This window comes from Kitasatospora sp. NPDC127035, from assembly GCF_042726075.1.
Taxonomy (GTDB): Bacteria; Actinomycetota; Actinomycetes; order Streptomycetales; family Streptomycetaceae; genus Kitasatospora.
In genome coordinates, this window is record NZ_JBHXDN010000016.1 from 124,067 (window position 1) to 167,992 (window position 43,926).

A 43,926-nucleotide genomic window follows, 5' to 3' on the forward strand; every position below is an offset into this window, starting at 1 on the left:
CCTCACGGTCATGCGGCTCGGCTTCCTCGCCGTCCTGTGGCTGTTCGTCATCGTGGCGGTCCAGGTGATCCGCAGCGACCTGTTCGGGACGAGGGTGAACCCCCGCGCGTCCCGCCGGGGCGCCGCCGCGGCCGCCGCCGGCACCGCGACCCCGGCGCCGGGACGCGGGGCGCAGGCCCAGCCCTCCGCCGGTCCGCAGACCCAGGGCGGCGGGCGCCGACGCGGCGCACCCACCCAGCTCGTCGTGGTCCAGGGCTCGCTGGCCGGGACCACCGTCGCGCTCCAGGGCCAGACCATCACCCTGGGCCGGGCCCATGACTCCACCATCGTGCTGGACGACGACTACGCGTCCTCCCGGCATGCCAGGATCTATCCCGACCAGACTGGGCAGTGGACGGTCGAGGATCTAGGCTCCACCAACGGCACCTATCTGGACCGTCAGCGCCTGACCGCGCCGACCCCGCTCCAGCCGGGCATGCCGATCCGTATCGGCAGGACCGTCATCGAACTGCGGAAGTAGTAGCGCATGAGGGACAGCATCCCGTCCATGACCCAGAGGGGGGCACAGGTCGCATGACCCTGGTGCTGCGCTTCGCCGCCGGCTCCCACAAGGGACTGATCCGGGAGGGGAACGAGGACTCCGGCTATGCCGGCCCGCGGCTGCTGGCCGTGGCCGACGGCATGGGCGGTGCGGCGGCCGGTGAGGTCGCGTCCTCCGAAGTGCTCGGCTCGATCGTCCGGCTGGACGAGGACGTGCCGGGCGCCGATCTGCTGACCCTCCTCGGCGATGCGGTCCAGGGCGCCAACGACCGGCTTCGCCAGATGGTCGAGGAGGACCCGCAGCTCGAAGGCATGGGCTGCACCCTCACCGCGATGCTCTGGACCGGCCAGCGGATGGGCCTCGTCCACGTCGGCGACTCCCGCGCCTACCTGCTGCGCGACGGCGCACTGGTGCAGATCACCCAGGACCACACCTGGGTGCAGCGGCTGGTCGACGAGGGCCGGATCACCCCGGAGGAGGCCGAGACCCACCCGCAGCGCTCACTGCTGATGCGGGCGCTGGACGGCCGCGGCCAGGTCGAGCCGGACCTCTCGATCCGCGAGGTCCGGGCCGGCGACCGCTACCTGATCTGCTCCGACGGCCTCTCCGGCCCGGTCAGCCACCAGACCCTCCAGGACACCCTCGGCAGCTACTACTCGCCCGAGCAGACCGTGCAGGAGCTGATCCAGCTCGCCCTGCGCGGCGGCGGTCCGGACAACATCACCTGCATCGTCGCGGACGTCCTCGACGTCGGCGCCACGGACACCCTGAGCGGCCAGTTCAGCGACGTCCCCGTGGTGGTCGGCGCGGTCGCCGAGACCCCGCCGTCCTCGGCCGCCGCCGACCGGTCGATCCGCGACACCCCGGCCGGCCGTGCCGCCGGGCTCGGCCGCGGCCCGCAGGGCGCGTTCGGCCCGGCCGCGGGCTACGACCCCGGCCACCCGGGCGACGGCCAGGGCGGCTTCGGCCCGGCCGAGGGCTACCCCGAGGGGTACCCGGAGGGCTACGCCGGCGAACCCGCGGCGTACGGCGCCGAGGACTTCGACGAGGAGCCCCGCCCGAAGCGGAAGAACCGGGCGCTGGCGTTCTCGCTGGTCGGCCTGGTCACGCTGGGCCTGCTCGGCGCGGGCGGCTTCTTCGGCTACCAGTGGACCCAGAGCCAGTACTACGTCGGCGCCGACGGCGACCACGTCGCGGTCTACCAGGGCGTCCACCAGAGCCTGGCCGGACTGAACCTCTCCTCGGTGCACACCCCGTACAAGGACATCGAGCTTAAGTTCCTGCCGCAGGACCAGCGCACCCACGTCGCCAACACCATCTCGGCGAGCAGCCTCGGCGACGCCGGCGACAAGGTGAAGAAGCTGGGCGAGCAGGCCGCGCTCTGCCGCAAGGTCGCCGACGCCCGGACCGCCGCGGCCAACACCGTCCCCGGGACGGTACCCGCGCTCCCCGGGACCGCCCCGACCGTCCCCGCCTCGGCGGCCGGCGGACCCGCCGGGACGACGCTGCAGGCCGGGTTCGTGACCGCCACCGCGCCGCCCAGCCCGTCCACCACCCGGGCCCCGGCGGCGGGCGTGCCCTCGCCCACCCCGACCCAGAGCTCTCCGGCCCCCGCCACGCCGTCCGCGGCCGCGCCCAGCCAGAGCGCCGCCGCACCGGCCGCACCGCAGAACGACCTGCCCGGCCTGAGCGACGAGGAGCGGCAGCGGGCCGACTCCTGCCCGAAGCCGTGACGGCCGCGACCCGACATAGGCCCGCCCCGCGCGGGCCCGCCGGCCGGCAGGGAGCGGCCACCACGTGAGCGAGCAGACCACCGAGAGGCGTTCCCGGGCGAACGCCCCCGCCGGTCCCCGGGTGTCCCCCGGGGCCGGGGGAGAGGCGGGAGCATGAGCACCTTCGACCTGAGCAACGACGCGAACAACCGGTCCGACGGACGCCGGGCCGGCGGTGTCCCCGCCGACCGCGCGTCCTCGCGGCGCCGCGGCAACACCACCATCTCGCCGCAGGGCACGCCGAACCGCCGCAACACCGAGCTGGCCCTGCTGGCCTTCGCGGTGCTGCTGCCGGTCCTGGCCTACGCCAACGTGGGCCTGGCGATGGACGACGCGCTGCCCACCGGCATGCTCGGCTACGGCCTCGGCATGGGGGCCCTCGCGCTGATCGCGCACCTGCTGATGCGGAAGTTCGCCCCCTACGCGGACCCGCTGATGCTGCCCATCGCCACCCTGCTCAACGGGCTCGGCGTGGTGATGATCTGGCGGCTCGACAAGGCCGGACCGCTGCTGCACAAGAACTTCGCGGCGGCCCCCAACCAGCTGATGTGGTCGGGGCTCGGGGTCGCGTTCTTCATCGTGGTGATGGTCTTCCTGAAGGACCACCGGGTCCTCCAGCGCTACACCTACATCTCGATGGTGGTGGCCCTGGTGCTGCTCGCCGCGCCGGCCTTCTTCCCGGCGCGCCAGGAGGACTTCGGGGCCAAGATCTGGATCCGGATGGGCGCCTTCTCGATCCAGCCCGGCGAGTTCGCCAAGATCATCCTGACCGTCTTCTTCGCCGGCTACCTGATGGTCAAGCGGGACGCCCTGGCCCTGGCCAGCCGCCGCTTCATGGGCCTCTACCTGCCGCGCGGCCGCGACCTCGGTCCGATCATCGTGATCTGGCTCCTCAGCCTGCTGATCCTGATCTTCGAGAACGACCTCGGCTCGTCCTTCCTGTACTTCGGCCTCTTCGTGGTGATGCTCTACGTCGCCACCGAGCGGACCAGCTGGATCATCTTCGGCCTCCTGATGTCGGTCAGCGGCGCGGTCCTGGTGGCCTCCACCACCAGCCACGTGAAGACCCGCATCGACGCCTGGCTCGACCCGATGGCCGCCTTCTCGCCGAACCACCCGCCCGGCGCCACCGAGCAGATCGGCCAGTCGCTGATGGCGCTCGGCTCCGGCGGGGTGACCGGCTCCGGCCTCGGGCAGGGGCGGTCCTGGCTGATCGACTTCGCCGCCAAGAGCGACTTCATCCTCGGCTCCTTCGGCGAGGAGCTGGGCCTCACCGGCATGATGGCGATCTTCATGCTCTACGCCCTGCTGATCCAGCGCGGCCTGCGCACCGCCGTCGCCACCCGCGACCCGTTCGGCAAGCTCTTCGCCGTCGGCCTCTCCTCGGCCATGGCGCTCCAGGTCTTCGTGGTGGCCGGCGGCGTCACCGGGCTGATCCCGCTGACCGGTATGACCATGCCGTTCCTCGCCCAGGGCGGGTCCTCGGTGGTCGCCAACTGGGCCCTGGTCGCGATCCTGCTGAAGATCAGCGACAGCGCCCGCCGCCCGGGCGTGGAACCCGCTCCCGCCAGCGAGCTCCAGGGGGGAGCAGCCTCGTGAACAAGCCGATCCGCCGGGTCTCGATCTTCTGTCTCGTCCTGATCCTGGCCCTCATGGTGCGCACCAACTGGGTGCAGGGCGTCCAGGCCGACGCCTGGGCCACCAACAAGAACAACAAGCGCCAGGTCTACGACCGGTACGCCCACCCGCGCGGCAACATCATCGTCGACGGCCAGCCGGTCACCCAGTCCGCCTTCGTCAACGGCCTGCGCTACAAGTACAAGCGGTCCTGGGTCGACGGCCCGATGTACGCGCCGGTCACCGGCTACTCCTCGCAGGCCTTCGGGGCCAGCCAGCTGGAGCAGCTGGAGGACGGCGTGCTCTCCGGCAACGACGACCGGCTCTTCTTCCGCAACACCCTGGACATGCTGACCGGGGAGCCGAAGAAGGGCGGTGACGTCGTCACCACCATCAACGCCAAGGCGCAGAAGGCCGCCTTCGAGGGGCTCGGCAACAAGAAGGGCGCGGTCGTCGCGCTCGACCCGCGCACGGGCGCGATCCTGGCCCTGGTCTCCACGCCGTCGTACGACCCCGGTGTCTTCGCCGGCAACGAGTCCGCCGACTCCAAGGCGTGGACGGACCTCAACGCCGACCCGAACAAGCCGATGCTCAACCGGGCGCTGCGCGAGACCTACCCGCCGGGCTCGACCTTCAAGCTGGTCACCGCGGCGGCGGCGTTCGAGAACGGCCTCTACCAGAACATCGACGACGCCACCAAGACGCCGAACCCGTACGTCCTGCCCGGCACCAAGACCGAGCTGAAGAACGAGTCCGACAAGGAGCAGTGCGAGAACGCCACGCTCAAGTCCGGCATGGACCAGTCCTGCAACACGGTCTACGGCAAGATCGGCGCGGACCTGGGCAAGGACAAGATGCGGGCGCAGGCCGAGAAGTTCGGCTTCAACAGCACCGTGGACACCCCCGTCCGGTCCGAGAAGAGCGTCTTCCCGACCGACTCCACCCCGGACGGCACCGCGCTCGACTCCATCGGCCAGCACGACACCCGGGCCACGCCCCTGCAGATCGCCATGGTGACGGCGGCGATCGCCAACAACGGCTCGCTGATGCAGCCCTACCTGGTCGACCAGGAGCGCTCGGCCTCGCTGACCACCATCTCCAAGCACACCGAGAAGCAGTTCTCGCAGCCGATCAGCCCGGCCACCGCGCAGAAGCTGCAGGAGATGATGGTCTCGGTGGTCGAGAACGGCACCGGCAGGAACGCCCGGATCCCCGACCTGACGGTCGGCGGCAAGACCGGCACCGCCCAGCACGGCGAGGACAACGCGGGTCTGCCGTTCGCCTGGTTCACCTCCTACGCCAAGGCGGCCGACGGCCGCTCGGTCGCGGTCGCGGTGGTGGTCGAGGACGGCTCCAACAACCGTGACGGCATCAGCGGCGGCCGGCTGGCCGCGCCGATCGCCAAGTCGGTGATGCAGGCGACGCTCGGGAAGTAGCCGGCCGGTCCGGCCGGTCGTGCCCGGCCGACCGGGTCCGCTGGGCCCGCCTGATCCACCGCTTCCGCCCGTTCCGGGAGGCCCCCGGGGCGGGCGCGGACGGCTTCCGCGGGTGAGTGAAATGTCACGATCGGCACCCCTGTCCGGGTACCGGTCTGATATCGGCCTGCGGTCGACTCGGGTCCGGCGCGGTGCGACCGGTAGCGTATCCGCAGCAGCGGGTGTACCCGTTGCCGCCCGCGAGACGCCGCACGGTCCTGAACGCAGAACCACCCGGGGCCCGGGCGGCGTCACAGGGAGCGTGCGGGGACACCTACGTCAGAACCTCACCGGCGGGTGAGGGAGAGGGTCGGAACTATGGAAGAGCCTCGTCGCCTAGGCGGCAGGTACGAGCTCGGCGGCGTCCTGGGACGCGGCGGCATGGCCGAGGTGTACCTCGGCCATGACACCCGGCTCGGCCGCTCCGTCGCAGTGAAGACGCTCCGGGCCGACATGGCCCGGGATCCGTCGTTCCAGGCCCGCTTCCGTCGTGAGGCACAGTCCGCGGCGTCACTCAACCACCCCGCCATCGTCGCCGTCTACGACACCGGCGAGGACTACATCGACGGGATCTCCATCCCGTACATCGTGATGGAGTACGTCGAGGGGTCCACGCTGCGGGAGCTGCTGCACTCCGGGCGCCGGCTGCTGCCGGAGCGCGCGCTGGAGATGACCATCGGCATCCTGCAGGCCCTGGAATACTCGCACCGGGCCGGCATCGTGCACCGCGACATCAAGCCCGCCAACGTCATGCTGACCCGGCAGGGCAACGTCAAGGTCATGGACTTCGGCATCGCCCGCGCGATGGGCGACGCCGGCATGACGATGACGCAGACCTCGGCCGTCATCGGCACCGCCCAGTACCTCTCCCCGGAGCAGGCCAAGGGCGAGCAGGTGGACGCCAGGTCCGACCTCTACTCCACCGGCTGCCTGCTCTACGAGCTGCTGACCGTCCGCCCGCCGTTCGTCGGCGACTCCCCCGTGGCGGTCGCCTACCAGCACGTCCGGGAGGAGGCGCAGCCGCCGTCCGTCTTCGACCCCGAGGTCCGCCCCGAGGTCGACGCGATCGTGCTCAAGGCGCTCGCCAAGGACCGCGACTACCGCTACCAGAGCGCCGACGAGATGCGCGACGACATCGAGCGCTTCCTCGACGGCCTGCCGGTGGCCGCCGCCCAGCAGGCCGCCGCCTACGGCATGGGCGCCGCCGGGTACGGCTACGACCAGAACGGCTACCCGCAGCACGACCCGTACGGCCAGACCAACATGCTGCCGCAGCACGCCGCCGGCGGGCCGACCACGGTGCTGCCGCAGGCCTCCCCGGCCGGCTACCCGCAGCCCCAGGGCCCCGGCTACGACGACGGGTACGGCCAGACCTACGCCGGCGCCCAGGGCGGCGGCAACGACGGCTACGACGACGGGTACGGCCGCAGCGGCCGGCGCGGCGGGGAGCCGCCGAAGAAGAGCAACACCTCCTGGATCGTGCTGGCGGTCGCCGCCGTCCTCGTCCTGGTGGGCACCTTCTTCGTCGCGCAGGCGATGTTCGGCAACTCGAAGGGCGACACCCCGAAGGAGGCGCCGAAGGTCGCGGTGCCGAACCTGGTCGGCAAGAGCCTGGCGGAGGCCAAGACGCTCGCCGCCCAGGCCGGTCCCAAGCTGGTGGTCACCGAGGGCGAGAAGGTCGCCTGCCCGGACGCCGCGGTGAAGAAGGACCAGGTCTGCACCCAGAACCCGGCGGTCGGCGGCCAGCTCGCGGAGGCCGGCACGATCACCGTGCAGCTCTCCTCCGGCCCGGCCAAGGCCGCCGTGCCGGCCGTGACCGGCAAGACCAAGGAACAGGCCGTCAAGGCGCTGGCCGACGCCGGGTTCACCAACGTCACCTCCGAGTACAAGGACGACGAGAACGCCCCGCTGGAGCAGGTCACCGGCCAGGACCCGCCCCCCAACGCGGGTGCCGACCCGACCGCCCCGATCAAGCTCACCGTCTCGCAGGGCAAGGCGAAGGTCGCCGTGCCCAACGTGGTCGGCCAGCCCAAGGAGGCCGCGCAGGCCACCCTGGAGAGCGCCGGCTTCCAGGTCGACGCCTCGAAGACCACCACGACCAACGACCCGAGCAAGGTCAACACCGTGGCCTCGCAGACGCCGACGGCCAACAGCAAGGTCGCGGCGGCCTCGAAGATCCAGCTGACCGTCTTCAAGGCGCCGGACAAGGTCACCGTCCCGCCGCTGACGAACGTCGTCCTCAGGGACGCCATCAAGCAGCTGGAGACCGCGGGCCTGAAGTACACCATCGTGTTCGGTCCGGCGGACCCGGCCTCGCTGGTCACCAGTTCCACCCCGCAGGCCGGGACCCAGGTGGACCCGCAGACCTCGATCGGGCTGATGACCAAGGCGGCGGATCCGCCCAAAGGGGGCGACACCCCCACCATCCCCGGGATCCCCGGTATCCCCACGCCCTCCAACACCAAAGGGGGACCCAACAACTAAGCCCTGGTTCCCCTGGTTCTGAGCACGTCGGAACCGGGCCGGCCGGCCGAGTTGTTTCCGGGAGCACCTGAACGCCCGAGCGCCTGAACGCCCGGGCGCTTGAACCCCCGAGGGCCCGTCGACGGAGTGTCGACGGGCCCTCGGGCGTTCCCGGGCGCCGGGCGCGCGCGCCGGGCGCCCCGCCGCTGCGGCGCGGCCTCAGGAGTGCCGCAGCTCCGGCGGCGGGGTGCGCTTGGCGTCCATGTCGTCCACCCGCACCAGGCTCCCCCAGACCGCCATCCGGTAGCGCGAGGTGTAGACCGGCGTGCAGGTGGTCAGCGTGATGTACCGGCCGGGCCCGGCGTAGCCGGAGCCCTTCGGCACGGGCGCGACGATGCCGGTGTCGAACTTGGACGTCTCCGGCAGGGTGTTGTCGACCCGGTAGACGTACCACTTGTCCCGTGTCTCGACGACGACCGCGGCGCCCTTGCCCACGGCGTCCAGGTCGTGGAACTTCGCGCCGTGGCCGTCCCGGTGCGCCGCCAGCGTGAAGTTGCCGGTGGCGTCCCAGGGCATCGCCGAGCGGTACGGCTGCTCGTACACCCCGGCGACGCCCTCGGACAGGGTGTCGGGGTCGGTGCCCATCCGGATCAGCACCTGGTAGTCCCGGCCCATCGCCGGGACGTGCAGGAAGCCGATCCCGTCGCCCGCCGCGTAGGACGGTCCGGCTCCCGGTGTGCCGGCCGGTGCCGGGGTGCCGGAGGCGCCGGGGGTGCCCGGGGCGCTCGACGGGGGAGTGGCCGGGCCGGCCGCCCAGGACTCGCGCAGCTGGTCGGAGGCCACGGCGGCGGAACGGTCCGCCAGCACGTCGGTCCACCAGAGCGAGTAGGAGACGAAGAGGCCGAGCACCAGCCCCAGGGTGATCAGCAGCTCGCCGAAGACCCCGAGCACGGCCAGCGCCCGGCCACGGCGCCGCCGGCCGGCCGGGCCGCGCCCGGGCCCGTCCCCGTGCGCGGGTTCGGGCGGCGGGAAGGCCTCCTCGGCCACCACCTCGGTCCCCTGGGTCACGTCTCTCCCCTTCCCGGGCCGCCCTCGGGCCGCCCCGGGGCCGTCGTCAGCCCGCCGTGAGGGCGGCCGGCTTGCCCTGGCTGCGCGGCCGTTCGTCGATCATCTTGCCAAAGACGATCAGCCGGTACTTCGAGCTGAACTCCGGCGTGCAGGTGGTCAGCGTGATGTAGCGGCCGGCCTGGCCGTAACCGGCGCCGTTCGGGACCGGCTTGATCACGCTCACGTTGGACGGCGGGGTCTCCGGGATGCCCCCGGTGACCTCGTACGTGAAGTAGGCGGTCGCGGTCTCCACCACGATCTTGTCGCCCTTGCCGAGCTGGTTGATCCGCCGGAACGGCTCGCCGTGGGTGTTGCGGTGCGCGGCCAGCGCGAAGTTGCCCGCCTTGTCGGCTGGCATGCCGGTGCCGGTGTAGTGGCCCACCAGTCCCTTGTCCAGGACGGAGCCCTTGGCGGTGCCCTCGGCGATCGGGAACTTCTGGCCCAGCTTCGGCATGTGGATGATCGCGAAGCCCTTGCCGGGCTCGAAGGTCTCCGGCTTGGCCGGGTCGGGGGCCGGCTGGCCCGGCGCGGCCGGGGCCGGCTGACCGGCGTCGAACTGCTCCTCCAGCTGGTTGCGGGCGCCGTCGGCGGCCGCGTCGGCCTGCACGTTGGTCCACCAGAGCTGGTAGGAGACGAAGAGCAGCATCACCAGGCCGAGGGTGATGCAGAACTCGCCGAGGAAACGGGCGGCGACCACCGCCGGCGACTCCTTGGTCCGGCCCGCGGCGCCCCGGCCGGCCGCCCGGCGGCGCCCGTTGCCCGGGCGCACGGACGTCCGGCCCTGCGCGGCGCGGCGGCGCTCGGCCCGGCCGCCGCCGGCCGGCGGACCGTCCGCGCCGGCCACCGCGGCCATGGTGACCGTCTCGGCCGCCGCGAGCGCCTCGAAGGGGCCCCCGGGGGCCTCCTGGGCGTCCGGACGCGGCCCGAGCGCCTCCTGGGCCGGCGCGGCCTGCTCGTAGACGCCCCAGCCGTCCTCGGCTCCGCTCGGCGCCGGGTGGCCGCCCTGGACCGGGTCCTGACCCTGGTTCCGCCCCTGCCCCTGCTGGGCGGGCACGTGCCCGCCCTGCTGGAGCTGCTGGGCCCGGTACGGGTCGTACTGCTGGTACTGGCCGTTCTGCGGGTACTGGCCGTTCTGCGGGTACGGCTCAGCGCCGTACGGCCCCTGCTCGTACGGCGCCTGCGGGTACGGCGTCTGCCCGGCCTGCTGGTACGGCCCCTGCGGGTACGGGGTCCGGGCGTACTGTCCCTGGGCCTGCTGTCCCTGGACGTACTGCTCCTGGGGGTACTGCCCCTGGGGCCCCTGGGTGTACTGCTCCTGCGGGTACTGCTCCGGAGGGTACGGCTGCCGGTACGGGTCGTGCGGGTACGGGCCGGCGCCCGGGTCCGCGGCGCCGCCCTGCGGGTCCGCGTCCGGCTGGTAGCGCCCCTCCGGACGCACCGCGGTCACGCCGCTCAGCCCCGGCCGATCACCGGGGCGAGCCCGGCCGAACGGTCCACGGCCAGCGGGTCGCCGCACTCGGCAAGCCAGTTGGCGAGCATCCGGTGACCGCCCTCGGTGAGCACCGACTCGGGGTGGAACTGCACGCCCTCGACCGCCAGCTCGCGGTGGCGCAGGCCCATGATCACGCCGCTCTCGGTGCGCGCGGTGACCACCAGCTCGTCCGGCACGGTGGCCGGCTCGACCGCCAGCGAGTGGTACCGGGTCGCGATGAGCGGCGAGGGCAGTCCCGCGAACACCCCGCCGTCCTCGTGCTCGACCGGCGAGGTCTTGCCGTGCAGCAGCTCGGGTGCCCGGTCGACCACCGCGCCGTACGCCACCGCGATCGACTGCAGGCCCAGGCAGACGCCGAACACCGGCAGCCCGATCCGCGCGCAGTGGTGCACCATCTCGATGCAGACGCCGGCCTCCTCCGGGGAGCCCGGGCCGGGGGAGAGCAGCACCCCGTCGAATCCGGTGTCGCCCTCGCGGCGGACCGCGTGCCCGACCGTCACCTCGTCGTTGCGGACCACCTCGCAGGTGGCGCCGAGCTGGTAGAGGTACTGGACCAGGTTGAAGACGAAGCTGTCGTAGTTGTCGACGACCAGGATGCGGGGCGGGGCCGGCTGGGTGGTCATGCGCGCGTTCTCCGTGGGGTGCGGGGACTGGGGACGAGGGGCGGTTCCGCCGGGGTCAGCCGACGGCGCCGTCGTCGCCCCCGTCCACTGTGACGTCTCCGAAGGGGAGGAGCGGTTCCGCCCACGGGAAGACGTACGTGAAGAGGAGGTAGACCACTCCCAGCACGAGGAGGAGCGAGATGACGGCCTTGACCGGGGAGGGCCCCGGGAGGTGTCGCCAGATCCAGCCGTACATGGTGCTCCCTCGACGTATCAGACTGGGGACAAGAGTAGACCCGCCCTACTGCTGCCCGGTCGCCGAGCGGAGGTCCGCCGTCCCCGTGAAGCCGGGCAGGGCGAGGTCCCCGCCCTCCTGGACCTTCCAGCCCAGCCCGTAGGCCTGGACGTACTTCAGGTAGTTGCGGATCGTCGGGTCCGACTCGACCGCCCCGCGCAGCGCGTCCGTCCTCCCGACCGCCCTCACCACGTAGGGCGGTGAGTAGACCCGGCCCTGGAGCAGCAGGGTGTTGCCGACGCAGCGGACGGCGCTGGTGGAGATCAGCCGCTGGTCCATCACCTGGACGCCCTCGGCGCCGCCCCGCCAGAGCGCGTTGACCACGGCCTGGATGTCCTGCTGGTGGATCACCAGGTCGTTGACGCCCGGCTCGGGCACCCCGGGGATGCGCGCGGTCGCGTTCGGCGGGGCGTCGTTGAGGGTGACCGTGAGGCCCGGGCCCTGGAGCGGGTCCAGCGCGGCGGCCTGTTCCAGGGCGGTCAGCCGGGCCGCGTCGGCCGGGCTGCGGCCCTGCTGGTCGGTGAGCTGCCGGGCCCGCTCCTGGAGGTCGGCGAGCTGGGCCTGGGACTGCTGGTTCTGGGCGCTGCGCTGCCGTATCACGTCGGAGAGGCTGAGCAACGAGTTGTCGGTCCGCAGATCGGTGCCGCGGGCGGTCTGCGCGCTGATGTAGAAGAGCAGCCCGGCGAGCGCGAAGACGGCGCAGGTCAGGGCACGTCCGACAATTCGGGTGCCGGCGGACCCGGTACGGGGCGGCCGAGGGGGAATCGACAAATTAGGCACCGTACCCTTATCTCCTTCAGACCCGCCGAGCCACTACGCTAACGGACGCCGGTGGCATGTGCGGGGTCGCTCCCCTTAACGTTCTCCCCAAACGCCACCGCCGGCCGCCTCGCCCCCGCTGAACCCCTGCGCGGTCACAGCGCATCGACAGGAGAGCTCCTCGTGCCGAAGTCTCGACTCCGCAAGAAGTCCGACTACACCCCGCCGACCACGGTCACGGTGAAGATCAGTTCGGGCCGCGGCTGGGTTGCACCCCTGATGCTGGCGTTGTTCCTGATCGGCCTGGTCTGGATCGTCACCTACTACGTGACGAGCGGCAGCTGGCCGGTGGAGAGCTGGCGGAACTGGAACATCCTGGTGGGCTTCGGCTTCATCGCGGCGGGGTTCGGCGTCTCCACCCAGTGGAAGTGACGCCGGGGCTCCACCCCTGAGCGCATTCCGCCGCCCCGGGACCGTCGGGTCCCCGGGGCGGCTTCGCGGTGCCCGGATTGCCGGATATGTACGAAACCTGTAGCGGTTTCTCCCGACTTGTCCCATCGGTTATCCCGCTTATCGTGTTTATCCACATGGTTATCCACACTGGGGAAAAGTCACGCGGGCCTGTGGATAACTCGCGCCGGGGGCGCTTTCCACACTCTCGCGCGCCCCTCCCCCGAATGCCGAATACGCACAGCAGGACACGCGTAGAACAGTCGTCCGCACCCGGGCCTCCGCACCGCCTGTGCACAGCCACCCACCCGCTGTGGACAACCGTGCGGAGGCGTCACCCGTAGCTGGCCGTACCCACCAGAACCATCAGCAGGACCAGCCCGGCCACCCCCGCCACCGTGAGCCCCTGCACCGCCGCCCGGTTGGCGCGCGGGGCGTACATCAGGCCCGCCGCGGTCAGCGTCCCCGCGACCAGGCCGCCGAGGTGCGCCCGCCAGTCGATCCCGGGCACCGAGAAGGTGACGATCAGGTTGAACACCAGCAGCGCGGCCACCGGGCCGAGCGGCGCCCGGACCTTGCGGTACATCACCAGGGTCGCGCCGAGCAGGCCGAAGATCGCGCCCGAGGCGCCCAGCGACTTCATCCCGTCGCCGTCCAGCAGGAACGCGAACGCGCTGCCGGCCAGTCCCGAGAGCAGGTAGAGCGTCAGGAAGCGGAGCCGTCCCAGCGCCGACTCCAGCGCGGGGCCCATCACCCAGAGCATCAGCATGTTGGTGGCGATGTGCCAGGGCGCGGTGTGCAGGAAGACCGCGGTCAGCAGCCGGTACCACTGCTCCGGTCCCTCGGCGACGCCGTACGGGAAGCCGGTGTAGCGCGGGTCGAAGCTGACCAGCATGAGGTCGTCGGCCAGCCAGGGCTTGAGGACGTAGGCGGCCAGCACGAAGACCGCCAGGTTGACGCCGATCAGCACCTTGGTGACCAGGGCGCCGTCCCCGGCCGGCTGCCCGCCGAACCGGGTGGTCGCCCGGCGGACCTGGCGACCGCCCTCGCTGACGCACTCCGGGCAGTGGAAGCCCACCGACGCGTTCACCATGCACTGCGGGCAGATCGGCCGACCGCAGCGGGAGCAGCCGATGCCGGTCTCCTGCTCGGGGTGCCGGTAGCAGCGGGACAGCCCGCTCGCACCGCCCGGCCCGGGGACCCGGTCGGTCGGCTGCCTCGGCTCGTCCGGGAGCATCGGTTTTCCCCTTCCGCCACGACCTGCCACGACCTGCTGCGACGTACCTCGCCCTGCCGCGACGACGCGAACGCGGTCCCGGCGAACGCCGCCGGAACGGCCAGCCTACTGCGGCCATACCCCCCGCCCCACGGCCCCACCCTCCCCCGCGCCCGCGGCTCGCCGCCCTTCCCGGGCCCGGAGCCGGCCCTGCGTCCGGCCCCGGCACCGCCCCCCCGGCCCCGCGCCCGCGCCCGCGCGCCCGCCGGGCACGCCGCGCGTACGGCCCACTCCGGAGTGCCACCGGCCCGATCAGGATGCATGATCAGCATTCAGGTGGATATGTGCGTAAAAGACGCCACCAGGAGGAGAGACTCGTGACCCGTTTGGACTCAGCTCGTGAGACGGCCGGCAACCTCGCGGACAGCGCCAAGCAGCGCCTGGGCCCCACCCTGGACGCACTGGGCCCGAAGGCCTCCCAGGCCGCCCACAGCGCGCGCGTCCAGTACGACCGGCGCATCGCCCCGCAGATCGGTCACGCCTTCGCCAGCCTGCCGCCGGAGGCCCAGCAGAACACCCTCAAGGCCTTCCACCGGGCCCAGGAGGCCGCCCTGGCCGCCCGCCTGGCCGCCACCAAGGCCGCGGACCAGGCACGCACCACGGTCGGCACCAAGGTCGTCCAGGCGGTCGAGGAGGCCCGCGCCACCGTCACCCCGGTCGCACAGGAGGCACAGACCCGCAGCGCCGCCGCACTGACCGCCCTGCACGGCAACGTCACCTCGGCCGAGATCGGCGACCTCGCGGCCCGGAACCGCAGGAAGGCCCACCGCAGCGGCTGGGCCACCGGTCTGGCGGTCGCGGGCGCCCTGGCGATCGGCAGCGGCATCGTGGCCTGGCAGTGGTGGCGGCACCACAGCAACCCGGAGTGGCTGGTCGAACCGGCGAGCGGGACGTCACCGGCCCCCGCACGGTCCGGCGGCGCCCACGCCTCGGGCAGCGGCCCCACCGACGCGGTGAACGGCTCCAGGGCCGACGCCGCGGGGCCGGGAACCGGCGGCGGGCCCGAGGCCGGCGGCGTCTCCCCCGAACCGGGCCCACCGGTCGGCCGACCCGACAGCTCCGTGCCGTCGAACGGCTCCGACACCGGGTCCGGACCGGACCACGGCCACGACGACGACCGCCCCAAGCCGCACGACCCCCGGAAACCGCACTGAGAACGCAGATCGGCCGCTGACCCGGATTCAGGTCGGCGGCCGATCTGCTGCCCGCACGCGGTGGGCGACTGTGGAGCTTAGGAGACTCGAACTCCTGACATCTGCCTTGCAAAGGCAGCGCTCTACCAACTGAGCTAAAGCCCCGGGGCGGCATCGTGCGCACCGCCGGGCACTAGCGTACCCGGTCCCGGCGCGAATCCCACGCCCTGTCCCGGCACTCCTGCCGTACGGGTGGGGAAAGATCCGGTCGGTCCGGCCGCAGGGCCGGACCGACCGGACCGGGAGGCGCCGTGCGACGCCCCCGAAGATCGTCGATCGTCAGATCGTCGGCGTCCTCAGCGACCGGCCGGGACCGGGTCGGTGGCCTCGGTCCACAGGTCCTGCTCGGCGCGGTCCGCCTGGACCTGACGGTAGACAAAGAAGCCGCCGAGGGCGACCAGGGCGACCAGGAGAAGCTTCTTCACCGCGGGACCTCGTCCTTCTTGCGTTGGCGGACTCAGTAGCCGTGCACCGACCGGGTTCGATCGGGCCGACGAGTCCATGATTCCTTACGAGCACGAAAGGGCGGTCGGGTTGGCAGACTGCCCTTGCGGCCGATGATACACACCGGTGTCCCAATCGTGACCAGCCACCGCTGCTCCAACCGACCCGTCCGGTCGGAGGATTGACGCCACACCTCCTGTCGTACGGTCGGCCCGGCCCCGAACCCCCGCAGAGCCCCCCTGGAGCCCCCTCGAAGCCGTCACGGTTCCTGCCCACGGGAGGGGGGCACCACGACCGCCACACCGGCCGCCAGATCCACCCTGGTCCGGGGCGGCGCACCCTCGCCCTCCTCGTCGCGCAGCATCAGCGAGCTCTGCCGTTCGTCCAGCTGGTGCTGCTTGCCGGCCGCGAACTGCGCGTGCAGCTGCTCGAAGCCGGTCGCCGAGATCTGCCCCTCGCGACCCGTCCCCCGCCAGGGCACCAGACGCGACTTCCGCGCCTTCAGCGCCAACTGGTCGACGAAGGCCAGCGCCGCCAGGGCGCAGACCAGGCCGGGGATGCTCATCGCCCAGAACACCGCCATCACGCCACCGTCTCTCCACCGGGTGCCGCCCGCCGACGGGCGGTCCTCACCCGTACAACCCCCGGACGGCGCCCGCGGTTCCACCTCCGGAGCACGAGAACGCCGAAGGGCCCGGAGCGATGCTCCGGGCCCTTCGCGGTGGTGGGGCTAACAGGACTTGAACCTGTGGCCTCTTCCTTATCAGGGAAGCGCTCTAACCGTCTGAGCTATAGCCCCTTGCCGCACTGAAAGATTAGCGGACCGATCGCCGATCCCCCAAATCCGATTCACCCGGGGCAGCGGCAGGGGTTCCCGGGACGGGCTGGTGGGGGGCGGTACCGGAGGAGCGCAGCCACTCCTCGCGGGTGGCCGCCAGGCCGGCCGAACCGCCGGCGGTCGTGCGGACGGCGAGGATCTGGTTGACGCCGATCCGGTTCTCCTCGAAGGCCAGCGCGGAGGCCGCCATGTACAACCGCCAGACCCGCGCGCGGCCCCGGCCGACCAGCCGGACCGCCTCCGTCCAGTGCGCCTCCAGGTTGGCCACCCACTCACGCAGGGTCAGCCCGTAGTGCTCGCGCAGCGACTCGACGTCGCGCACCTCGAAGCCGGCCTCCTCCAGCAGGGAGACCGTGGGACCGACCGGGGAGAGCTCGCCGTCGGGGAAGACGTAGCGGTCGATGAACGGGCTCGGACGGTACGGCTCGCCGGGGACGTCGGGGCGGCGGGCGATCTGGTGGTTGAGGAGCCGGCCGCCGGGCACCAGCAGCCGGTAGAGGCCCTCGGCGTAGGCGCGGTACTGCGCGGCGCCGACGTGCTCGGCCATCCCGACGCTGGAGATCGCGTCGAACGGGCCGTCCGGGATCTCCCGGTAGTCCTGGAGACGGATCTCCACCCGGTCGGCCAGACCGGCCTCCTCGACCCGCTGCCGGGCCAGCGCGACCTGTTCGGCGGAGATGGAGACGCCGACCGCCGTCACGCCGTAGTGCCGGGCCGCGTGCAGCACCAGCGAGCCCCAGCCGGAGCCGACGTCCAGCAGCCGCATCCCCGGCCGCAGGCCGAGCTTGCGGCAGATGAGGTCCAGCTTCGCCTCCTGGGCCGCCTCCAGGCTCCTGGCGGCGGGCTCCCAGTACGCGCAGGAGTACACCAGCGACGGGCCCAGGACCAGCGCGTAGAAGTCGTTGCCGACGTCGTAGTGGTGGCTGATCGACGCCCGGTCCCGGCTCCGGCTGTGCAGCCGTCCCGCCGGGCGGGCCTCCTCCGGCGGCGGCACGGGGCGGGGCCCCAGCGCGCCGGCCCGCAACAGGGCGCCCGCCGCCCGGCGGCCCTTGACGCCCACGACCTCGGCCGGGCCGAACCGCAGCCGGCGGATCTCGGGGCGCTCGACGAAGTGGGCGACGTCGCGCAGCACCTCGTAGAGGTCGGTGCCGGGGGCGACCTCCAGGTCCCCCGAGACGTAGGCGCGGACCAGGCCCAGTTCACCGGGCTGCCAGAGCAGGTGGCGCAGCGCCCGGCGGTTGCGCAGGACCAGCGTGGGCGCCCCCGGCGGCCCCGCGACGCTGCCGTCCCATGCCTGGATCCGCAGCGGTACCGAGACCCCGAGCAGCCCGTCCAGGGCCTCGACCAGTCGCCGTGCGAGCTCCGCCATCGTGCGCCTCCGTCCTGCCGTACCTGCGCAGCCGTACCGGACCCGGCCGGTGGGACCGGGGAGGCCTGTGGCGGTCGGAACTCGGAACGAGCGCGTCCAGCTAAGCCCACCGCGACGGAGGCCGATTCGGACGGCACGCCGCGGGGACCGGCTGTCACCCGGATGCCGACGGGCCCCGCAGGCTGCAACAGCCTGCGGGGCCCGTTCATTTCCGTCCGCGGACGAAGATCCGTCCGTGCGGCGGCAGCTGACCCGGGATCACTCCCGGAGGGTCAGTCCTCCTCGGCGAGGGTCAGCTCGATGCCGCCGGTGAAGCCGGCCGCCGCGTTGTAGATGAACGCGGAGAGCGTGGACAGTGCGGTCAGCAGCACCACGTCGACCACGGCGATCAGCGAGGTGAAGGTCATCACCTTGCCGAAGCCGACGTAGTCCATCAGGTTCAGGCCGCCGCCGTTGTTCTCCGAGGCCGTGATGTCCTTCAGGGTCTTGGCCAGCGAGTCGAAGACGCCGAGCGAGTCCAGCGTCATCCACAGCACGGCCGCGGCCACGATGATGATGATCCCGACCGCCAGCGACAGCAGGAAGCTGACCTTCATCACCGACCACGGGTCGGCCTTGGTCACGCGCAACCGGGCCTTCCTGGTCCGGCCGCCCAGGCCGCCGACCGGCGCCGCCGCCGGAGCGGCGGGTCGGCGGGGGCCCGCGGCGGGCGTCCCGCCGGGCGGCGTGTTGCCGCCGCCGACCCGGGTGCCCCGGGGCGGGGTCGGCTGCCCCTTGGCGTAGGTGGTCGGCTGCGAGAACCCCGACCCTCCCGCCGGAGCGCCCGGCGGGGGCGGCGGGGCCTGCTGGCCGCCGTAGGTCGCCCCGCCCTGTCCCGCCGCGCCGACCGGGGGCATCAGCGAGGTGGACGCGGAGGGGTGTTCGGCCGGCGGCTGCGGCACCCCGTAGCCCCCGCCGCCCTGTGCTGCGCCCGGACGGCCGCCGGTGGCTCCTCCCGCAGCACCCGTGGCTCCACTCACTGGTCCTCCCGCACTTCCCACCAGGGCGGCGACACCGCCCTGCGTCGTCACTCGTCATCCAGCGCCCGGCGGGATTGCCCGGTACTGGTCGGCCGGCCGGTCCCCACGCGCCGTCTCACGGGCGCGTCGGTACCGGCCGACACGGTACGAGGTCAGGCCTCGGCGGTCTCCCCGCCCGGCGCCGTCTCCGTACCTTCGGCCACCTCGGTGGACTCGATGGCCGCCACCTCGTCCTCCGCCGACTCATCGTCCTCGGCCTCCGCTTCCGCGTTGCGGGCCATGCCCACCACCGCGTCGCGCTTTCCGAGGTTGATCAGTTGGACGCCCATGGTGTCACGTCCGGTTTCACGAACCTCGGAAACCCTTGTGCGGATCACTCCACCGGACAGTGTGATCGCCATGATCTCGTCGCTCTCGTCGACGACCAGCGCGCCGACCAGCGAGCCCCGGCCCTCGACGATCTTCGCCGCCTTGGTGCCGTAGCCGCCACGTCCCTGGACACGGTACTCGTCCACGCCCGTCCGCTTGGCGTACCCGCCGTCGGTGGCGGTGAAGACGTACGTCCCCGGCCGGACCACGTTCATCGAGAGCAGTTCGTCGTCCTCGCGGAAGGCCATGCCCTTGACGCCGGACGTGGCGCGCCCGGTGGACCGGAGCGCGTCGTCGGTCGCGGTGAAGCGGATCGACTGGGCCTTCTTGGAGACCAGCAGCAGGTCGTCCTCGGCGGAGACCAGCTCGGCGCCGATCAGCTCGTCGTCCCGGCCCTCCTCGTCCTGCCGCAGGTTGATCGCGATCAGGCCGCCGGAGCGCGGGGAGTCGTAGTCCTTCAGCAGCGTCTTCTTCACCAGGCCGGCCCGGGTGGCGAGGACCAGGTACGGCTTGTCCTCGTAGGTCCGGACGGCCATCACCTGGGCGATCTGCTCGTCCGGCTGGAAGGCCAGCAGGTTGGCCACGTGCTGGCCGCGGGCGTCGCGCCCGGCGTCCGGCAGCTCGTAGCCCTTGGCGCGGTAGACCCGGCCCTTGTTGGTGAAGAACAGGATCCAGTTGTGGGTCGTCGTCACGAAGAAGTGGTCGACGAGGTCGTCCTGCTTCAGCTGGGCACCGCGGACGCCCTTGCCGCCGCGCTTCTGCGAGCGGTAGAGGTCGGAGCGGGTCCGCTTGACGTAGCCGCCACGGGTGATCGTGACGACGATGTCCTCCTCCGCGATGAGGTCCTCGATGGAGAGGTCGCCGTCGGACGGGATGAGGGTCGAACGCCGCTCGTCGCCGTACTTCTCGACGATCGCGGTGAGCTCCTCCGAGATGATCTCGCGCTGACGGGTCGGCGAGGCCAGGATCGCGTTGTACTCGTCGATCTTGCGCTGCAGCTCGTCGTGCTCGTCCATGATCCGGCGGCGCTCCAGGGCGGCCAGCCGGCGGAGCTGCATCTCCAGGATCGCGTTGGCCTGGAGCTCGTCGATGTCGAGCAGGGCCATCAGACCGCTGCGGGCGGCGTCGGCGCTCTCCGAGGCACGGATGAGCGCGATCACCTCGTCGATCATGTCCAGGGCCTTGAGCAGGGCGCGCAGGATGTGCGCGCGCTCCTCGGCCTTGCGCAGCCGGAAGGTGGTGCGCCGGACGATGACCTCGACCTGGTGGTTGACCCAGTGCCGGATGAAGGCGTCGAGCGAGAGCGTGCGCGGCACGCCGTCGACCAGGGCCAGCATGTTGGCGCCGAAGTTGGTCTGCAGGTCGGTGTGCTTGTAGAGGTTGTTCAGCACGACCTTGGCGACGGCGTCGCGCTTGAGCACGACCACCAGGCGCTGGCCGGTGCGCGAGGAGGACTCGTCGCGGACGTCGGCGATGCCGGCGACCCTGCCGTCCTTGACCAGGTCGGCGATCTTCAGGGCGAGGTTGTCCGGGTTGACCTGGTAGGGCAGCTCGGTGATCACCAGGCACTGGCGGCCCTGGATCTCCTCGACCTCGACCACGGCGCGCATGGTGATCGAGCCGCGACCGGTGCGGTGCGCCTCCTCGATCCCGCGGCGGCCGACGATCAGGGCACCGGTCGGGAAGTCCGGGCCCTTGATCCGCTCCATCAGCGCTTCCAGCAGCTCCTCGTTGGAAGCCTCCGGGTGCTCCAGCGCCCAGAGTGCGCCGGAGGCCACCTCGCGCAGGTTGTGCGGCGGGATGTTGGTGGCCATGCCGACCGCGATGCCGGTGGCGCCGTTGACCAGCAGGTTGGGGATGCGCGCGGGCAGGACGGTCGGCTCCTGCGAGCGGCCGTCGTAGTTGGAGGCGAAGTCGACGGTCTCCTCGTCGATGTCGCGCATCATCTCCATGGCCAGCGGCATCATCTTGCACTCGGTGTAGCGCATGGCCGCGGCCGGGTCATTGCCCGGGGAGCCGAAGTTGCCGTTGCCGTCCACCAGCGGCATCCGCAGCGACCACGGCTGGGCCAGGCGGACCACGGTGTCGTAGATCGAGGTGTCGCCGTGCGGGTGGTAGTTGCCCATGACGTCGCCGACGACGCGGGCGCACTTGTAGTAGCCCTTCTCGGGGCGGTACCCGCCGTCGTACATCGCGTAGAGCACGCGGCGGTGCACCGGCTTGAGGCCGTCGCGCACCTCGGGCAGCGCTCGGCTCACGATGACGCTCATCGCGTAGTCGAGGTACGAGCGCTGCATCTCGGTCTCGAGCTCGACCGGCTCGATCCGCAGGGTGATCGCGGAGGCGACCTCGGGGGTCTCGGGCTGCTCGCCTTCGGGACGGTTGTCGTCGACCACTGGTGGTCAGTTTCCTTTCACGCGGACTGGATACGTGCGGGGCCTGGGTGCAGGCGTCACACGTCCAGGAAGCGGACGTCCTTGGCGTTGCGCTGGATGAAGGAGCGGCGGGCCTCGACGTCCTCGCCCATCAGGACGGAGAACAACTCGTCGGCGCGGGCGGCGTCCTCCAGGGTGACCTGGAGGAGCAGGCGGTGGGCCTGGTCCATGGTGGTGATCCGGAGCTCCTCGGCGTTCATCTCGCCGAGACCCTTGAACCGCTGGATCGCGTCGTCCTTCGGCAGGCGGCGGCCGGCGGCCACGCCCGCCGCGATCACGGCGTCGCGCTCGCGGTCGGAGTAGACGTACTCGAAGTCGTCCTTGCCCCACTTGATCTTGTACAGCGGGGGCATCGCCAGGTACACGTAGCCGGACTCGACCAGCGGCCGCATGAAGCGGAACAGCAGGGTGAGCAGCAGCGTCCGGATGTGCTGACCGTCGACGTCGGCGTCGGCCATCAGAACGATCTTGTGGTACCGGAGCTTGGACTCGTCGTAGTCCTCCTGGATGCCGCAGCCGAAGGCCGAGATCAGCGCCTGGACCTCGGTGTTCTGCAGCACCTTGTCGATCCGGGCCTTCTCGACGTTCAGGATCTTGCCGCGGATCGGCAGGATGGCCTGGATCCGCGGGTCGCGGCCCTGCTTGGCCGAGCCGCCGGCGGAGTCACCCTCGACGATGAAGATCTCGCACTCGGACGGGTCCTTGGACTGGCAGTCGCTCAGCTTGCCGGGCAGCGAGGCGGACTCCAGCAGGCCCTTGCGGCGCGTGAGGTCGCGCGCCTTGCGGGCGGCGACGCGCGCGGTGGCGGCCTGGATGGACTTGCGGATGATGTCCGAAGCCTCGTTGGGGTTGCGGTCCAGCCAGTCGTTGAGGTGCTCGTGGACCACCTTCTGGACGAAGGTCTTCGCCTCGGTGTTGCCCAGCTTGTCCTTGGTCTGGCCCTCGAACTGCGGCTCGCCGAGCTTGACCGAGATGATCGCGGTCAGGCCCTCGCGGATGTCCTCGCCGGAGAGGTTGTCGTCCTTCTCCCGGAGCAGCTTCTTGTCCCGCGCATAGCGGTTGACCAGACCGGTCAGCGCCGCGCGGAAGCCCTCCTCGTGGGTGCCGCCGCCGTGGGTGTGGATGGTGTTGGCGAAGGAGTAGACCCCCTCGGTGTACGAGGAGTTCCACTGCATGGCGATCTCCACCGAGATCGTCTTGTCCTTGTCCTCCGCCTCGAAGTCGATCACCGAGGGGTGGATCACGTCGCCCTTGCGGGAGTTGAGGTGGGCGACGAAGTCGGCGATGCCGCCGTCGTACTTGTAGGTGACGGAGAGCGGCTTGCCCTCCTCGTCGACGTGCTCGGGGCGCTCGTCGGTGAGCGAGATGGTCAGGCCCTTGTTGAGGAACGCCATCTCCTGGAAGCGCCGGGAGAGCGTCTCGAAGGAGTAGACCGTGGTCTCGAAGATGTCCGGGTCGGCCCAGAAGGTGACCGTCGTGCCGGTCCGGTCGGTGGCCTCGCCCTTGACCAGCGCCGCGGTCGGGGCGCCCATCTTGTAGTCCTGGGTCCAGCGGTGGCCGTCCCGGTCGATCTCCACCGCGAGCCGGGTGGAGAGCGCGTTCACCACGGAGACGCCGACGCCGTGCAGACCGCCGGAGACCGCGTAGCCGCCGCCGCCGAACTTGCCGCCCGCGTGCAGGACGGTGAGCACGACCTCGACGGCCGGCTTCTCCTGCCCGGGGACGATGTCCACCGGGATACCCCGGCCGTTGTCGACCACCCGGACCGCGCCGTCGGCGAGGAGCATGACGTCGATGGTGTCCGCGTACCCGGCCATCGCCTCGTCGACGGAGTTGTCCACGACCTCCTGCACCAGGTGGTGCAGGCCGCGCTCACCGGTCGAGCCGATGTACATGCCGGGACGCTTGCGGACGGCGTCGAGGCCCTCCAGCACCTGGATGTTGCTGCCGGTGTAGGAAGCCTGGTCGGTCTGGTCTGGGGTCTGGCTGGGGTTGCCGGAATCGGCCACGAAGCGCCCTCTCTGGCACAGCTCGGGCCGCATCCCCACCCCGTGCGGGCGGGCGTGCGACCACGGCGTTTCGACTCGGTTGCCACTAGCAACAGTGTTTGGCTCTCAGTCTACCGGTACGACTGACAGAGATGGGCGTTTGGCAGCCTCTGAGGGCAGATACGCCGCCCTGAATCCCCTCTGCACATGTCCCGATACTCGCCCCGGGGGCTGAGAGCGCCTGGAAGGGCCGTCAGGGGTTCCGGAAGATCCGAGTCCGCTCGGCCCCGGGCCGGCCGGGGTCAGCCCCAGGTGTCGCCCGGCCCCTTGCTGCCCGGAGCGCGCAGCCGGCCGTAACCGCGGACCGGGGCGGCCGGACCCAGCACCTTGATGGTCCGGACCGTGCCGTGACCCAGCTCGTGATTCAGACGGGCCACCAACTGCCTTGCCAACCATCGGAGTTGGGTCGCCCATGCGGTGGAGTCGCACTGCACGGTGAGAACCGCGGCCTCGTCGTCGTAGGACGTGGGGGTGCAGTGCGCGGCGATGTCCGGGCCGACGATCTGCGGCCACCGGCCCATCACGCCGCCGACGGCCGCCGAGGACTCCCAGCCGCGCTCGGTCAGCAGCCGGTTCAGTGCCGCCCCCAGCGGCACCGGGTCACGGCCGTCCGAGCGGGCCCCGCTGCGCAGACCGTGCCGCTTCGCCTCGCGCTTCTCGCGGACCTGCTCGCCGCGCTGGCGGGCCTGCGCCCGGGCCGCCCGCAGCGCCGACCGGGCCAGATCGGCGCCGGTCAGCTCGGCGCCGCCCTGCTGCGGGGAGTCCTGCGCCGGCTCGCTCACGGCGATCTCCTATCCCCAGCCTGTGGACAACGGTCAGCCGTCCAGCGTACGGGAGCGGGAGGGGTCCTCGGGGCGCCCCCGACCGCTGAGGGTGGGGGGATCGGGTGGGGAAACGGTGCCGGAGCTCAGCCGGTGACGCGCTGGACCGCTCCGTCGGCGACCGAGAACCGGACCCCGGCCAGCGCCTTCGGCACGTCCTCGGCGACGGCGGCGGTGACGAGCACCTGCTCGCCGCCGGCCACCAGTTCGGCCAGCCGGTCGCGGCGGGAGGCGTCCAGCTCGGCGAAGACGTCGTCGAGGACGAGCACCGGCTCACCGCCGTCGGCGCGCAGCAGTTCGTACGAGGCCAGCCGGAGCGCCAGCGCGAACGACCAGGACTCGCCGTGGCTGGCGTAGCCCTTGGCGGGCAGCGGACCGAGTCTGAGCACCAGCTCGTCCCGGTGCGGGCCGACCAGGGTGATCCCCCGCTCGACCTCCTGCTTGCGGACCGTCCGCAGGGCCTGGAGCAGCTGTTCCTCGGCCTGCTCGCGACTGCCGGGCAGTTCGCCCTCGAAGGAGCTGCGGTACTCCAGGACCGTCTCGCCGCCACCCGGTGCCAGCTGCCCGTAGGCGGCCGTGACCAGCGGCTGGAGGGCGGCCACCAGCTGGATCCGGAAGGCGGTCAGCTCGGCGCCGGACCGGGCCAGGTGACCGTCCCAGACCTCCAGGGTGGAGAGGTCGGCGCCCTTGCCGCCGCCGGCCCGGCGGGCCATCGCGGCGGTCTTCAGCAGGGCGTTGCGTTGCTTGAGCACCCGCTCGTAGTCCTGCCGGACGCCGGCCAGCCGGGGAGCGCGGGCGGTCAGCAGCTCGTCCAGGAACCGCCGTCGCTCACCGGGGTCGCCCTTCACCAGCGCGAGGTCCTCGGGGGCGAAGAGCACGGTGCGCAGCAGGCCCAGCACGTCGCGCGGCCGGACGTTGTCCGAGCGGTTGATCCGGGCCCGGTTGGCCTTGCCGGGGGTGATCTCCAGCTCGACCAGGGTGGTGCGGGTGCCGGCGACCACGGAGGCGCGCACCACGGCCCGCTCGGCGCCCAGCCTGATCAGCGGGGCGTCGGTGGCGACGCGGTGGCTGCCGAGGGTGGCGAGGTAGCCGACCGCCTCGACCAGGTTGGTCTTGCCCTGGCCGTTGGGACCCACGAACGCCGTCACGCCCGGGTCGAGGGAGACCTCGGCCCGGGCGTAGGAACGGAAGTCGGCGAGCGACAGATGCGCGACGTGCATGACTGTGGACTGCGCTCGCCTTCTGTGGAGAACCCGGTGGGACCACCCGGGTGGGGACTGCGGGACTACTTGGACTCCACCGCGTGGCCGCCGAACTGGTTGCGCAGCGCGGCGATCATCTTCATCTGCGGCGAGTCGTCCTGGCGGGAGGCGAAGCGGGCGAACAGCGACGCGGTGATGGCCGGCAGCGGCACGGCGTGGTCGATCGCCGCCTCGACGGTCCAGCGGCCCTCGCCGGAGTCGGCGGCCCAGCCCTTGAGCTTGGCCAGGTGCTCGTCGTCGTCGAGGGCGCGGACGGCCAGGTCCAGCAGCCAGGAGCGGATCACGGTGCCCTCCTGCCAGCTGCGGAAGACCTCGCGGACGTCGGTGACCTCGGGGGCCGCCTCCAGCAGCTCCCAGCCCTCGGCGAAGGCCTGCATCATCGCGTACTCGATGCCGTTGTGGACCATCTTGGCGAAGTGGCCGGCGCCGACCGCACCCGCGTGCACGGAGCCGAAGTCGCCCTCGGGCTTGAGCGCGTCGAAGACGGGCTGGACCTTCGCGACGTGCTCGGCCTGGCCGCCGTACATCAGCGCGTAGCCGTTCTCCAGGCCCCAGACGCCGCCGGAGACGCCGCAGTCGACGAAGCCGATCTCCTTGGCGGCGAGCGCCTCGGCGTGCTTGACGTCGTCGGTCCAGCGGGAGTTCCCGCCGTCCACCACCACGTCGCCGGGGGAGAGCAGCTCGGCCAGCTCGTCCACGGTGGCCTGGGTCGCGGCACCCGCCGGGACCATGACCCAGACGACGCGCGGGGCCTGGAGCTTGGAGACCAGCTCCTGAAGGCTCTCGACGTCGGAGATGTCGGGGTTGCGGTCGTAGCCGATGACGGTGTGGCCGGCGCGGCGGATCCGCTCGCGCATGTTGCCGCCCATCTTGCCGAGACCGATGAGGCCGAGCTCCATGACCTAATCCTTACCTGTGGTGACGTCCCTGCGGGCGGCGCCGTTGCCGCGCCTCCCCGAGCCTACGTGCTGAAGCGCGGAGGCCTCCCCGCGGTCGGGCCGACCGGGGGAGACTTCCACAGGTTTGTTCACAGGGCTGTGGGTGACGGCCCGGCGTCAGCCGGAGAGGCGGACCGGCATGATCAGGTACTGGTAGGCCTCGTCCGCCTCGGCGTCCACCGAGGCCTTGCCGCTGAGCAGCGCGGGCTTGGTCGGGGTGGTGAAGCTCAGCTGGGCGTAGGCGGAGTCGATGGCCTTGAGGCCCTCCTCCAGGTAGCCCGGGTTGAAGGCGATCGAGATGGCGTCACCCTCCAGGGAGGCGTCGATCCGCTCGGTGGCCTGCGCGTCGTCGCCCGAGCCGGCCTCCAGCGTGAGCACGCCCTCCTCGAAGTTCAGCCGGACCGGGGTGTTGCGCTCGGCGACCAGCGAGACGCGCTTGAGCGCCTCCAGGAAGGGCTGCGTCTGGATCGCCGCGATCGCGTTGAACTCGGTCGGGAAGAGGCTGCGGTACTTCGGGAACTCGCCCTCCAGCAGGCGGGTCGTGGTCCGCCGGCCGGCACCCTCGAAGCCGATCAGACCCTCGCCGGCGCCGCCGGAGGAGAGGGCGATCGAGACGGTGTCGCCGCTGCCCAGGGACTTGGCGATGTCCTGCAGGGTCTTCGCCGGCACCAGGGCGACCGCGGAGATGTCGGACTGCTCGGGCTTCCACAGCAGCTCGCGGACGGCGAAGCGGTAGCGGTCGGTGGCGGCCAGGGTGATCCGGTCGCCCTCGATCTCGACCCGCACACCGGTGAGCACCGGCAGGGTGTCGTCGCGGCCCGCGGCCACGGCGGCCTGGCTCACCGCGGAGGCGAAGACGTCGCCGGAGACGGTGCCGGTCGCGGTCGGCATCTGGGGCAGGGCGGGGTACTCGTCCACCGGGAGGGTGGGGAGGGTGAACCGCGAGCTGCCGCAGACCACGCTGACCCGCTGGCCGTCGGTGGAGAACTCCACGGGCCTGTTGGGCAGGTTCCGCGAGATGTCGTTCAGCAGCCGGCCGGAGACCAGCACGGTGCCGGCCTCCTCGATGTCGGCCTCCAGCCCGACCCGGGCCGAGACCTCGTAGTCGAAGCCGGACAGGGCCAGGCTGCCGTCCTGTGCCGTCAGCAGCAGGCCCGCCAGCACCGGCACCGGCGGCCGTGCCGGGAGGCTGCGGGCCGCCCAGGCCACCGCCTCCGCGAGGACGTCACGCTCCACCCGGAACTTCACCGGTAACCGCCTCCTGGATCGAGCGCTCCCGCTCGCACGTCTGGTTCTTCTGATCTTGGTCTTCGGTCCGCCTGGCCGCCGAGCTCTGCCGCTCCGTGTCCAGTCGCCGAGGACAGTCTGACGTACTCCACCGACAGACGGGGCAGACGGGCGGAAGCAAGTCGAACGGATGTCGGTGAGCGGTTGTCCACAGATTTCGGCCCCACCCACTTTTGAGCTCATCGAACGGTCTATAGGTGTAGTGGTAGTAGTAGGGCCTGTGGAAACCGTGGATAACCCTGTTTGCGCAGGTCAGACCAGGTTTTTTGTCCACAGGGGGTGTGGACCGGGCCTGTGGACGAGCAGGCCCCGCTGTGGACGGCGGAGCGTTACCCACAGGGCACGCTGAGTATCCACAGGTTATCCCCAGCTCCGTCCCCAGATCCGGGCCCGGTTATCCACGGGCCCCGGTCAACATTTCGTGACGCCTTTCACACCTGGGCGTGAACGGCTGCGGAAGGTTGTCGAACTGTGGACACGCCTGTGGACAACCTGGGGATAACCGGGGCTCTCCTGGGGACAACCGGTGGACAACCCGGATGGCCTACTGACGGGCCGACAATTGTCCACAGGCTGTGGATAACGGTTGTGCACAAGTCCACAGGCACCTGACCTGCGCGGAAGAGCGTAGCGGTGGCGGGCCTGTGGAGGAATTCTGGATAACTCACGGCTTCCGGGCCTGTGGACGACGGGAACCCGGTCCGGCCTGTGGATTCCGGCCCTGCGCGCCCGGGGTGTTCGAATCCCTGGTCAGATGTTCGGCGCGGGCTGTGGACTGGCGGTGCATCCGTCGCAGGACATGCCTGCCCCGTCGGAGGCCCGCGCACACCTCGAACATGCCGAAAGGGCGTCAGGATCGCTCCTGACGCCCTTTTCCGGCCACCTGCGGCCGCCACTGCCACTGCCGGGCCCGCCCCGGCGGACGGGCCCGTGCGGCGGCTCCGGCTAGCTCTTGATGCGGTTGGTGAGTTCGGTGACCTGGTTGTAGATCGAGCGCCGCTCGGCCATCAGCGACCGGATCTTGCGGTCGGCGTGCATCACCGTGGTGTGGTCGCGACCGCCGAACTGCGCGCCGATCTTCGGCAGCGAGAGGTCGGTGAGCTCCCGGCACAGGTACATCGCGATCTGACGGGCCGTCACCAGTACGCGGCTGCGGGAGGATCCGCAGAGGTCGTCCACACCCAGCCCGAAGTAGGCGGCGGTCTGCTGCATGATGACCTGCGCGGTGATCTCCGGCCCCGCGTCCTCGTCGCCGCCCGGGATGAGGTCCTTGAGGACGATGCCGGCCAGCTCCAGGTCGACCGGCGCCCGGTTGAGGTTGGCGAAGGCGGTGACCCGGATCAACGCGCCCTCCAACTCCCGGATGTTCCGGGTGATCCGGGACGCGATGAACTCCAACACGTCCGCGGGGGCGTTCAGTTGCTCCTGGATCGCCTTCTTGCGCAGGATCGCGATGCGGGTCTCCAGCTCCGGCGGGGTGACGTCGGTGATCAGCCCCCACTCGAAGCGGTTGCGGAGCCGGTCCTCCAGCGTGGTCAGCAACTTGGGCGGCCGGTCGGAGGAGAGGACGATCTGCTTGTTGGCGTTGTGCAGGGTGTTGAAGGTGTGGAAGAACTCCTCCTGCGTGGACTCCTTGCTCGCCAGGAACTGCACGTCGTCCACGAGCAGGATGTCCATGTCCCGGTACCGCTTGCGGAAGGTGTCCGCCTTGCCGTCCCGGATCGAGTTGATGAACTCGTTGGTGAACTCCTCCGAGGACACGTAGCGCACCCGGGTGCCCGGGAAGAGGCTGCGGGAGTAGTGCCCGATGGCGTGCAGCAGGTGGGTCTTGCCCAGTCCGGACTCGCCGTAGATGAAGAGCGGGTTGTACGCCTTGGCCGGAGCCTCGGCGACGGCCACCGCGGCCGCGTGCGCGAACCGGTTGCTCGCGCCGATGACGAAGGTGTCGAAGAGGTACTTGGGGTTCAGTCGGGCGGCCGGCTCGTCCTTGCGGGAGCCCCCTGCCGGGGGACCGCCGGGCGGGGCCGGCACCCCGGGCACCGCCTGGCGGTCGGTGGCGCGCTCGGCGCCGCGGTCGGTCGGGGCCTTCTCCGCCGAGCGTCCGCCGGGCGGGCGGCCCGTGGGGGCGCGGCGGCCGGAGCCGGTCCGCGGGTGCTCGCCGGGGCCGGGGCCGTACGCGCCGCCGAACAGGTCGCCCTGCGTGGTCGAGGGCGGCCCGGGCACGGCGGGGCGGGGCGAGGGGCGCTGGGACTCCGCCTGGCGGTCGTCGTCCCGGTAGTCCTCGCGGTACTCCGGGGACGGCTCGGGGTAGCCGGAGCGCCCCTGCTCCTCGTCCCAGTCCTGCTGCCGGGACGGCACGCCGTACCCGCCCCCGGCCCCGCCGCCGTACGAGGGCGCCGGGTGCTCGGGGTAGCCGCCGCCGTACTGGTCGTGGCCGTACTGGTCGCGGCCGTGGTCCGACTCGTAGGGGCGCTCGTACGCGGGCCGTCCGTAGTCGGCGCCGCCGGTCTGCGGGGGGTACGGCTCGGAGGCCGGCGGCTCGGCCGGCACGGGGAAGGGGGCCACGGCGTTGGCGTCGACCATCACGGCGATCCGGACCGGACGGCTGAGCTCGCGGCTGAGGGCCTCGGTCAGCTGCGGGAGCAGCCGACCCTCCAGCACCTGCTTGGCCCGCTCGTTGGGGGTCGCCAGCAGGGCGGTGTCGTGCATCATCCACATCGGTTGGGTGCGCTGCACCCACTGCTTGTCCATCTCCCCGACGTCCGGGTCGCCGACCAGCCGCTCGACGACCCTTGCCCAGACAGGGACGAGGTCGCTGTTGACATCAGCCACTGGTGCACGCTTTCTCGGTTCCCCGCGGCTCCAGCAGGGGTGGTGGATCAAGGATCTGTGGATCGTGGTCCGTTACCGAAGAACAAACCAGACAAGTCCTGCAACGGTAGTCAGCGAACAGAGCCGGATCAAGTCGTTGTCCACAGGCTGTGGGCAAAGGGCGGGGCGGACGCCCCGGGAGGGGCGCGGACAAGCGGCTGGTTTGACCCTCGTGCCCCGTCCCGCGTACCGTAACCAGGTCGAGTTGTCGATGGCCGCTGCCGCATGTCCGCGGGTCCACCCGCTCCATAAGGCGCGCAGCACGGGCGCCGTGGATTGCCCAGAACCCCAGCCGAACTGGGGTGATGGGCCGGATTTCCGAATCAGGGGAGATCACGCGGACGCACGGTGACGGCCAAGCGATCTACCCGTCATCCTACGATTCACCTCAGGAGCCCCCGAGTGAGCAAGCGCACCTTCCAGCCGAACAACCGTCGTCGCGCCAAGACCCACGGCTTCCGGCTGCGTATGCGTACCCGCGCCGGCCGCGCCATCCTGGCTGCCCGCCGTGGCAAGGGCCGCACCAGCCTGTCCGCCTGATCCGCACCAGAGTCTGTTGTGCTGCCCTCCGAGAATCGGCTGCGGCGGCGCCAGGACTTCGCGACCGCAGTCAAACGCGGTCGCCGGGCCGGTAGGCCCCTACTGGTCGTCCATCTCGCCAGAGAGGACGCCCAGGGGGGCCGGACCGACCGGGCCAGCGACTCCCACCCGCACGTCGCCGAGGGGACCCCTTCGGCGCGTGCGGGTTTCGTCGTGAGCAAGGCCGTTGGCCCGGCGGTCATCCGCAACCTGGTCAAGCGCCGGCTGCGCCACCTTGTGCGTGATCGTCTGTCCCGGCTGCCCGCCGGTAGCCTGATAGTGGTGCGTGCGCTGCCCCAAGCCGCGTCCGCCTCGTACCAGGAGCTCGAACGCGACCTGGACGCGGCGCTCAAACGGCTGCTCAAGGCCGAGCACGCCGTTGCGGCGCCGACGGGAGCAGGGCGATGAAGTACCTGCTGATGGGTTTGATCAGGGTCTACCAGTGGACCATCAGCCCACTGCTCGGTCCGGTCTGCCGCTACTACCCCTCCTGCTCGCACTACGGCTACGAGGCCGTGAAGGTGCACGGGGCGGTGAAGGGCGGCGGCCTGACCGCGTGGCGCATCCTGCGTTGCAATCCGTGGACGCCCGGTGGGGTCGACCATGTTCCGCCGCGCAGGCACCCGGTATGGCACCGCCGGTTGCGCGACCTGCTGAAGAGCCGGTCCGCCGCAGACCAGCCGGTGATCATGCCCCCCGCCGGTCCGGACCCAGAGGGCCCGGCGACCATTGGCCCCGTGGGGCCAATCCCAATGTCCAAGGAGCCTGACCGGTGACCTTCTCCTTCCTCAACCCCCTGTACACAGCGGTGTCCTGGATCATCGTCCAGTTCCACTCGCTGTACAGCCACGTTTTCGATCCGAACGGTGGCTGGGCCTGGGGTCTGGCCATCGCCTCGATGGTGGTCGTCATCCGGATCTGCCTGATCCCGCTCTTCGTGAAGCAGATCAAGGCGACCCGGGCCATGCAGGCGATCCAGCCGAAGATGAAGGCCATCCAGGAGCGGTACAAGAACGACCGCCAGCGCCAGTCCGAAGAGATGATGAAGCTGTACAAGGAGGCGGGTACCAACCCGTTCTCCAGCTGCCTTCCCATCCTCGTGCAGGCGCCGTTCTTCACCGCGCTCTACGGCGTGCTCGCCAAGGTCGCCGACGGCAAGCCGATCGGGGTCATCGACGGCACCCTGCTCGACAGCGCCCAGCAGGCCCACATCTTCGGTGCCCCGCTCTCGGCCACCTTCGTGGGCAGCCCCGAGGTCAGCGTCAAGATCGTCGTCGCAGTGATGATCATCCTGATGTCGCTGTCGCAGTTCGTCACCCAGCGCCAGCTGATGACGAAGAACATGGACCTCACGGTCAAGACGCCGTTCATGCAGCAGCAGAAGATGCTGATGTACGTCTTCCCGATCATGTTCGCCGTGATGGGCATCAACTTCCCCGTCGGTGTGCTCGTCTACTGGCTGACCACCAACGTCTGGTCGATGGGCCAGCAGCTGATCGTCATCCGGAACAACCCGACGCCGGGCAGCAAGGCCTGGGACGAGCGCCAGGACCGCCTCAAGAAGGCGGGCCGGCTGAACCCGGACGGCTCGGTCATCACCGGTCCGCTGTGGGGCCTCCTGCCGGCCAAGAAGTCCGCCGCGACCGCCGACGCCGTGGTCGAGGAGTCGGTGCAGGTACGCCGCCAGCAGCCGCGGAAGCAGACCAAGTCGCAGCGCCAGCACGGTGCCCCGACGACCAGCCTCACCAAGGACGCCCCCGCGGAGACGCCGGCGCAGGAGCCCTCGGACGCCGCCCCGGCGGACACGCCGCCGGCCGCTGCCAAGCAGACCGCGGCCCGGCCCGCCGGCGCCAGGTCGGGCCCCGCCCGGCGGCAGCCGAAGCGCGGCGGCGGCGGGCAGCGGCCGAAGAAGAAGTCCTGACCCGTCCGGCCCCGGCCTGTTCCAGCGGCCCCCCGAACCTCGTTACCGGCCCACCACCCGGGCCCATCTCCGAAGGAGTCCATCAGTGACGGAAGGCACCACCTCCGCCGTCGAGGCCGAGGCCGTCGCCAGCACCGACGAGAACGTCGTCGCCCGGCTGGAGCAGGAGGGCGACATCGCGGCGGACTACCTGGAGGGTCTGCTCGACATCGCCGACCTCGACGGTGACATCGACATGGACGTCGAGGGCGATCGCGCCCTGGTCTCCATCGTCGGCGAAGGCAACGACCGTTCCCTGCAGCGTCTGGTCGGCCAGGACGGCGAGGTGCTGGAGGCACTGCAGGAGCTGACCCGGTTGGCCGTCCACCGGGAGACCGGCGAGCGCAGCCGCCTGATGCTGGACATCGCCGGGTTCCGGGCCCGCAAGCGCGAGGAGCTGGCCGAGCTCGGGGCCAAGGCCGCGGAGCAGGTGAAGGGCTCGGGGGAGCAGGTCAAGCTGCGTCCCATGACGCCGTTCGAGCGCAAGGTCGTCCACGACGCGGTCGCCGCGGCAGGTCTGCGCAGCGAGTCCGAGGGCGAGGAGCCCCAGCGGTGCGTGGTCGTGCTGCCGGTCTGACCGGCAGGTCGACGACCGGCTGCCTCGGCGGCCGGCACGCTTCAGAGGACTCGACCCCGTCCGCCGTGCGCGGACGGGGTCGTCGTCCCTTCGCGGGGCGTTGGTCCGGCGAAAGATGTTTCACGTGAAACGGTGTGCGGAGAGCGGGTCGGTGGATCCGGGGAGCGGAGAGGTCGAGATGGACACGGAGAGCGCGGCTGCCGGCGGGCCGGAGACGGGTGCCGGAGTGCCGGGTGCCGAGGGCACGGCCGCCGGGGATCGTCCGGCCCCCGCGGCGCCGCCCGCGCCGCCGGCCGTGGCCCGGGAGGTCTTCGGCGAGCGGTACGACGCCGCGGTCCGCTACACCGAGCTGCTGGCCAGTGCGGGCGTCACCCGTGGGCTGATCGGCCCGCGGGAGGTGCCCCGGCTCTGGGACCGCCACGTACTGAACTGCGCCGTCCTCGCCGAGCTGCTGCCGGGCGGGACGACGCTCTGCGACGTCGGCTCCGGCGCCGGTCTGCCGGGCATCCCGGTGGCGCTCGCCCGTCCGGACGTCTCGGTGACGCTGCTGGAACCGCTGCTGCGCCGGACCACCTTCCTGGAGGAGGTCGTCCGTGAGCTGGGCCTGGAGAACGTCACGGTGCTGCGCGGCAGGGCCGAGGAGATGGTCGGCAAGCTCGCGGTGGACGTGGTGACCGCCCGGGCGGTCGCTCCGCTGGAGCGGCTGGCGGGCTGGGGCTTGCCGCTGCTCCGCCCGCACGGCCAGATGCTGGCGCTCAAGGGCGACAGCGCCGAGCAGGAGCTGGCGGACTCGCGGGCCGGCCTGGCCAAGCTGGGCGCGGTCGAGTGGTCGGTGATCTCGGTCGGTGAGGGCACCCTGGAGACCTCGACCCGGGTGGTCCAGGTCAAGGCGGGGGAGAGCCCCGGTGGCGTGCGGGCGGCGACCCGTCGGGCCAAGGCGGCGGCCAGGGCCGGCCGTGCCGGCGCCGGTGCGGCGCGTACCGGTGAGCGGCCCCGGGGCGGTCGGCGCCGGAGCCGCTGACCCCGGAGTGACGCTCGACACGGGCGGGTGGCCACTGGCCGCCCGCCCGTTCGGCTTCCCGGTGACGGCCGGGCGGCCGACAGGAGACTGCCGGAACACCGGAGTGTCGCACCGTCAGAAATCCGACATTGCGGGCATGGTGTTTCACGTGAAACGTCGCTCTCTCCTCTCGGGAATCCTCTCTCGCAGCCGGGCGGCGACTGTTGCCGCTCCGGTTTCACGTGAAACACTGACCCCCATGCAGGACTCGGAGACCATCGACCAGATCGATGACACGCCCATCGCGCGTGCTGCCCAGGCTGCGGTCCAGGCCATCGGCCGGGCGGGGGAGGGTCTGCCCAGGCCCGCCGCCACCCGGGTGATGGTGGTGGCCAACCAGAAGGGCGGGGTCGGCAAGACCACGACCACGGTCAACCTCGCCGCCGCACTGGCCATGCACGGCCTGCGCGTCCTGGTCGTCGACCTCGACCCGCAGGGCAACGCCTCCACCGCGCTCGGCATCGACCACCACGCCGAGGTGCCGTCGATCTACGACGTCCTGGTGGAGGGCAAGCCGCTGGCCGACGTGGTGCAGCCGGTGGTCGACGTGGAGGGGCTGTTCTGCGTCCCCGCCACCATCGACCTCGCCGGTGCGGAGATCGAGCTGGTCTCGCTGGTGGCCCGCGAGAGCCGGCTCCAGCGCGCCATCGCCGCGTACGAGCAGCCGCTGGACTACATCCTGATCGACTGCCCGCCCTCGCTGGGCCTGCTGACGGTCAACGCCATGGTGGCCGGCCAGGAGGTGCTGATCCCGATCCAGTGCGAGTACTACGCGCTGGAGGGCCTCGGTCAGCTGCTGCGCAACGTCGAGCTGGTCCGGGCGCACCTCAACCCGGTGCTGCACGTCTCCACCATCCTGCTCACCATGTACGACGCCCGGACCAGGCTGGCCGCCCAGGTGGCCGAGGAGGTCCGGACGCACTTCCCGCAGGAGGTGCTGCACACCGCCATCCCGCGCTCGGTCCGTGTCTCGGAGGCGCCCAGCTACGGTCAGACGGTGCTCACCTACGATCCGGGCTCCACCGGCGCGCTCTCCTACCTGGAGGCGGCCCGGGAGCTCGCGCTGCGGGCGGTGTCCGCAGCGGGCAACGGCTCGTTGGTGGGGCAGCAGCGGGACCGCGAGCAGCACACCCGACCGGGGCAGGATGCCCCGATGGCACAGCACGGCACGACGGAGGGCAATCGGTGAGTGGTCGCAGGGGTCTGGGACGAGGGCTTGAGGCGCTGATCCGCACCGCCGCGCCGGCGGACGGTGGGGCGGCGCAGCCCGGGGCGATCCCGCCCGCACCGGCCCCGGTGGCGGCCCCCGGGGCCGCCGCGCCGGCCGCGGTGCCGGTCCTGCCGACCAGCCGTGGCACGGTGGCGGCCAAGGCGGCGGTGGAGAGCCGGCGCGAGCTGGCCGACGGGGAGCGCGCCGACGCCGCTGCCGGGCCGGCCCAGCCGGTCGGCGCCTACTTCGCCGAGCTGCCGCTGGACGCGATCACCCGCAACCCGCGCCAGCCGCGCGAGGTCTTCGACGAGGACAAGCTGGCCGAGCTGATCACCTCCATCAAGGAGGTGGGCCTGCTCCAGCCGGTCGTGGTGCGGCAGGTGTCGCCCGAGCGCTTCGAGCTCATCATGGGCGAGCGGCGCTGGCGGGCCTCCCGGGAGGCCGGGCTGGAGCTGATCCCGGCGATCGTCCGGGCCACCGAGGACGACAAGCTGCTGCTGGACGCGCTGCTGGAGAACCTCCACCGGGCGGAGCTGAACGCGCTGGAGGAGGCCGCGGCCTACGACCAGCTGCTGCGGGACTTCTCCTGCACCCACGACGAGCTGGCGGACCGGATCGGTCGCTCGCGCTCGCACGTCTCCAACACGCTGCGGCTGCTGAAGCTCTCGCCGGGAGTCCAGCGGAGGGTGGCGGCCGGGACGCTGACGGCCGGGCACGCCCGCGCGCTGCTCGGCGTGGCGGATCCCGAGCAGCAGGAGGAGCTGGCCAGGCGGATCATCGCGGAGGGGCTCTCGGTGCGGACCACCGAGGAACTCGTCGTGCTGATGAGCGGGCAGGAGCCGAGGCCCAAGCGCTCGGCCGGGCCCAAGGCGGGCAAGCTGCTCTCACCGGCCTTCAACGACCTCGCGAGCCGGCTCTCCGACCGGTTCGACACCCGGGTCAAGGTCGAGGTCTCGCAGCGCGGCGGAAAGCTGGGCAAGGGCAAGGTCGTCCTGGAGTTCGGCTCGGTGGAGGACCTGAACCGGATCCTGGACAGCCTGGCACCGGGCGAGGACGGCTTGCGACTCTCGCAGGGCTGAGCCGCACCGAAGCGGCACACGATGGGTGCATGGTTCACGTGAGCGCTGTTTCACGTGAAACATGCACCCATCGGCGTTCGGGGGAATGCTCGACTGTGGAGTGGACGAGGAGGTGCGGGGCATGGGACGCCGGATCGTTCCGCTGACACTGGACAACCTCGCGGACCTGCCGACGGCCTGCCGGTCCTGCGTGTTCTGGGAGCTGGACCCGGTCAGTGGGCGGGCGGCTGTCGAGTCCGGCAAGCCGGAGCTGGAGAAGGAGGGGTGGATCTCCGCCGTCCTGCTGGAGTGGGGCTCCTGCGGCCGGATCGTCTACGTGGACGACCAGCCCGCCGGGTTCGTGCTCTACGCCCCGCCCGCCTACGTCCCGCGCTCGCAGTCCTTCCCGACCAGCCCGGTCTCCTCGGACGCCGTCCAGCTGATGGTCAGCCGCGTGCTGCCGGGCTACCAGCGGCAGGGAATCGGGCGGGTGCTGGTGCAGACGGTGGCCAAGGACCTGCTGGGGCGGGGGTTCCGGGCGATCGAGGCGTTCGGCGCGGTGGGGCGGCAGCCGGTCAGCTGCGTGCTGCCGGCCGAGCACCTGCTGGCGGTGGGCTTCAAGACCGTCCGGCCGCACTTCCGGTACCCGCGGCTGCGGCTGGAGGCGCGGGCCACGCTCTCCTGGCGGGGGGACGTCGAGGGCGCGCTGGAGCGGTTGCTGGGCGGGCGGAAGGAGCCTGCGCTTCGGCCGTTCTGAGCGGCACGGCGACGCGCCGGTACGGCGGCCCGGAGGCGTCTCTCGTGCGGGAGCGGGCGGACGACGCAGGGACACGACGAGGGCGGGGCTCCCCTCCGTGGGGGAACCCCGCCCTCGTGGCGTCCGGTGGAGCGGGACCTAGATGAGGCCGTCCAGCTCCCGCAGCAGCGCGGCCTTCGGACGGGCACCGGTGATCTGCTTCACCGGCTCGCCGCCCTTGTAGAGGATCAGGGTCGGGATCGAGATGACGCCGTACTGTGCGGCGGTCTCCTGGTTGGCGTCGACATCGAGCTTGGCGATGGTCAGCTTGTCGGCGTTCTCTGCGGCGATCTCGTCGAGGATCGGGGCGACCTGGCGGCACGGGCCGCACCAGGTGGCCCAGAAGTCGACCAGGACGGGCTTGTCGCTGTCCAGGACATCGGCCTTGAACGTCGCGTCGGTGACGGTGGTGGTGGCGCCGGCCACGGGAACTCCTCGGGATCGAACGGAGGGGGCTGCTGCCAGGAGAACAACGGGCGGGCCCGTTCTGTTTCCTGCCTGGCCTGAGCCGGGCTTCTGGAAGCGGGGGTGTTTCACGTGAAACACCCCCGCGAGGGCTGTTCGGTGTGCGGGGCTCAGACCGCGACGGCGGCGGCCTGGGCCTCCAGGTCGGCCAGCGACGCCAGGTAGCGCTCGGCGTCCAGCGCGGCGGAGCAGCCGGTGCCGGAGGCGGTGATCGCCTGGCGGTAGGTGTGGTCGACGACGTCGCCGGCCGCGAAGACGCCCGGGACGTTGGTCCGGGTGGAGGGGGCGTCGACCTTGAGGTAGCCCTCGGCGTCGAGCTCCAGCTGGCCCTTGAAGAGATCGGTGCGCGGGTCGTGGCCGATCGCGATGAAGAGGCCGGTGACCGGCAGCTCCCGGGTCTCGCCGGTGGTGGTGTCGCGCAGGGTGACGCCGGTCAGCTTCGGGTCGCCGTGGATGGACTCGACCGCGCTGTCCCACTCGAAGCTGATCTTCTCGTCGGCGAAGGCGCGCTCCTGCATCGCCTTGGAGGCGCGCAGGCTGTCGCGGCGGTGGATGACCTTCACGCTGCGGGCGAAGCGGGAGAGGAAGGTCGCCTCCTCCAGCGCGGTGTCGCCGCCGCCGACCACCGCGATGTCCTGGTCGCGGAAGAAGAAGCCGTCACAGGTGGCACACCAGGACACGCCGCGCCCGGAGAGCTTGTCCTCGTTCGGCAGACCGAGCTTGCGGTGCTGGGAACCGGTGGTGACGATCACGGCGCGGGCCTTGTGGACGTTGCCCTCGGAGTCGGTGACGGTCTTGACGTCGCCGGTGAGGTCGACCGAGACGATGTCGTCCGGGATCAGCTCGGCGCCGAACCGCTCGGCCTGCGCCCGCATGTTGTCCATCAGCTCGGGGCCCATGATGCCGTCCCGGAAGCCGGGGAAGTTCTCGACCTCGGTGGTGTTCATCAGGGCACCACCGGCGGTGACGGCGCCCTCGAAGACCAGGGGCTTGAGGGCAGCCCGGGCCGTGTAGAGCGCAGCCGTGTAGCCGGCCGGGCCGGAACCGATGATGATCACGTTACGGACGTCGCTCACTGCATCTCCTGGTTCGCATCGCGACCCGCGTTTGCTGCGGGGAGGGCGGTCCTGCTCCGCCGCCCGGGACAACGACTGACCAGTGTCTCGCATTCCCAGGCGGATCAGTACCAGCCGCCCGCACTGTGGGAGTGTCGGACGGGCCGGAGCGTGGATCGCACGGGAACCACCGGTCAGCGGGAGGGAACCACGCGGTGCAGCAGGACCGGACCGCATCCGGGTGCGCGGAGGTACACGTCGACCTGGTCCGTCCGGCCGGGCAGTCCGTAGACGAGGACCTCGGCGGGCGTGCCCCCGTAGCTGCCCAGGTCGGTCGCCAGCAGCGGGCCGGTGGCGGGGGCCGGGCAGGTCGGGGTGGAGCGTCCGCCGCCGGTCAGGCCCGGGGTGTCGGCGGGCGGTACGGCGGTCGCGCCGGAGGCCTCGGGCGGCCGTGACGGCTTGACGGGAGTGCCGGGCGTGTCGGGCGTGTCGGCGGGCGGTGCGGCGGTCCCGGTGCCGCTCCCTCGGCCGGCGAGCAGCAGTTGGACCTGTGCGGCGAGCAGTTCGTCGCGGTAGGCCGTCCCGCCGCCGTGGTCCGGGTCGGCGCCCCCGGTGTCCTCCTTGGTGCCCGGGACGGCGGGGCTGCCGGGGAGGACGTGGCCGGCGGCGGGGCTGCCGGCCGAGACCGTGCTGGTGTCCTGGAGCTTCCGGTCGGCCCCGGCGGTCAGGGCCAGGAAGGTGCCGCCGAGGCCGACCGCGAGCAGTGCGGCGGCCGAGCCGAGCAGCAGGGCGGCGCGCCGGCGCCGGGTGCGGGGACGTCCGGGGCCGGTGGTCGCGCCCGGGTGCCCGGCCGGCGCCCTGGAGGGGGTCTCGGCCGGTGTTCCCGGGGCCGGGGTGGCGTGGGGGGGCCGGGGCGCCGCGGTGTCCTTCCCGGGGCCCCGGAGGGCGTTCCCGGGGGTGCGGTGGGCAGCCGCCGACTCGTCCTGGGCGGCTGCGGACTCGTCCTGCTCGGCCGCGGCCGCGGCGAGGGCGGCGTCGATCCGGGCGGCGACGTCGGCGGGCACGGGCGGGGCTTCGGCCGCGCCGAGCAGCGTCCGCACCTCGGCCAGTGCGTCGGCGGTCTCCCGGCACTCGGCGCAGTCGGCCAGGTGCCGGCGGAGCGCCCCGGCGGCGTCGGCGGGCTCGACCAGTCCCTCGGCGAGGTCGGCCAGCTCGTCGACCGAGGGGTGCGGTCCGGTGGCGGGTGCGGGGTCGGGGGAGGAGAGGGGTGCGGTCATCGCGTGCTCGCATCTCCTTCCAGAATCGGCCGGGCGGTGTCCGGGGCTGTCCCTGTGACGGTCCGCGGGCCGGGTGGGTTCCCGGACGGACCGCTCGCGGCGGGCGGCTTCTGCGCCCGTGCCGGTGGCCCCGCGTCGGCCGGGGCGGGTGCGGACGCCGGCCCCCGGGCGGGCGGTGTTTCACGTGAAACACCGGCGGCCTCCTCGCGGAGGTGGCGGACCAGCGGCAGAAGCCGGGCCCGGCCCCGGGCACAGCGGCTCTTCACCGTCCCGACCGGCACCCCGAGCAGTTCCGCGGCCTCGGCGACCGGGTAGCCCTGCATGTCGACCAGGACCAGGGCCGCCCGTTGTTCGGCGGGCAGCTCGGCGAGCGCGGCGGTCACCTCGCGGTGCACCTCGGCGCGGACCACCGGGGAGTCGGCCGGCTCGGACGAGCCCACCAGCGCGTCCAGCCGCCGGGGGTCGTCGTCGAGCGGCTTGGTGCGGCGGCCGGCCGCCCGGCGGGCGCGGTCCAGACAGGCGTTCACCACGATCCGGTGCAGCCAGGTGGTGACGGCCGAGCGGCCCTGGAACGTGTGGGCGGCGCGGAACGCGGACACCAGGGCGTCCTGCAGGGCGTCGGCGGCCTCCTCGCGGTCGCCGAGGGTGCGCAGGGCGACCGCCCAGAGCCGGTCTCGGTGGCGGTTCACCAACAGGCCGAAGGCCTCCCGGTCGCCGCCGACGTGCCGGGCGAGGAGCGCCGCGTCGTCGTCGGTCCGCTCCGGTCCGTCGTCCGCCACTGCCACCCCTCGCCGTCCGTGCCCCGCCGCTGCCGCTGCCGCCGTCCCGGGTCGGCTCAGCCGGAGACCCGGACCTCCGCGACGTGGCCGCGGTACTTCCCGTCCGAATCCTTCGACAGGCCGGTCAGCCAGATCAAGAGGTAGCGGGTGGTGACCGGGTTGTCCAGGTTGTACTCGACCGCGGTGCCGGCCTTCTTGCCCGCGACCGTGAAGTCCCCGGGCTTGGCGGCCATCGGGTCGCCGGTGACCCCCGGTCCGGGGATCCGCAGCTCGGCCGTGGTGGCGGTGCCGAACTGCACGTTCACCGACGAGACCGGCTGCTGCGTGCCGAGGTCGAGCAGCAGGCCGATGCCCTCCTTGGCCGGCGGCTTGGGACCGAACGGGTCGTTGTACCAGCCGCTGGTCCACTCGGTGTCGGGCTTGCCGTCGATGGCGTTGGGGAGGGAGTCCTTGCCCTGCGGGGACGTGCCCAGCGGGTTGTAGTCGAACGCCTCCTTGACCGGGATCGGCACCGGTGTGCGCGGGGCCGCGTGGGTGGTGGGGGAGGCGGAGGTGTTGCTGGGCTGGGGGGCCGCGACGGCGGGGCCGGTGCCGCGCAGGTTGTCCACCAGCTGCCAGGAGGCGACGCCGATGGCGCCGAGCGCGACGGTCCACGCCGTCACCTTGACCACCCGGCGCAGCCGCCGCCCGGTGCGCCGCGCCGGGGCGGCCGCCATCGGGGTCGGCCCCGTGCCGGGGGCCGCCACCACCCGGGTCGGGTTGGGCGCGGTGGGCAGCGCGTGGGTGTTGTGCCGCGGCGGGGCGGCGAAGACCGGCAGTTCGGGCTCGGGCTGGCGGATGCGCGGCATCAGCGCGATCGCCTTGGCCAGCTCCTCGGGGGTGGCGATCGGCTCGGCGTGGTGCGGCGGGTGGTCGAACAGGGCGCGGGCGGCCAGTTCGGAGAGGCCCTTGTGGACCCCGGCCCGGACCTGGGCCGGCGGCACGTCGCGGAGGTTCCTCGGGAGCCCCTGGAGGTCGTAGCGGTCCTCCGGGAACGGCCAGCGGTGGGTGAGCGCGGCGTACAGCAGCGCGCCGATGGCCCGGGTGTCGGCCCGCTCGGCGTCCTGGGCGGTGCCGTCGACGGGCAGGCCGCGCAGGGCCGCGTCCACCGCGATGCCGTTGATCCGGTACTGGCCGCTGTCGGTGCGCAGGACGCAGCGCGGCGTGAGCCGCAGGTGCGCCTGGCCGCGCCGGTGGGCGGCGGCGACGGCATCGGTGACCTGGCGGACCATCTGGTAGGCCTCGTGCGGCTCCATCGGTCCGTCGGCGAGCAGCTTGGCGAGGTCGGAGGCGTGCGGCAGCCACTCGCGCACGACGTAGACCAGCTCGCCCTCCTGGACGGCGTCCAGGACCTGGACGAAGCGTGGGTCGTTGAGCAGGGCGGCCGACTTGGCGGCGGCCAGCACCTTGCGGGACCGCTGGTGGCCGGAGGCCATCAGGTGGACGCCGACGTCGCGGCGCAGCTTCTCGTCGACCGCGCGCCAGCTGCTGAAGGTCTCGGTCGAGGAGATGCACTCCTCCAGCCGGTACCGGTGGCCGATCATGTCGCCGCTGTGCCGCAGCGGGGCGGGCAGGGTCTGCGGCAGGGTGGCGGTGTCCCGGGGGTCGTGGGTGGGCTGCGGGTCCTGGGGCGGGCGCCCGGGGGGCCGGCGGGTGGTCGCCCCGGCGGCGGCCCGGCGGCGGGCCTCGGCGGCGCGTGCGGCTCCGGAGGCAAGCTCTGCGGCGATCTCGGAGGCCGACAGCGGGGCGGTGGTCTCCGAGGTCTCCTCGCTCCCTGCGGGGGAGCCGCTTCCGGCGGGGGTGACGCCCGGCGAACCGGCGTCGGAAGGCTCGGTGCCGGGGTTCTCGGTGCCGGAGGGCTCGGTGCCGGGGTTCTCGGTGCCGGAAGGCTCGGTGCCGGGGTTCTCGGTGCCGGAGGGCTCGGTGCCGGAGTGCTCGGTGTCCGGGGCGTCGGCCCCGGGGGAGTCGGTCTCCGGGGAGTCCCGTCCGTCGTCGTCGGCCGTGGTGGCCCGGGCCGTGCCTTCGGCGAGTTCGTCGATCGCCGCGGCCAGTGCGGCCTCGTCCGCCGCTCCGTCCGTCGTTGACGTGTCGACGACCGCCTTGGTGCCATCAGCCACCGTGGTCCTGCCTCCCCTTTGTCGCCCCGGGCCTGAGTGAGTCTTTGGTGCTCGCGGCCAGTGGCCCCGGTGCTCCAGGACAATTGTGCCCACTCTTCTCCACCGGGTACGACCGCTGAAAGGTCCGCGTGGTTGCGCGACGGTGGAGAGATGTGGTGCAGATCCGGCGTCGGGCCGCTCTGCCGGCCCCGGGATGACCCGGGGCCGGCAG

At 72.0% G+C, this 43,926-nt stretch carries 38 protein-coding genes and 2 tRNA genes (1 of these 40 running past the window's edge); 16 read left to right on the top strand and 24 right to left on the bottom strand.

The genetic code is table 11. The features are described from left to right. The 5 genes from ACFWIC_RS14295 to pknB all read left to right on the top strand — a co-directional run. On the top strand, positions 1–520 hold the 3' portion of the coding sequence (locus ACFWIC_RS14295; protein ID WP_329884783.1) for an FHA domain-containing protein. 14 nt of this gene lie to the left of the window's left edge; only the last 520 of its 534 coding nucleotides appear in the window; the start codon falls outside the window, past its left edge; its stop codon occupies positions 518–520. A gap of 53 nt (positions 521–573) precedes the next feature. Then, positions 574–2,274 (top strand): protein phosphatase 2C domain-containing protein, encoded by a 1,701-nt coding sequence (locus ACFWIC_RS14300; RefSeq protein WP_329949613.1) that lies wholly within the window; start codon positions 574–576, stop codon positions 2,272–2,274. 153 nt (positions 2,275–2,427) lie between these two features. After that, positions 2,428–3,912, top strand: a complete 1,485-nt coding sequence (locus tag ACFWIC_RS14305; RefSeq protein WP_329884785.1) for an FtsW/RodA/SpoVE family cell cycle protein — start codon at positions 2,428–2,430, stop codon at positions 3,910–3,912. Further along, complete coding sequence (locus ACFWIC_RS14310) at positions 3,909–5,366, top strand: penicillin-binding transpeptidase domain-containing protein (protein WP_329949612.1); 1,458 nt, start codon at positions 3,909–3,911, stop codon at positions 5,364–5,366. The genes ACFWIC_RS14305 and ACFWIC_RS14310 overlap by 4 nt, the downstream gene beginning before the upstream one ends. Positions 5,367–5,723: 357 nt before the next feature. Then, positions 5,724–7,889 carry a Stk1 family PASTA domain-containing Ser/Thr kinase gene (gene pknB / locus ACFWIC_RS14315; RefSeq protein ID WP_329949611.1) on the top strand — a complete coding sequence of 722 codons (2,166 nt, stop codon included), beginning with the start codon at positions 5,724–5,726 and terminating at the stop codon, positions 7,887–7,889. A 198-nt stretch (positions 7,890–8,087) separates the two neighbouring features. Here pknB and ACFWIC_RS14320 read toward each other — a convergent pair whose 3' ends face one another. From ACFWIC_RS14320 to ACFWIC_RS14340, 5 genes are read right to left on the bottom strand one after another with little or no spacing between them, the layout of a single operon-like run. Continuing rightward, complete coding sequence (locus ACFWIC_RS14320; protein ID WP_380518492.1) at positions 8,088–8,936, bottom strand: class E sortase; 849 nt, start codon at positions 8,934–8,936, stop codon at positions 8,088–8,090. 46 nt (positions 8,937–8,982) lie between these two features. After that, on the bottom strand, positions 8,983–10,422 hold the full coding sequence (locus tag ACFWIC_RS14325; protein ID WP_380518494.1) for a class E sortase: 1,440 nt from the start codon (positions 10,420–10,422) through the stop codon (positions 8,983–8,985). Positions 10,423–10,427: 5 nt separating this feature from the next. Continuing rightward, positions 10,428–11,090: an aminodeoxychorismate/anthranilate synthase component II gene (locus ACFWIC_RS14330; RefSeq protein ID WP_329884789.1), complete on the bottom strand. Its 663-nt coding sequence runs from the start codon at positions 11,088–11,090 to the stop codon at positions 10,428–10,430. A 55-nt stretch (positions 11,091–11,145) separates the two neighbouring features. Next, on the bottom strand, positions 11,146–11,325 hold the full coding sequence (locus ACFWIC_RS14335; RefSeq protein ID WP_329884790.1) for a hypothetical protein: 180 nt from the start codon (positions 11,323–11,325) through the stop codon (positions 11,146–11,148). A 45-nt stretch (positions 11,326–11,370) separates the two neighbouring features. Continuing rightward, positions 11,371–12,129, bottom strand: coding sequence for a DUF881 domain-containing protein (locus ACFWIC_RS14340; protein ID WP_329949744.1), 759 nt, complete (start codon positions 12,127–12,129; stop codon positions 11,371–11,373). A gap of 177 nt (positions 12,130–12,306) precedes the next feature. Between ACFWIC_RS14340 and crgA the strand changes: the two genes are divergently transcribed. After that, positions 12,307–12,555 carry a cell division protein CrgA gene (crgA, locus tag ACFWIC_RS14345; RefSeq protein WP_329884791.1) on the top strand — a complete coding sequence of 83 codons (249 nt, stop codon included), beginning with the start codon at positions 12,307–12,309 and terminating at the stop codon, positions 12,553–12,555. Between the two features lie 352 nt (positions 12,556–12,907). On the opposite strand, the gene ACFWIC_RS14350 is transcribed toward crgA, so the two are convergent. Beyond that, positions 12,908–13,810, bottom strand: coding sequence for a rhomboid family intramembrane serine protease (locus ACFWIC_RS14350; protein ID WP_380518497.1), 903 nt, complete (start codon positions 13,808–13,810; stop codon positions 12,908–12,910). A gap of 356 nt (positions 13,811–14,166) precedes the next feature. Between ACFWIC_RS14350 and ACFWIC_RS14355 the strand changes: the two genes are divergently transcribed. Continuing rightward, positions 14,167–15,003 carry a DUF5324 family protein gene (locus tag ACFWIC_RS14355; protein ID WP_380364396.1) on the top strand — a complete coding sequence of 279 codons (837 nt, stop codon included), beginning with the start codon at positions 14,167–14,169 and terminating at the stop codon, positions 15,001–15,003. A gap of 71 nt (positions 15,004–15,074) precedes the next feature. On the opposite strand, the gene ACFWIC_RS14360 is transcribed toward ACFWIC_RS14355, so the two are convergent. The 13 genes from ACFWIC_RS14360 to dnaA form a co-directional block, all read right to left on the bottom strand. Next, a tRNA-Ala gene (locus tag ACFWIC_RS14360) sits at positions 15,075–15,147 on the bottom strand. A 191-nt stretch (positions 15,148–15,338) separates the two neighbouring features. Then, complete coding sequence (locus ACFWIC_RS14365) at positions 15,339–15,467, bottom strand: DLW-39 family protein (RefSeq protein WP_014137031.1); 129 nt, start codon at positions 15,465–15,467, stop codon at positions 15,339–15,341. A 278-nt stretch (positions 15,468–15,745) separates the two neighbouring features. Continuing rightward, the gene (locus ACFWIC_RS14370) at positions 15,746–16,069 is read right to left on the bottom strand and encodes a DUF6191 domain-containing protein (protein WP_329949608.1); all 324 of its coding nucleotides are present in this window, start codon (positions 16,067–16,069) and stop codon (positions 15,746–15,748) included. A 139-nt stretch (positions 16,070–16,208) separates the two neighbouring features. Then, positions 16,209–16,285 (bottom strand) — tRNA-Ile (locus ACFWIC_RS14375). Positions 16,286–16,301: 16 nt separating this feature from the next. Then, positions 16,302–17,693 carry a cyclopropane-fatty-acyl-phospholipid synthase family protein gene (locus tag ACFWIC_RS14380; protein ID WP_329949607.1) on the bottom strand — a complete coding sequence of 464 codons (1,392 nt, stop codon included), beginning with the start codon at positions 17,691–17,693 and terminating at the stop codon, positions 16,302–16,304. A 272-nt stretch (positions 17,694–17,965) separates the two neighbouring features. Next, entirely contained in the window at positions 17,966–18,712 is a 747-nt protein-coding gene (locus ACFWIC_RS14385; protein ID WP_329884796.1) for a DUF3566 domain-containing protein, read from the bottom strand. A gap of 152 nt (positions 18,713–18,864) precedes the next feature. Beyond that, positions 18,865–21,477 carry a DNA gyrase subunit A gene (gyrA, locus tag ACFWIC_RS14390; RefSeq protein ID WP_329884797.1) on the bottom strand — a complete coding sequence of 871 codons (2,613 nt, stop codon included), beginning with the start codon at positions 21,475–21,477 and terminating at the stop codon, positions 18,865–18,867. A 56-nt stretch (positions 21,478–21,533) separates the two neighbouring features. Then, positions 21,534–23,558 (bottom strand): DNA topoisomerase (ATP-hydrolyzing) subunit B, encoded by a 2,025-nt coding sequence (gene gyrB / locus ACFWIC_RS14395; protein ID WP_329884798.1) that lies wholly within the window; start codon positions 23,556–23,558, stop codon positions 21,534–21,536. 248 nt (positions 23,559–23,806) lie between these two features. After that, positions 23,807–24,346: a DciA family protein gene (locus tag ACFWIC_RS14400; RefSeq protein ID WP_329884799.1), complete on the bottom strand. Its 540-nt coding sequence runs from the start codon at positions 24,344–24,346 to the stop codon at positions 23,807–23,809. A 125-nt stretch (positions 24,347–24,471) separates the two neighbouring features. After that, on the bottom strand, positions 24,472–25,605 hold the full coding sequence (recF, locus tag ACFWIC_RS14405; protein ID WP_329884800.1) for a DNA replication/repair protein RecF: 1,134 nt from the start codon (positions 25,603–25,605) through the stop codon (positions 24,472–24,474). 65 nt (positions 25,606–25,670) lie between these two features. Further along, a complete protein-coding gene (gnd, locus tag ACFWIC_RS14410; RefSeq protein WP_329949605.1) occupies positions 25,671–26,546 on the bottom strand; it encodes a phosphogluconate dehydrogenase (NAD(+)-dependent, decarboxylating) in 876 nt (291 codons plus the stop codon). Between the two features lie 156 nt (positions 26,547–26,702). Further along, the gene (gene dnaN, locus ACFWIC_RS14415; protein WP_329884802.1) at positions 26,703–27,833 is read right to left on the bottom strand and encodes a DNA polymerase III subunit beta; all 1,131 of its coding nucleotides are present in this window, start codon (positions 27,831–27,833) and stop codon (positions 26,703–26,705) included. Between the two features lie 984 nt (positions 27,834–28,817). Next, positions 28,818–30,704 carry a chromosomal replication initiator protein DnaA gene (gene dnaA / locus ACFWIC_RS14420; protein WP_380518505.1) on the bottom strand — a complete coding sequence of 629 codons (1,887 nt, stop codon included), beginning with the start codon at positions 30,702–30,704 and terminating at the stop codon, positions 28,818–28,820. 441 nt (positions 30,705–31,145) lie between these two features. Between dnaA and rpmH the strand changes: the two genes are divergently transcribed. The 9 genes from rpmH to ACFWIC_RS14465 all read left to right on the top strand — a co-directional run bounded on the left by rpmH (position 31,146) and on the right by ACFWIC_RS14465 (position 37,944). Beyond that, positions 31,146–31,283 carry a 50S ribosomal protein L34 gene (gene rpmH, locus ACFWIC_RS14425; protein WP_030392420.1) on the top strand — a complete coding sequence of 46 codons (138 nt, stop codon included), beginning with the start codon at positions 31,146–31,148 and terminating at the stop codon, positions 31,281–31,283. Positions 31,284–31,301: 18 nt separating this feature from the next. Further along, positions 31,302–31,730, top strand: coding sequence for a ribonuclease P protein component (gene rnpA, locus ACFWIC_RS14430; protein ID WP_329884804.1), 429 nt, complete (start codon positions 31,302–31,304; stop codon positions 31,728–31,730). Then, positions 31,727–32,098 (top strand): membrane protein insertion efficiency factor YidD, encoded by a 372-nt coding sequence (gene yidD, locus ACFWIC_RS14435; RefSeq protein ID WP_329884805.1) that lies wholly within the window; start codon positions 31,727–31,729, stop codon positions 32,096–32,098. Before rnpA ends, yidD begins: the two co-directional genes overlap by 4 nt. Further along, a complete protein-coding gene (gene yidC / locus ACFWIC_RS14440; RefSeq protein WP_380518509.1) occupies positions 32,095–33,243 on the top strand; it encodes a membrane protein insertase YidC in 1,149 nt (382 codons plus the stop codon). The genes yidD and yidC overlap by 4 nt, the downstream gene beginning before the upstream one ends. A gap of 85 nt (positions 33,244–33,328) precedes the next feature. Next, on the top strand, positions 33,329–33,859 hold the full coding sequence (locus tag ACFWIC_RS14445; protein ID WP_329884807.1) for a R3H domain-containing nucleic acid-binding protein: 531 nt from the start codon (positions 33,329–33,331) through the stop codon (positions 33,857–33,859). A gap of 178 nt (positions 33,860–34,037) precedes the next feature. After that, positions 34,038–34,880, top strand: coding sequence for a 16S rRNA (guanine(527)-N(7))-methyltransferase RsmG (rsmG, locus tag ACFWIC_RS14450; protein WP_329884808.1), 843 nt, complete (start codon positions 34,038–34,040; stop codon positions 34,878–34,880). A 238-nt stretch (positions 34,881–35,118) separates the two neighbouring features. Then, entirely contained in the window at positions 35,119–36,108 is a 990-nt protein-coding gene (locus ACFWIC_RS14455) for a ParA family protein (protein WP_329884809.1), read from the top strand. After that, positions 36,105–37,208: a ParB/RepB/Spo0J family partition protein gene (locus ACFWIC_RS14460; protein WP_329948388.1), complete on the top strand. Its 1,104-nt coding sequence runs from the start codon at positions 36,105–36,107 to the stop codon at positions 37,206–37,208. Before ACFWIC_RS14455 ends, ACFWIC_RS14460 begins: the two co-directional genes overlap by 4 nt. 121 nt (positions 37,209–37,329) lie before the next feature. Continuing rightward, positions 37,330–37,944, top strand: a complete 615-nt coding sequence (locus ACFWIC_RS14465) for a GNAT family N-acetyltransferase (protein WP_380518514.1) — start codon at positions 37,330–37,332, stop codon at positions 37,942–37,944. Positions 37,945–38,082: 138 nt separating this feature from the next. Here the strand turns inward: ACFWIC_RS14465 and trxA are convergent, their stop codons facing one another. From trxA to ACFWIC_RS14490, 5 genes are all read right to left on the bottom strand, one after another. After that, positions 38,083–38,409 (bottom strand): thioredoxin, encoded by a 327-nt coding sequence (gene trxA / locus ACFWIC_RS14470; RefSeq protein ID WP_329884812.1) that lies wholly within the window; start codon positions 38,407–38,409, stop codon positions 38,083–38,085. Positions 38,410–38,558: 149 nt separating this feature from the next. Further along, entirely contained in the window at positions 38,559–39,524 is a 966-nt protein-coding gene (gene trxB / locus ACFWIC_RS14475) for a thioredoxin-disulfide reductase (RefSeq protein ID WP_380360630.1), read from the bottom strand. A 173-nt stretch (positions 39,525–39,697) separates the two neighbouring features. Continuing rightward, positions 39,698–40,780 (bottom strand): anti-sigma factor family protein, encoded by a 1,083-nt coding sequence (locus ACFWIC_RS14480; RefSeq protein WP_380518518.1) that lies wholly within the window; start codon positions 40,778–40,780, stop codon positions 39,698–39,700. Further along, positions 40,777–41,565, bottom strand: a complete 789-nt coding sequence (gene sigM, locus ACFWIC_RS14485; RefSeq protein WP_380518520.1) for an RNA polymerase sigma factor SigM — start codon at positions 41,563–41,565, stop codon at positions 40,777–40,779. Before sigM ends, ACFWIC_RS14480 begins: the two co-directional genes overlap by 4 nt. 50 nt (positions 41,566–41,615) lie before the next feature. Further along, positions 41,616–43,715 (bottom strand): serine/threonine protein kinase, encoded by a 2,100-nt coding sequence (locus ACFWIC_RS14490; RefSeq protein WP_380518523.1) that lies wholly within the window; start codon positions 43,713–43,715, stop codon positions 41,616–41,618. Positions 43,716–43,926: the final 211 nt, after the last annotated feature.

What these genes read in the sequence shown, in the direction of transcription:
- ACFWIC_RS14300 (WP_329949613.1), top strand. Translation starts at nt 574, where the DNA reads ATGACCCTGGTGCTGCGCTTCGCCGCCGGCTCCCACAAGGGACTGATC.
- ACFWIC_RS14305 (WP_329884785.1), top strand. Translation starts at nt 2,428, where the DNA reads ATGAGCACCTTCGACCTGAGCAACGACGCGAACAACCGGTCCGACGGA.
- pknB (WP_329949611.1), top strand. Translation starts at nt 5,724, where the DNA reads ATGGAAGAGCCTCGTCGCCTAGGCGGCAGGTACGAGCTCGGCGGCGTC.
- ACFWIC_RS14330 (WP_329884789.1), bottom strand. Translation starts at nt 11,090, where the DNA reads ATGACCACCCAGCCGGCCCCGCCCCGCATCCTGGTCGTCGACAACTAC.
- ACFWIC_RS14335 (WP_329884790.1), bottom strand. Translation starts at nt 11,325, where the DNA reads ATGTACGGCTGGATCTGGCGACACCTCCCGGGGCCCTCCCCGGTCAAG.
- ACFWIC_RS14350 (WP_380518497.1), bottom strand. Translation starts at nt 13,810, where the DNA reads ATGCTCCCGGACGAGCCGAGGCAGCCGACCGACCGGGTCCCCGGGCCG.
- ACFWIC_RS14370 (WP_329949608.1), bottom strand. Translation starts at nt 16,069, where the DNA reads ATGGCGGTGTTCTGGGCGATGAGCATCCCCGGCCTGGTCTGCGCCCTG.
- ACFWIC_RS14380 (WP_329949607.1), bottom strand. Translation starts at nt 17,693, where the DNA reads ATGGCGGAGCTCGCACGGCGACTGGTCGAGGCCCTGGACGGGCTGCTC.
- gyrB (WP_329884798.1), bottom strand. Translation starts at nt 23,558, where the DNA reads ATGCGGCCCGAGCTGTGCCAGAGAGGGCGCTTCGTGGCCGATTCCGGC.
- recF (WP_329884800.1), bottom strand. Translation starts at nt 25,605, where the DNA reads ATGCACGTCGCGCATCTGTCGCTCGCCGACTTCCGTTCCTACGCCCGG.
- gnd (WP_329949605.1), bottom strand. Translation starts at nt 26,546, where the DNA reads ATGGAGCTCGGCCTCATCGGTCTCGGCAAGATGGGCGGCAACATGCGC.
- yidD (WP_329884805.1), top strand. Translation starts at nt 31,727, where the DNA reads ATGAAGTACCTGCTGATGGGTTTGATCAGGGTCTACCAGTGGACCATC.
- rsmG (WP_329884808.1), top strand. Translation starts at nt 34,038, where the DNA reads ATGGACACGGAGAGCGCGGCTGCCGGCGGGCCGGAGACGGGTGCCGGA.
- ACFWIC_RS14455 (WP_329884809.1), top strand. Translation starts at nt 35,119, where the DNA reads ATGCAGGACTCGGAGACCATCGACCAGATCGATGACACGCCCATCGCG.
- ACFWIC_RS14465 (WP_380518514.1), top strand. Translation starts at nt 37,330, where the DNA reads ATGGGACGCCGGATCGTTCCGCTGACACTGGACAACCTCGCGGACCTG.
- ACFWIC_RS14480 (WP_380518518.1), bottom strand. Translation starts at nt 40,780, where the DNA reads ATGACCGCACCCCTCTCCTCCCCCGACCCCGCACCCGCCACCGGACCG.